The organism is Pseudoxanthomonas jiangsuensis (genome assembly GCF_010093185.1).
GTDB lineage: Bacteria > Pseudomonadota > Gammaproteobacteria > Xanthomonadales > Xanthomonadaceae > Pseudoxanthomonas > Pseudoxanthomonas jiangsuensis.
The window spans coordinates 1-57671 of the sequence record NZ_PDWL01000022.1 but is presented as its reverse complement, the minus strand read 5'-3'; the positions used below and the strand labels follow the sequence as shown (position 1 = coordinate 57671).

The 57671-nt window shown below is 68.5% G+C and carries 49 protein-coding genes, 5 tRNA genes and 1 pseudogene (1 of these 55 running past the window's edge); 23 read left to right on the top strand and 32 right to left on the bottom strand.

The features are described 5' to 3' along the window. Positions 1-394: the 3' portion of a lipoprotein-releasing ABC transporter permease subunit gene (locus CSC62_RS13350; RefSeq protein WP_162407187.1), read on the top strand. It extends 848 nt beyond the left edge of the window; 394 of the gene's 1242 nt are visible here — the last part of the coding sequence; its start codon lies off the left edge, out of view; the stop codon is at positions 392-394. Beyond that, positions 387-1115, top strand: a complete 729-nt coding sequence (lolD, locus tag CSC62_RS13345; RefSeq protein ID WP_211369009.1) for a lipoprotein-releasing ABC transporter ATP-binding protein LolD — start codon at positions 387-389, stop codon at positions 1113-1115. Before CSC62_RS13350 ends, lolD begins: the two co-directional genes overlap by 8 nt. A 12-nt stretch (positions 1116-1127) precedes the next feature. Here the strand turns inward: lolD and CSC62_RS13340 are convergent, their stop codons facing one another. Then, positions 1128-1556, bottom strand: a complete 429-nt coding sequence (locus CSC62_RS13340) for a hypothetical protein (RefSeq protein ID WP_162407185.1) — start codon at positions 1554-1556, stop codon at positions 1128-1130. Positions 1557-1634: 78 nt separating this feature from the next. Continuing rightward, entirely contained in the window at positions 1635-1925 is a 291-nt protein-coding gene (locus CSC62_RS13335; RefSeq protein ID WP_162407183.1) for an Rdx family protein, read from the bottom strand. Positions 1926-2103: 178 nt separating this feature from the next. Between CSC62_RS13335 and CSC62_RS13330 the strand changes: the two genes are divergently transcribed. The 14 genes from CSC62_RS13330 to CSC62_RS13265 all read left to right on the top strand — a co-directional run bounded on the left by CSC62_RS13330 (position 2104) and on the right by CSC62_RS13265 (position 14820). Beyond that, a complete protein-coding gene (locus CSC62_RS13330; protein WP_162407181.1) occupies positions 2104-2634 on the top strand; it encodes a hypothetical protein in 531 nt (176 codons plus the stop codon). 83 nt (positions 2635-2717) lie between these two features. Then, positions 2718-5036: a DNA internalization-related competence protein ComEC/Rec2 gene (locus tag CSC62_RS13325; RefSeq protein ID WP_162407179.1), complete on the top strand. Its 2319-nt coding sequence runs from the start codon at positions 2718-2720 to the stop codon at positions 5034-5036. Positions 5037-5219: 183 nt separating this feature from the next. Next, positions 5220-5888 carry a MotA/TolQ/ExbB proton channel family protein gene (locus CSC62_RS13320; protein ID WP_211369010.1) on the top strand — a complete coding sequence of 223 codons (669 nt, stop codon included), beginning with the start codon at positions 5220-5222 and terminating at the stop codon, positions 5886-5888. A gap of 9 nt (positions 5889-5897) precedes the next feature. Further along, positions 5898-6341, top strand: a complete 444-nt coding sequence (locus CSC62_RS13315) for an ExbD/TolR family protein (protein ID WP_162407175.1) — start codon at positions 5898-5900, stop codon at positions 6339-6341. Beyond that, positions 6338-8086, top strand: a complete 1749-nt coding sequence (gene msbA, locus CSC62_RS13310; RefSeq protein ID WP_162407173.1) for a lipid A export permease/ATP-binding protein MsbA — start codon at positions 6338-6340, stop codon at positions 8084-8086. Before CSC62_RS13315 ends, msbA begins: the two co-directional genes overlap by 4 nt. A 52-nt stretch (positions 8087-8138) precedes the next feature. Further along, positions 8139-9170, top strand: a complete 1032-nt coding sequence (lpxK, locus tag CSC62_RS13305; protein ID WP_162407171.1) for a tetraacyldisaccharide 4'-kinase — start codon at positions 8139-8141, stop codon at positions 9168-9170. Positions 9171-9199: 29 nt separating this feature from the next. Continuing rightward, positions 9200-9979, top strand: coding sequence for a 3-deoxy-manno-octulosonate cytidylyltransferase (gene kdsB, locus CSC62_RS13300; protein ID WP_162407169.1), 780 nt, complete (start codon positions 9200-9202; stop codon positions 9977-9979). Beyond that, positions 9976-10473, top strand: coding sequence for a low molecular weight protein-tyrosine-phosphatase (locus tag CSC62_RS13295; RefSeq protein ID WP_162407167.1), 498 nt, complete (start codon positions 9976-9978; stop codon positions 10471-10473). Before kdsB ends, CSC62_RS13295 begins: the two co-directional genes overlap by 4 nt. Positions 10474-10480: 7 nt before the next feature. Next, complete coding sequence (locus CSC62_RS13290; RefSeq protein WP_162407165.1) at positions 10481-11896, top strand: redoxin domain-containing protein; 1416 nt, start codon at positions 10481-10483, stop codon at positions 11894-11896. Continuing rightward, on the top strand, positions 11896-13788 hold the full coding sequence (gene uvrC / locus CSC62_RS13285; protein WP_162407164.1) for an excinuclease ABC subunit UvrC: 1893 nt from the start codon (positions 11896-11898) through the stop codon (positions 13786-13788). The genes CSC62_RS13290 and uvrC overlap by 1 nt, the downstream gene beginning before the upstream one ends. Then, the gene (pgsA, locus tag CSC62_RS13280) at positions 13785-14420 is read left to right on the top strand and encodes a CDP-diacylglycerol--glycerol-3-phosphate 3-phosphatidyltransferase (protein WP_162407162.1); all 636 of its coding nucleotides are present in this window, start codon (positions 13785-13787) and stop codon (positions 14418-14420) included. Before uvrC ends, pgsA begins: the two co-directional genes overlap by 4 nt. 37 nt (positions 14421-14457) lie before the next feature. Then, positions 14458-14533, top strand: a tRNA-Gly gene (locus CSC62_RS13275). 117 nt (positions 14534-14650) lie between these two features. Beyond that, positions 14651-14724: transfer RNA gene (locus CSC62_RS13270), tRNA-Cys, on the top strand. 20 nt (positions 14725-14744) lie between these two features. After that, positions 14745-14820 (top strand) — tRNA-Gly (locus CSC62_RS13265). 50 nt (positions 14821-14870) lie between these two features. Here CSC62_RS13265 and CSC62_RS13260 read toward each other — a convergent pair. Beyond that, entirely contained in the window at positions 14871-15881 is a 1011-nt protein-coding gene (locus CSC62_RS13260) for a LacI family DNA-binding transcriptional regulator (RefSeq protein ID WP_162407160.1), read from the bottom strand. 115 nt (positions 15882-15996) lie between these two features. Between CSC62_RS13260 and CSC62_RS13255 the strand changes: the two genes are divergently transcribed. The 7 genes from CSC62_RS13255 (at position 15997) to CSC62_RS13225 (ending at position 23649) form a co-directional block, all read left to right on the top strand. Continuing rightward, positions 15997-16083, top strand: a tRNA-Leu gene (locus tag CSC62_RS13255). Positions 16084-16177: 94 nt separating this feature from the next. Continuing rightward, entirely contained in the window at positions 16178-17491 is a 1314-nt protein-coding gene (locus CSC62_RS13250; protein WP_162407158.1) for a nucleotide sugar dehydrogenase, read from the top strand. A 44-nt stretch (positions 17492-17535) separates the two neighbouring features. Next, positions 17536-19173, top strand: coding sequence for an FMN-binding glutamate synthase family protein (locus tag CSC62_RS13245; protein ID WP_162407156.1), 1638 nt, complete (start codon positions 17536-17538; stop codon positions 19171-19173). 130 nt (positions 19174-19303) lie between these two features. Next, a tRNA-Val gene (locus CSC62_RS13240) sits at positions 19304-19378 on the top strand. Positions 19379-19501: 123 nt separating this feature from the next. After that, complete coding sequence (locus tag CSC62_RS13235; protein ID WP_211369008.1) at positions 19502-20689, top strand: site-specific integrase; 1188 nt, start codon at positions 19502-19504, stop codon at positions 20687-20689. A 717-nt stretch (positions 20690-21406) separates the two neighbouring features. Then, the gene (locus tag CSC62_RS13230; protein WP_246194426.1) at positions 21407-22084 is read left to right on the top strand and encodes a type I restriction-modification system subunit M N-terminal domain-containing protein; all 678 of its coding nucleotides are present in this window, start codon (positions 21407-21409) and stop codon (positions 22082-22084) included. Between the two features lie 377 nt (positions 22085-22461). Then, the gene (locus CSC62_RS13225) at positions 22462-23649 is read left to right on the top strand and encodes a hypothetical protein (protein ID WP_246194424.1); all 1188 of its coding nucleotides are present in this window, start codon (positions 22462-22464) and stop codon (positions 23647-23649) included. Positions 23650-23684: 35 nt separating this feature from the next. On the opposite strand, the gene CSC62_RS13220 is transcribed toward CSC62_RS13225, so the two are convergent. From CSC62_RS13220 to CSC62_RS13080, 29 genes and pseudogenes are all read right to left on the bottom strand, one after another. Further along, positions 23685-24788, bottom strand: a complete 1104-nt coding sequence (locus CSC62_RS13220; protein WP_162407152.1) for a hypothetical protein — start codon at positions 24786-24788, stop codon at positions 23685-23687. Between the two features lie 19 nt (positions 24789-24807). Beyond that, positions 24808-26883 carry a heavy metal translocating P-type ATPase gene (locus tag CSC62_RS13215; RefSeq protein WP_225763777.1) on the bottom strand — a complete coding sequence of 692 codons (2076 nt, stop codon included), beginning with the start codon at positions 26881-26883 and terminating at the stop codon, positions 24808-24810. Positions 26884-26996: 113 nt separating this feature from the next. Next, positions 26997-28589 (bottom strand): ABC1 kinase family protein, encoded by a 1593-nt coding sequence (locus CSC62_RS13210; RefSeq protein WP_162407150.1) that lies wholly within the window; start codon positions 28587-28589, stop codon positions 26997-26999. A 25-nt stretch (positions 28590-28614) separates the two neighbouring features. Next, the gene (locus tag CSC62_RS13205; RefSeq protein WP_246194423.1) at positions 28615-31080 is read right to left on the bottom strand and encodes a phosphoketolase family protein; all 2466 of its coding nucleotides are present in this window, start codon (positions 31078-31080) and stop codon (positions 28615-28617) included. After that, positions 31077-31991, bottom strand: a complete 915-nt coding sequence (locus CSC62_RS13200; protein WP_024867878.1) for a ribose-phosphate diphosphokinase — start codon at positions 31989-31991, stop codon at positions 31077-31079. Before CSC62_RS13200 ends, CSC62_RS13205 begins: the two co-directional genes overlap by 4 nt. Further along, positions 31988-33505 (bottom strand): thymidine phosphorylase family protein, encoded by a 1518-nt coding sequence (locus CSC62_RS13195; protein WP_162407148.1) that lies wholly within the window; start codon positions 33503-33505, stop codon positions 31988-31990. The genes CSC62_RS13200 and CSC62_RS13195 overlap by 4 nt, the downstream gene beginning before the upstream one ends. After that, positions 33502-34887 (bottom strand): MBL fold metallo-hydrolase RNA specificity domain-containing protein, encoded by a 1386-nt coding sequence (locus CSC62_RS13190; RefSeq protein ID WP_162407146.1) that lies wholly within the window; start codon positions 34885-34887, stop codon positions 33502-33504. The genes CSC62_RS13195 and CSC62_RS13190 overlap by 4 nt, the downstream gene beginning before the upstream one ends. Before the next feature lie 81 nt (positions 34888-34968). Next, complete coding sequence (locus tag CSC62_RS13185; protein WP_162407144.1) at positions 34969-35388, bottom strand: hypothetical protein; 420 nt, start codon at positions 35386-35388, stop codon at positions 34969-34971. Positions 35389-35468: 80 nt separating this feature from the next. Then, entirely contained in the window at positions 35469-36134 is a 666-nt protein-coding gene (locus tag CSC62_RS13180; RefSeq protein WP_162407142.1) for a methyltransferase family protein, read from the bottom strand. Further along, complete coding sequence (locus tag CSC62_RS18195; RefSeq protein WP_162407140.1) at positions 36121-36450, bottom strand: DUF2933 domain-containing protein; 330 nt, start codon at positions 36448-36450, stop codon at positions 36121-36123. The genes CSC62_RS13180 and CSC62_RS18195 overlap by 14 nt, the downstream gene beginning before the upstream one ends. Continuing rightward, positions 36447-36959 (bottom strand): MerR family transcriptional regulator, encoded by a 513-nt coding sequence (locus CSC62_RS13170; protein ID WP_211369007.1) that lies wholly within the window; start codon positions 36957-36959, stop codon positions 36447-36449. Before CSC62_RS13170 ends, CSC62_RS18195 begins: the two co-directional genes overlap by 4 nt. A gap of 172 nt (positions 36960-37131) precedes the next feature. Then, positions 37132-40281 carry an efflux RND transporter permease subunit gene (locus CSC62_RS13165; protein ID WP_162407138.1) on the bottom strand — a complete coding sequence of 1050 codons (3150 nt, stop codon included), beginning with the start codon at positions 40279-40281 and terminating at the stop codon, positions 37132-37134. A gap of 1 nt (position 40282) precedes the next feature. Beyond that, the gene (locus CSC62_RS13160; protein WP_162407136.1) at positions 40283-41776 is read right to left on the bottom strand and encodes an efflux RND transporter periplasmic adaptor subunit; all 1494 of its coding nucleotides are present in this window, start codon (positions 41774-41776) and stop codon (positions 40283-40285) included. Further along, complete coding sequence (locus CSC62_RS13155; RefSeq protein WP_246194421.1) at positions 41773-43095, bottom strand: TolC family protein; 1323 nt, start codon at positions 43093-43095, stop codon at positions 41773-41775. Before CSC62_RS13155 ends, CSC62_RS13160 begins: the two co-directional genes overlap by 4 nt. A 129-nt stretch (positions 43096-43224) precedes the next feature. Further along, positions 43225-43647 carry a hypothetical protein gene (locus CSC62_RS13150; RefSeq protein ID WP_162407134.1) on the bottom strand — a complete coding sequence of 141 codons (423 nt, stop codon included), beginning with the start codon at positions 43645-43647 and terminating at the stop codon, positions 43225-43227. Between the two features lie 242 nt (positions 43648-43889). After that, positions 43890-44090, bottom strand: coding sequence for a heavy-metal-associated domain-containing protein (locus CSC62_RS13145; RefSeq protein ID WP_162407132.1), 201 nt, complete (start codon positions 44088-44090; stop codon positions 43890-43892). A gap of 154 nt (positions 44091-44244) precedes the next feature. Next, positions 44245-44724: a Cu(I)-responsive transcriptional regulator gene (cueR, locus tag CSC62_RS13140; RefSeq protein WP_133321319.1), complete on the bottom strand. Its 480-nt coding sequence runs from the start codon at positions 44722-44724 to the stop codon at positions 44245-44247. 108 nt (positions 44725-44832) lie between these two features. Beyond that, positions 44833-47406, bottom strand: coding sequence for a heavy metal translocating P-type ATPase (locus CSC62_RS13135; protein WP_162407130.1), 2574 nt, complete (start codon positions 47404-47406; stop codon positions 44833-44835). 210 nt (positions 47407-47616) lie between these two features. Beyond that, a protein-coding gene (locus tag CSC62_RS13130; RefSeq protein ID WP_162407128.1) for an IS3 family transposase occupies positions 47617-48770 on the bottom strand; the annotation gives its coding sequence in 2 pieces (ribosomal slippage) (positions 47617-48530 and positions 48530-48770; 1155 coding nt in all). A 234-nt stretch (positions 48771-49004) separates the two neighbouring features. Then, the gene (locus tag CSC62_RS13125) at positions 49005-49496 is read right to left on the bottom strand and encodes a DUF305 domain-containing protein (protein WP_141480889.1); all 492 of its coding nucleotides are present in this window, start codon (positions 49494-49496) and stop codon (positions 49005-49007) included. A 176-nt stretch (positions 49497-49672) separates the two neighbouring features. Beyond that, complete coding sequence (gene copD / locus CSC62_RS13120) at positions 49673-50602, bottom strand: copper homeostasis membrane protein CopD (protein WP_162407126.1); 930 nt, start codon at positions 50600-50602, stop codon at positions 49673-49675. A 10-nt stretch (positions 50603-50612) separates the two neighbouring features. Continuing rightward, positions 50613-50996, bottom strand: coding sequence for a copper homeostasis periplasmic binding protein CopC (gene copC / locus CSC62_RS13115; RefSeq protein ID WP_162407124.1), 384 nt, complete (start codon positions 50994-50996; stop codon positions 50613-50615). 102 nt (positions 50997-51098) lie between these two features. Further along, positions 51099-51467: a four-helix bundle copper-binding protein gene (locus tag CSC62_RS13110; protein ID WP_238394192.1), complete on the bottom strand. Its 369-nt coding sequence runs from the start codon at positions 51465-51467 to the stop codon at positions 51099-51101. A gap of 52 nt (positions 51468-51519) precedes the next feature. After that, the gene (locus CSC62_RS13105; protein ID WP_246194420.1) at positions 51520-52044 is read right to left on the bottom strand and encodes a DUF411 domain-containing protein; all 525 of its coding nucleotides are present in this window, start codon (positions 52042-52044) and stop codon (positions 51520-51522) included. A gap of 13 nt (positions 52045-52057) precedes the next feature. After that, entirely contained in the window at positions 52058-52567 is a 510-nt protein-coding gene (locus CSC62_RS13100; protein WP_162407122.1) for a YybH family protein, read from the bottom strand. A gap of 84 nt (positions 52568-52651) precedes the next feature. After that, entirely contained in the window at positions 52652-53785 is a 1134-nt protein-coding gene (locus CSC62_RS13095) for a copper resistance protein B (protein ID WP_162407120.1), read from the bottom strand. 5 nt (positions 53786-53790) lie between these two features. After that, the gene (locus tag CSC62_RS13090) at positions 53791-55644 is read right to left on the bottom strand and encodes a copper resistance system multicopper oxidase (RefSeq protein WP_162407118.1); all 1854 of its coding nucleotides are present in this window, start codon (positions 55642-55644) and stop codon (positions 53791-53793) included. Positions 55645-55747: 103 nt separating this feature from the next. Continuing rightward, positions 55748-56164, bottom strand: coding sequence for a CopL family metal-binding regulatory protein (locus tag CSC62_RS13085; protein ID WP_162375422.1), 417 nt, complete (start codon positions 56162-56164; stop codon positions 55748-55750). Between the two features lie 115 nt (positions 56165-56279). Next, positions 56280-57199 (bottom strand): annotated as a pseudogene (locus CSC62_RS13080) (cation diffusion facilitator family transporter). Positions 57200-57671 lie beyond the last annotated feature (472 nt).

The following is a 57671-nucleotide window of genomic DNA, read 5'->3' as shown; positions in this document are numbered from 1 at the left end:
CTTCACCCTGGTGAACTCGCAGGTGATGCTGGTCACCGACAAGCAGGCCGACATCGCCATCCTGCGCACCCTGGGCCTGACCCCGGGCGGAGTGATGCAGGTGTTCATGGTCCAGGGCACCCTGATCGGCATCATCGGCACCGTGCTCGGTTTCGCCGGCGGAGTGACCTTGACCTGGAACCTGGAACGGATCCTGGACGGGATCGAATCGCTGTTCGGCATCACCCTGTTGCCGCCGGACGTGTACTACATCACCGGCCTGCCCACCGACATGCAGACCGGCGACGTCGTCGCCACCGTGGTGATCGCGCTGGTGATGAGCTTCCTGGCCACCCTGTACCCGGCCTGGCGGGCCGCGCGCACCCAGCCGGCCGAGGCACTGCGCTATGAATGAGACCATCGCGATGCATGCCGAAGGCGAAGCGCTGCGCGCCGAGAAGCTGGGCAAGACCTACGCCGAGGGCAAGCTGCGCACGCCGGTGTTCGACGGCCTGGACCTGCAGGTGGCCGCCGGCGAGACCGTGGCGATCGTCGGCGCCTCCGGCGCCGGCAAGAGCACCCTGCTGCACCTGCTCGGCGGCTTGGACACGCCCAGCGCCGGCGAGGTCTACGTGGCCGGGCAGAAGATGTCGGCGCTGTCGGACGGCCAGCGCGGGCGCCTGCGCAACCGCGCGCTCGGCTTCGTCTACCAGTTCCACCACCTGCTGCCGGAGTTCACCGCGCTGGAGAACGTGATGATGCCGGTGCTGCTGGCCGGCGGCGAACCGGCCGAAGCCGGCCAGCGCGCGACCGCCCTGCTGGAGGCGGTCGGCCTGGGACATCGCCTGGGCCACAAGCCCGGCGAGCTATCCGGCGGCGAACGCCAGCGCGCTGCGGTGGCCCGCGCCCTGGTCAACCGTCCCGCCTGCGTGCTCGGCGACGAACCCACCGGCAATCTCGACGAGAAAACCGCGGCGAATGTGTTCGCGCTGATGCTCGAACTCAATCGCGCCCAGCGTACCAGCCTGGTCCTGGTCACCCACGATCGCCGCCTGGCCCGGCGCCTGGACCGGGTGCTGGAACTGCACGAGGGGCGTTTGCGCGAACTCGCGCCGAAGGAGTTGCCGGCGGGTTGAGGCGCTGTGCGCTCAGGGCGAAGCGGTCAGCCGGCGCCAGACCTCGCGCTCCACGCGCTTGCCGTCCTCGTGGCGCTCCAGCGTCCAGGTGTCGCCTTCCAGGGTGTAGCTGAAACGGTAGCGGCCGCCCTCGGCCAGCGGGTATGAGGCCATCCGCGGGGTTTCGGTGTAGCTGCCGGCATCGGCGACGAAGCCGCCCGAACCGCCGGCCCAGAAGCGCCCGCCCTGGCTGGTGGTGAAGGCGAAGTGCCCGTCGCCGAGCACCTTGATCCCCTGCAGGCCCAGGCTCGCGTAGTCCACCGTCCGTCCCTGCTCGTCGACGAATTCGCCCGATTGCAGCTGCCAGGCACCATCGAGCGTCGCCGCGGCGGGTGCCTCCGCATGAACCGGTGCGGTGGCCAACAGCAACGACAGGCACAGGGCGAAGCGGGGCAGGGACATCGGCGGGTCCTCGAGACGTCGGGTCGGTAAAGGGTATCGGTCGTCGGCTGCAGCAGCGGCGACGCAACAAGGATGAACTCAGGCGCTCGCAGCGCCGCCGCGGTCGGCATGTCCCAGTGACCGCTCCGGCGCGATCCGGTCGCGCACGCGCTGCTTCAGCGTGGTGATCTCGGGAAAGCCGCCATCGTCGGCGCGCGACCAGACCCGCTCGCCATCGGCATGGACTTCGAAGATCCCGCCCTGGCCGGGCACCAGGGTCAGCCGCGCCAGTTCGCCGTCGAAGGTGGTCAGCAGTTCCTGCGCCATCCAGGCCGCGCGCAGCAGCCATCGGCACTGGGTGCAGTAGTGGATCTCGACGTGGTGTTCCAAGGATGCGGCTCCGGCATGGCACTCGGCGAGTATCGCCGATGCAGGCCCGGCGCGCCGCGTCATCCCGGCCATGGTGCGGGTCTGGCTGCCCGCCTGGTCCGGTCATCGGTGCGCGGCCTGGCCAGACTGCCAGGCTGCGGCGGATGCATGCACGATCACAAAGGCCGGACAACGACGCATGGGTCGTGCCGACCCGTTTCGACAGTTCCTAGCGGACCGCCGCGGCCGCGCCTGCAATGGCCTTGCCGGCGGCATCGTTGATCTGCTTCTTCACCGCCGCATCGGCCAGGCCATCGGCCAGTTCGCGGATGGCCACCGCGATCAGGGCCTGGTTCTCCGGCCGGCGGCCCCATTCGGGGTCCTCCCAGTGGCCCTTGAAGTAGTCGGTGATCTACAGAACGAATTCAAGCCTGGATTTGACCTTGCGGATGGCCATGACACTTCTCCTTGTGGTGGATGCCGGCAGGTGTTCGGCATTCCAGCCAACGCAGCCGGCGCTGGCATGCGGCCATCCGCCTGCCGGTGGCGGCCGGTCGCGGACAATTCCTACCGGCACGGGGCTGCTTGCCTGATCGCGAAGGCGCAGCGACGGCACGAACATCGCGGCGACGGCTTCATGGACGAAGCGATGGCCTTTCCCTGCGATGACGAAGTCTCCTGCGGCCGCATCCGCGCATGCGCGCGCGAATGCAAGGTGCGGCGGACATGAGGACCCGGACCGACGCCGTTGCCGGCATCGATGCGTCCGCAATTGCGGCTTCGCGACGCGCCTGGCTGCTTGCCGGAAGACCGATGCCGGCCGCGGGCCTGGCCTGCGCCGCGGCCGTCCTGGGCGGTGCGCTGGCCTGTCTGTTCCTGCCCACGCTGGCATGGGCGCCGTTGCGCTGGGCCTGCTGCCTGCTCGGCGCACTGGCGTGGCTGTGGCCGGGGCGCCTGCGCCTGGTAGGCGCGCTGCTGTTCGGCTTCGGCTGGGCCGGACTGCATGCGGGTTGGGCGTTGGCCGCGCAACTACCCCAGGCCCGGGAGGCGCGCGAGGCGCAGGTGAGCGGCCAGGTGGTGGGATTGCCGGACCACGAGGCACGGCGCACCCGGTTCCAGTTCCGGGTCGACGCGCGGGCGCCGCCGCCGCTGCGCGGACGCCTGCTGCAGCTGTCCTGGTACGACGACTACGATGCCGACCGGCCCGGGCCACGGATGGCACTGAAACCGGGCGCGCACTGGTCGTTTCAGCTCAGGCTGAGGGCGCCGCGCGGCTTGTCCAATCCCGGCGGTGGCGACTTCGGCCGATATGCGCTGGCGCAAAGGATCGCCGCCCCCGGTTACGTGCGTGCGCCGCAGCTGGCCCGTGAGCTGGTGCCCGCCGCCGGCATCGATGCCTGGCGGGGGCGGGCGGCGGCGCGGATCGAGGCTGCGGGTCCGTCGGCGTCGTCGCGGTTCGTGCGTGCGCTGGCGCTGGGCGACACCCGCGGCCTGGACGACGCCGACTGGAACGTGCTGCGGGCGGTGGGGCTCACCCACCTGATCGCGATTTCGGGTTTCCACGTCGGCCTGGTCGCCGGTTTCGCCGCCTGGCTGGCGGTCGCGCTGTGGTGGCTGGCGCCGGCGCTGGGGCGGTGCTGGCCACGGCCGCAGGCGGCCGCGGTGGCGGCGGTGCTGGGCGCGGCCGGGTATGCGGCGGTGGCCGGCTTCGCCCTGCCGACCGTGCGCACGCTGCTGATGATCACGGTGGTGGCCGTGGCCCGCCTGGCGCGGCGGGCCACGGGCCTGTGGCAGGCGCTGGCGCTGGCCCTGCTGGCGGTCCTGCTGGCCGACCCTCTGGCGGTGCTGCAGGCGGGGTTCTGGCTCAGCTTCGCCGGCGTGGCCTGGCTGCTGTGGTGCCTGCCCGAGCAGGGCGGGGCCGGCCAGTGGCTGCGCGGCTTCCTCTCCGCCCAGGGCGTGGCCACCGTCGGCCTGCTGCCGCTGGCGGCCGTGCTGTTCAACCAGGCCTCGCTGGCCGGGCCGCTGGCCAACCTGCTGGCGATCCCGTGGTGGAGCCTGGTGGTGGTGCCGCTGTCGCTGCTCGGCACCGGCCTGGAGGTGCTGCATGCCGGCGCCGGCGGTTGGGCCTGGCGCGCGGCGGCGGCCTGTTTCGAGCCGAGCTGGCGGTTGTTCGCGGGCATGGCCGAAAGCCCGTTCGCCTTGTGGTGGTTGCCCGAACCGCGCAGCCACGCGCTGCCGCTGGCCCTGCTCGGGGCGTTCTGGCTGCTGCTGCCGCGCGGCCTGCCGGGCCGTCCGCTGGCGCTGCTGCTGTGGCTGCCCCTGCTGTGGCCGCCGCGCGAGCTGCCGGGGCCGGGCGGGGTGGAACTGCAGGTGCTGGACGTGGGCCAGGGCCTGGCGGTGGTGGTCCGCACCGCGCGCCATGCCCTGCTGTACGACGCCGGGCCGGCGGTGCGCGATGGCTACGACGCCGGCGAGCGCGCGGTGTTGCCGGCCCTGCGCGCGCTGGGCGTCGCCCGCCTGGACCGGGTGGGGGTCAGCCATGCCGACCAGGATCACGCCGGCGGCTGGCCGGCGGTGCAGGCCGTGGTGCCGGTGGCGCTGTCGCTGGCGCCGGCCGGAGCGCCGCTGGCGGTGGATGCGCCGTGCCTGGCCGGCGAGGGCTGGAGCTGGGACGGAGTGGACTTCCGCTTCCTGCATCCGCCGCCGCACTTCCCCTATCTGCGCAACGAGGCCAGCTGCGTGTTGCGGATCGCTTCGCGGCATGGGGCGGTGCTGCTGCCGGGGGATGCGGGCGAGGTGATCGAGCAGCGCCTGCTGCGCGAAGCCCGGCAGCTGCGTGCGGACGTGGTGGTGGTGCCGCACCACGGCAGCGGCGGTTCCTCGTCGGCCGGCTTCGTGGCCGCGACCGGGGCGCGGCTGGCGCTGGTGGCGGCCGGCTACGGCAACCGCTTCGGCCATCCGCGTGCGGAGGTGGTCGAGCGCTGGCGGCGGCACGGCGCCGAGGTCCTGGAGACGCCGCGATCCGGCGCGATCCGGGTGTGGCTGGACGAGGACGGCATCGCGGTACGCGAGCGGCGCGCGTGGAAGGCGCGGCTCTGGGATCCCGTTGAACAGGAGGATTCCTCCTTGTAGGCATCGGATTGCGCGACTTCGGAGGCAGACCGCCGTTGCATGGGGAATGGCCATTCGCCGAACGCGGAAATCCCCTGGAGCGTGCGCCACGCCGCGCTCCCGCCGGTCCGGGCTGGCGCCGGGCGGGCGTTTGCCGTCATCCTTAGGGTTCGTGGAATGGCCCCGGGGCCGGAGGTGGTTCAGGTGTGGGAGCTGGTCAAGGCCGGTGGATGGCCGATGCTGCCGTTGATCCTGCTGGGGCTGGTGGCCCTGGGCATCATCTTGGAACGGTTGTGGAGCCTGCGCCGGGTCGAGGTCATGCCGCCGCGCCTGGGCGAGGAGGTCCGCAACTGGGCCGCGCGCGGCGAACTGGACCCGGCCCATATCGAGTCCTTGCGCCGCAACTCGCCGCTGGGGGCCTTGCTGGCCGCCGCGCTGGACGTGCGCCACCGCTCGCGCGAGCTGATCCGCGAGCGGCTGGAGGATACCGGCCGCCACCTGGTGTTCCGGATGGAGAAGTTCCTCAGCGCGCTGGGCACGATCGCCTCGGCCGGGCCCCTGCTGGGCCTGCTGGGCACGGTGGTGGGCATGATCCAGATGTTCCTGGGCATCCTCGACCATGGCCTGGGCGACGTGAACCAGCTGGCCGGCGGCATCGGCAAGGCACTGGTGTGTACGGCCACGGGCATGATCGTGGCGGTGCCGGCGCTGATCTTCCACCGCTATTTCCGCAGCCGCATCGCCGGCTACGTGATCGAGATGGAGGAGCAGGCGACCGCTTTGCTCGACGCCCTCGATACCCGTGGCGCGGCCGCGCCCGCCAGCCCGGTCGCCGCGCGTGCGCCCGCACCGGCACGTCCGGCGCGCGGCTGAGGCCTTGGCATGCGCATCCAGGACCATCGCGCCTACGACGAGCCGTCCATCGACCTGGTGCCGCTGATCGACGTGGTGCTGGTGCTGATCGTGTTCTTCGTGATCACCACCACCTTCGACGTGCGCTCGACCCTGCAGCTGCAGCTGCCGGTGGCCAGCCCGCAGCAGCCGGCGCCGCCGAAGACGCTCAACATCCTGGTCAATGCCGACGGCCGCTATTTTGTCGGCGAGCGCGAGGTGCTGCGCAGCGACGTGGAGGCGATCAAGCAGGCGATCGCCGAGGCGGCCGGCGCCGACCGCGAGCAGCCGGTCATGCTGCGCGCCGACGCGCGCACCCCGTACCAGGCGGTGGTCACCGCCCAGGACGCGCTGGCCCAGCTGGGCTTCCGCCGGATCGCGATCGCCACCGCGCCCGAGCCGCAGGCCGCGGCGCAGCCGGAGCCGCAGCCTTGAGCGGCAAGCAGCCGCCTGCCTGGCCGATCTACCGCCGCCTGCTGGGCTACACCCGGCCGTACTGGCCGTTCTTGGCCGCGGCCCTGGTCGGGATGGCGGTGGAGGCGATCGCCGGCGCCAGTTTCGTGCGGCTGATGAAGCCGCTGACCAACAATTTCGTCCGGCCCAGCGCCGAGGATGCGGTGTTCCTGCCGCTGGCGATCGTCGGCCTGTTCGTGCTGCGCAGCCTGGCCACCTTCGTCACCGACTACGGCATGGCCCGCAGCGGCCGCAGCGTGGTCCGCGACCTGCGCGAGCGGGTGCTGAGCAAGTACCTGCGGCTGCCCTCGACCCATTTCGATGCCGAATCCACCCCGGTGATGGTCAGCCGGCTCAACTTCGACACCGAGCAGGTCACCCAGGCCAGCGCCGAGGCGCTCAAGACCCTCGTCACCGACAGCCTGACCATCGTCGGCCTGCTCGGGTTGATGCTGTGGGCCAGCGTCAAGGTGACCTTCGCGATGCTGCTGATCACGCCGTTGATCGGGGTGATCGTGTGGTACGTGGGCCGGCGCTACCGCCGGATCAGCGGCGGCATCCAGGACGGCATGGGGCGGATGGCGCAGGCCGCCGAGCAGTCGCTGGCGGCGCAGCAGGACGTCAAGGTGCACGGCACCCAGGCGCTGGAGATCGCCCGCTATGGCAGCCTGGCCAACCGCATCCTCGGCCTGAACATGAAGGTCGAGAGCACCCGCGCCGGCGCATCGGCCATGGTCCAGCTGCTGGCGGCGCTGGCGTTGGCGGCGATCGTCTGGGTGGCCGCGCGCGAGGCGTTGCAGGGCCGGCTGGACGCGGGCGACTTCGTGATGCTGATGACCGCGATGATGGCGATCATTCCTTCGCTGCGGCGGGTGACCAGCGTGCAGACCGCGGTCTCGCGCGGGGTGGCCGCGGCCGAGCGGCTGTTCGCGATCCTGGACAGCGAGGAGGAGGCCGACCGCGGCACCCGGCCGTTGCAGCGCGCCCGCGGCGAACTGGTGTTCGAGCACGTCAGCCTGCGCTACCGCGACCAGCCGGGCTTCGCCCTGGACGACATCAGCTTCAGCGCGCGGCCGGGCACGGTCACCGCCATCGTCGGCCGCTCGGGCAGCGGCAAGACCAGCCTGGTGCGGCTGGTGCCGCGCTTCTACGAGCCCAGCAGCGGCCGGGTCACCCTGGACGGGGTGGACCTGGACGCCTACCGGATCGCCGACCTGCGCCGGCAGATCGCCCTGGTCGGGCAGAAGGTGATGCTGTTCGACGATACCGTGGCGGCCAACATCGCCTACGGCGCGCCGGCCGACCGCGAAGCGATCCGCGCCGCGGCCGAGGCGGCCAACGCCTGGGAGTTCATCGAGCGCCTGCCGCAGGGTCTGGACACCCATATCGGCGAGAACGGCGCGCTGCTGTCCGGCGGCCAGCGCCAGCGCCTGGCGATCGCCCGGGCGATCCTGCGCGATGCGCCGATCCTGATCCTGGACGAGGCCACCGCCGCGCTGGACAACGAGTCCGAGCGCCTGGTCCAGGACGCCTTGCAGCGGCTGATGCCCGAGCGTACTACCCTGGTGATCGCCCACCGCCTGTCGACCATCGAGCATGCCGACCAGGTGCTGGTGCTCGACCAGGGGCGGATGGTGGAGCAGGGCAGCCATGCCGAACTGCTCGCCACCGGGGGCGTGTACGCGCACCTGCACAGCCTGCAGTTCCGTGAGCGCCGGGCCGGATGAAAGGACCGACGGGCAGGGTGCGGCAAGGCCGGGACGCGACAGGTCGAACGAGATGAGCAAGTCAGCCCCGAAGACGCCGGCCTGGTGGTTCGGCGATGCGCCGGTGCCGGTCTGGGCGCGCCTGCTGGCGCCGGTGTATGCCGGCCTCGGCCGGTTGCGGCGCAGGCTCTACCGTACCGGCTGGCTGCGCACGCGACGGGTGCCGGTGCCGGTGATCGTGGTCGGCAACCTGGCCGCCGGCGGTGCCGGCAAGACCCCGCTGACCCTGGCCCTGGTCGAGAAGCTGCGCCAGGCCGGCTGGCGACCGGGCGTGGCCAGCCGCGGCTATGGCCGCCAGGATCCGCGCACGCCGCGCTGGGTCACCGCCGAGACCGCGCCGGCCGAGGGTGGCGACGAGCCGGTGCTGATCGCGCACCGGCTGGCGGTGCCGGTGCGGGTGGACGCCGACCGCGCCGCCGCCGCGCGCGCACTGGCCGAGGCCGGTTGCGACATCGTGGTCTGCGACGACGGCTTGCAGCACTACCGCCTCGGCCGCGACCTGGAAATCGAAGTGATCGACGGCGCGCGCCGCTACGGCAACGGCCGGATGATGCCAGCCGGGCCCCTGCGCGAGCCGCCGGCCCGCGGGCGTTGTTGCGATTTCCGGGTGGTGAACCTGGGTCATGGCGGCCCGGCGCAGGGGCCTCAGGCAGAGGGCACGGTGCCCGGGACCGGCTTCGGCGAATGGCCGATGCGGCTGCTCTCGCAACATGCGCTGCCGCTGGCGGGCGGCCGGCCACGGCCGCTGGCCTCCTTCGCCGGGCAGCGGGGGCACGCGGGGGCCGGGATCGGCAATCCGCAGCGCTTTTTCGATGCGCTGCGCGCGGCCGGGATCGGGGTGGTGCCGCACGCCTTCGCCGATCACCATGCCTATGCCGCGGCTGACCTGGACTTCGGCAACGACCTGCCGGTGCTGATGACCGAGAAGGACGCGGTCAAGTGCGCGGCCTTCGCCGACGCGCGCTGCTTCGCGGTGCCGGTGGACGCGGAGTTGCCGGCGGCATTCTGGGTGGCCCTGCTGGACCGGATCGGCCGCCCGGGCTGACGCCTGCCTTCCAACGTTCGGAGATCTCCATGCCCTCGTCCCCGGAATTCGTCGTCGCCGTGCCGGCGCGCTACGCCGCCAGCCGCCTGCCGGGCAAGCCCCTGCGCGACCTGGGCGGGCAGCCGCTGGTGCTGCACGTGGCCCGGCGCGCGCTGGGCGCCGGGGCGCGCGAGGTCTGGCTGGCCACCGACGACGCGCGGGTGGCCGCGGCCGTGGCCGGGATCGAGGGCATGCGGGTGGCGATGACCTCGCCCGAGCACGCCTCGGGCACCGACCGCCTGGCCGAATGCGCGGCCATCGCCGGCTGGGACGACGACACCCTGGTGGTCAACCTGCAGGGCGACGAGCCGTTCGCGCCGGCCAGCGGGATCCGCGAGGTCGCCCGGGCGCTGGCCGACAGCGGCGCGCCGATGGCGACCCTGGCCGAGCCGGTGGCCGACGCGGCGACCCTGTTCGACCCGAACACGGTCAAGCTGGTGCGCGCGGCCTCCGGCGACGCCCTGTACTTCAGCCGCGCGCCCGTGCCGTGGCCGCGCGACGCCTTCGCCCGCGACCGCGAGGTGCTGCCCGCCGGCGGCCACTGGCTGCGCCACATCGGCATCTACGCCTATCGCGCCGGCTTCCTGCAGACCTTCGCGCGGATGTCGCCGGGCGTCCTGGAGCGGATCGAATCGCTGGAGCAGCTGCGGGTGCTCGAGGCCGGCCACCGGATCGCGGTGGCGCTGGCGCCCGAGCCGTTCCCGCCCGGGGTGGACACTCCCGACGACCTGGAGCGGGCGCAAGCGCGCCTGCGCGGGGAGGGCGCATGACCCGGCTGCTGGTGGTGTGCCTGGGCAACATCTGCCGGTCGCCGCTGGCCGAGGGCGCCCTGCGGGCGCGGATCGAGGCCTCGCCGCTGGCCGGGCGGGTGGAGGTGGATTCGGCCGGCACCGGCGGCTGGCACGCCGGCGAGCCGCCGGACCGGCGCGCGATCGCCTGCGCCCGTGGCCACGGCGTGGACATCGGCGGCCTGCGCGCGCGCCAGCTGCGCGCAGGTGACTTCCACGACTTCGACTGGCTGCTGTGCGCCGACGCCGACAACCTGCGCGACGTGCGCCGGCTGGCGCCGCCGGGCCTGGAGGGCAGGGCGGCGCTGCTGCTGGACTGGGCCGGCCGGGAGGTGGCGGCGCTGGCGCCCGGCGGCGAGGTGCCCGACCCGTACTACGGCGGCGAGGCGCATTTCCAGGACGTCTGGCGACTGGTCGATGCGGCCGCACGGGCGGTGGTGGCGCGGCTGCTGCGGCCGGCGCCGGCTCCGGCATAATCGCGGCATGAGCGCGGCGACCTTGCAGGAACTGCCCGGCGGGCTGGAGTGGCTGAACGCCCCCGCCGCCTCCCTCCATGAACTCCATGGCCGCCCGGTCGTGCTGGCCTTCGTCAACGCGGCCTCGGCCTGGTGCGCCCAGCGCCTGGCCGAGCTGGCGCTGTGGCAGGCCCGCAACCCCGGCCGGATCCAGGTGCTGGTGGTGCAGGTGCCACGCTTCGACAGCGAGCGCCAGGGCCAGCGCTCGCTCAAGCTGCTGCGCCGGCAGGGGCTTTCGTTCCCGGTGCTGCTGGACGCGGACTGGGCGGCCTGGCAGCGCTACGGCATCCAGGCCTGGCCGACCCTTTTGCTGGTCGACGCCGACGGCCGCGAGCGCGAGCGCATCACCGGCCTGGGCGGCGACCTGGAGCGGGCCCTGTTCGCCCTGTGCGAGGGCCTGCCGCCGCCGCTGGAGGAGGACCTGCGGGTGGCCGAGACCATGCCCGAGCCGCGCCTGGCCCTGCGCTTTCCGGCCGCGGTGCTGGCCACGGCCGAGCGCCTGTTCGTGGCCGACAGCGGCCACCACCGGATCCTGGAATGCAGCCACGGCGGCCGGATCCTGCGCCAGTTCGGCCTGGGCACCGCCGACCTCATCGATGGCCCGCCGGACCAGGCCGCGTTCAGCCGGCCGCAGGCCCTGGCCCTGGAGCGCGAGGCGCTGTACGTGGCCGACACCGGCAACCACGCCCTGCGCCGGATCAACCTGCTCACCGGCATGGTCGACACCCTGTGCGGCAACGGTCGCGCCGGCGATCCGGTCGAAGGCCCGGTGGCCGCGCACGCGCGTACCCCGCTCAACCGGCCGCTGGGGCTGGCGGCGCTCGGCAACCAGGTCCACATCGCCGGCGCCGGCGACAACCGGATCTGGAGCTACGACCTGGGTCGCGGCGAACTGCTGCTGCGCGCCGGCACCGGGCAGCTGGAGCTGCGCGACGGCAACGCCCGCAGCATGGCCGCCTTCGCCCAGCCGGTGGCGCTGGCGGCGGTGCAGCAGCAGCTGTACGTGTGCGATGCGCTCGGCTCGGCCGTGCGTTCCCTGCAGCTGCGCACCGAACTGGTCCAGACCCTGGTCGGTCAGGGGCTGTGGGAGTCGGGCGACGCCGACGGCCCGCGCGCCAGCGCCCGCCTGCAGCACCCGCAGGGCATCGCCCTGAGCGCCGATGCGCCCCTGCTGTGGATCGCCGACAGCGGCAACGGCAGCCTGCGCACCCTGCGCCTGGGCGGCGGCGAGCTGGCCACGGTGACCCTGCCGCGGCGCCTGCACGGGCCGACCGGGCTGTCGGTGGCGGCCGGCGCGGTGTGGATCGCCGAGACCGACGCCCACGGCATCCTGCGCTACGACATCGCCACCGGAGAGCTGGGCGACGTGCCCATCGGCGAGTGATGGCTTCGGCAGTACCCGCACCGTTCGACGGCAAGGCCTTCGTCGCCCAGCTGAGCACCGCGCCCGGCGTCTACCGCATGTACGCGGCCGACGGCAGCCTGCTGTACGTGGGCAAGGCCGGCGCGCTCAAGCGCCGGGTGGCCAGCTACTTCAACAACGCGCCCAGGACCGCGCGCATCCACTCGATGGTGGCGCAGATCGCGCGGATGGAGGTCACGGTCACCCGCACCGAGGCCGAGGCGCTTCTGCTGGAAAACCAGCTGATCAAGTCGCTGGCGCCGCGCTACAACGTCTCCCTGCGCGACGACAAGAGCTATCCGTACGTGCTGCTGACCCAGGAGGCGTGGCCGCGGTTGGCCTTCCACCGCGGCCCGCGCGCGCTGCCGGGCCGCTACTTCGGGCCCTATGCCAGCGCCGGCGCGGTGCGCGAGACCATGGACCTGATGTTCAAGCTGTTCCGCCTGCGCAGCTGCGAGGACAGCGTGTTCCGCAACCGCAGCCGGCCCTGCCTGCAGTACCAGATCGGCCGCTGCAGCGCGCCGTGCGTGGACCTGGTGGCGGCCGACGAATACGCCGAGTCGGTGCGCCGCGCCTCGCTGTTCCTGGAAGGGCGCAGCGACGAGCTGGGCGAGGAGCTGGCGGCGGCGATGGAGGCGGCCAGCGCCCGGCTGGAGTTCGAGCAGGCCGCGCGCCTGCGCGACCTGCTGGCGACCCTGCGCGGGTTGCAGGCGCGCCAGTACGTGGACGGCCACGCCGCCAACCTCGACGTGCTGGCCTGCGCCATGCAGGGCAGCCAGGCCTGCGTGCTGTTGCTGGCGTTCCGCGACGGCCGCAACCTGGGCACGCGCGCGTTCTTCCCGCGCACCAACGGCGAGGAGAACGCCGAGGAGGTGCTGGCCGCGTTCGTCTCCCAGTACTACGCCGAACAGCCGCCGCCGGCCGAGATCGTGCTCGACCGCGCGATCCCCGACGCCGGGCTGATCGAACTGGCCCTGGCCGAGGCCGCCGGGCGCAGGGTGGCGCTCAAGTCCAGCGTGCGTGGCGAGCGCGCCGGCTACCTCGACCTGGCGCGGCGCAACGCCCAGCTGGCGCTGGCCACCGAACTGGCCAGCCGCGGCGCCCAGCAGGCGCGCGCCGAGGGCCTGCGCGACCTGCTCGGTTTGGCCGAGCCGCCGGCGCGGATCGAGTGCTTCGACATCAGCCACACCCTGGGCGAGGCCACGGTGGCCTCGTGCGTGGTGTTCGACCCGGCCGGGCCGGTGCGCAACCAGTACCGGCGCTACAACATCGCCGGGATCGAGCCGGGCGACGACTACGCGGCCATGCGCCAGGCGGTGGAGCGGCGCTTCCGCCGCGCGCTGGAGGCCGGCGCCGCCGAGGCGCAGACGCCGGCCACCGCCCGCAATGCGGTGCTGCCGGACGTGCTGCTGATCGACGGCGGCGCCGGGCAGCTGGCGCAGGCGCGCGAGGCCCTGGCCGACCTGGGGGTGGAGGGCGTGCTGCTGGTCGGCGTGTCCAAGGGCGAACAGCGCCGCGCCGGCGACGAGACCCTGGTCCTGGCCGACGGCCGCGAAATCCGTCCCGGCGCGGCCTCGCCGGCCCTGCAGTTCATCCAGCAGGTGCGCGACGAGGCCCACCGCTTCGCCATCACCGGCCACCGCGGCCGCCGGCAGAAGGCGCGCACCACCAGCCGGCTGGAGGACATCGAGGGCATCGGCCCGCGCCGGCGCGCGGCCCTGCTGCGGCATTTCGGCGGCCTGGCCGGGCTCAAGGCCGCCGGCGAGGAGGAGATCGCGCGGGTGGAAGGCATCAACGCCGCGCTGGCCGCGCGCATCTACGCTAACCTGCACGGACTCGTTCCCCCCGAGCCGGCGTCCGCGCAAGACCGATGAAGTTGACCATCCCCACCTGGCTGACCCTGCTGCGGATCCTGATGATCCCGGTGCTGGTGCTGGTGTTCTACCTGCCGTACCGCTGGACCAATTTCGCCTCCGCCGGCGTGTTCATCCTGGCCGCGGCGACCGACTGGCTGGACGGCTGGTGGGCGCGGCGCTACCAGCAGCACTCGGCGTTCGGCGCCTTCCTCGACCCGGTGGCCGACAAGCTGATGGTGGCCGTGGCCCTGTTCCTGATCGTGCAGGGCCATCCGACCCCGTGGATGGCGTTCTGGGCGGCGGTGATCGTCGGCCGCGAGATCGCGGTCTCGGCCCTGCGCGAGTGGATGGCCGAGCTCGGCCAGCGGGCGACGGTGAAGGTGGCGATGATCGGCAAGGTCAAGACCACCGCGCAGATGATCGCGTTGTCCTGCCTGCTGTATTCGGTGATCCCCGGGAAGTCGCCGTCCAGCATCTGGATGGGCGAGCCGGTGTTCCACCTCGGCGACTGGCTGCTGGCGATCGCCGCCCTGCTGACCCTGTGGTCGGGCATCCAGTACCTGCACGCGGCCTGGCCGGCGCTGCGCGAGGACGAACGCAGCGCCGCCCTGGCCCGCGCCGAGGCGAAAAAAAACCGCGCCCCCGGTTGACAGCCTGCGCCGAAACCCTAAAATGCGCGTCTCCCAAGCGGGAATAGCTCAGTTGGTAGAGCGCAACCTTGCCAAGGTTGAGGTCGCGAGTTCGAGTCTCGTTTCCCGCTCCAGACAATGATCCGCAGGCGCCCGTGCGCCGGCAGGTCGACACGGAACCCCGGCGACGGGGTTTTGTTTTGTAGGGCTCCCCGGCGCGGCGTAAGCTGCACCGGTGGTACCGGTCGAATGGCCTGGTGGCAGAGTGGTTATGCAGCGGACTGCAAATCCGCGTACGCCGGTTCAATTCCGACCCAGGCCTCCATCCGGTACGTCAAAACTCAAGCGGGAATAGCTCAGTTGGTAGAGCGCAACCTTGCCAAGGTTGAGGTCGCGAGTTCGAGTCTCGTTTCCCGCTCCAGCATGCACACACCCTCAGGGCCCCGTCACCGGGGCCTTGTCGTTTCCGCTTCAGCACTTCGGTGCCGGCCCGGTCGAGTGGCGGATCTGCAGCTGGTAGGGCGCCTTGACCATGCGCCCGGGCTCGTGCCCGGCGATGGCGGTGAGCAGCTGCTGGGCGGCGATCCGGCCCATGTCGCGGCTGGGCTGGCGCACCGTGCTCAGGCTGGGCCAGACCTGGCGCGACATCGGGGTGTCGTCGAAGCCGAACACCGACAGCTGCTCGGGCACCTTCAGCCCGCGCGCGGTGGCCTCGTACAGCACGCCGCAGGCGGTGTCGTCGTTGGCGCCGAAGATCGCGGTCGGCGGATCGTCCATGTCCAGCAGCTGGCGCGCGGCGGCGATGCCCGATTCGAACGAGAACTCGCCTTCCACCACCAGGTCCGGGTCGGCCTCGATCCCGGCATTGCGCAGGCCGTCGAGGTAGCCGGCCAGGCGCCAGACCCGCGCGCCGTGGCTGCGGTGGCCGGTGACGTGGGCGATGCGGCGGTGCCCGAGCGAGATCACGTGGGCCATCATGTCGGCCACCGCGGCGCGCTCGTCCAGGGTCACGCCGACGCCGTGGGTGTCGCGCTTGGCCGAGATGGTGGAGTAGCGCACGCCCAGCTCGCGCAGGCGCTTGAGCAGGGGCGCGTCGTCGGTCAGCGGCGGGGTCAGGACCAGGCCGTCGGGCCGGTACTGGGTGATCAGGGCCTCGACCGCCTCGACATGGCCGCGGCGGCCGAAGTCGATCGGGCGCAGGGTCAGGCCGTAGTGCGCCTGCTCGCAGGCGGCCAGCACGCCCTCGATGATCTCCATCACGTAGTTCGAGGAGGGGTTGTCGTACAACAGGGAGATCAGGTACGAACGCCGGCCGGCGAGGCTGCGGGCCGAGGAGTTGGGCCGGTACTTGAGCTGGCGCGCGGCCTCCTCGACCTTCAGCCGGGTTTCCTCGCGGACGTTGGGCTCGCGGTTGAACACGCGCGAGACGGTCTTGATCGACACGCCCGCTGCCGCGGCGACATCCTCGATTCTGGCGCGCATGCCTGGCTCCCCCTCCACCGCCCGGCGGCGGTCGCCAGGGATGGCGCCGATTCTAGCAACGCGCCGGCGCGGCGCGCGGCGGTGGCACAATGGCGCGGCCGTTCGCGCGACCCCGGCCCGGGTGGTGAAATCGGTAGACACTGGAGACTTAAAATCTTCCGGCCGCAAGGCCATGCGGGTTCGAGTCCCGCCCCGGGCACCACTGCCATCGCGGGTGCTCCGCCGGCCGGGCGGGACCGGCTTGCGGGATCGATGGCGGTTCCGGCGTCCCTCCATTCCAGCGGCCCGGGAGGCCCATGCAGGTCGATAGCAAGGTCGAACGCCATGACACGCCGCTGCCCGCCGCCGAGGCCCGGATCGCGGTGGTCGGCCTGGGCTACGTGGGCCTGCCGCTGGCGGTGGCGTTCGCCGCCGCCGGCCGCGAGGTGACCGGCCTGGACCTGGACGCGGCCCGCGTGGCCGAGCTGCGCGCAGGCCACGACCGCACCCGCGAGCTGCAGCCGGAGGAGCTGGCCTGGCTGCCGCGGCTGCGACTGACCTCCGATCCGGCCGACCTGGCCGGCTGCGCGATCCACATCGTCGCCGTGCCGACCCCGATCGACGCCCGCCACCAGCCCGACCTGGAGCCGCTGCGCCAGGCCACCGCGCAGGTCGCCGCGGTGCTGCGGCCCGGCGACCTGGTCGTCTACGAATCCACGGTCTACCCCGGCACCACCGAGGAGATCTGCGTGCCGATCCTGGAGGCCGGCTCGGGCCTGCGCTGCAACCGCGACTTCAGCTGCGGCTACAGCCCGGAGCGGGTCAGTCCCGGCGACCGCCAGCGGCGCCTGGCCGACATCCGCAAGATCACCTCCGGGTCCAACCCCGGCGCGGCCGCCGCGGTGGACGCGCTGTACCGCACCGTGATCGCCGCCGGCACCTGGCCGGCGCCGTCGATCCGGGTGGCCGAGGCGGCCAAGGTGGTGGAGAACATCCAGCGCGACGTCAACATCGCCCTGGTCAACGAGCTGGCGCTGATGTTCGACCGCCTCGGCATCGACACCGGCGAGGTGCTGGAGGCGGCCGGGACCAAGTGGAATTTCCTGCCGTTCCGGCCCGGCCTGGTCGGCGGCCACTGCATCGGCGTGGATCCGTACTACCTGCTGCACAAGTCCGAGAGCGTGGGCTACCACCCCGAGCTGATCCACGCCGCGCGCGAGGTCAACGAGCGGGTGGCCGGCCACGTCGCCGCGCGGGTGCTGGCGATGCTCGCCGCGCGCGGGCGGGAGCCGGCGCGGTCGCGGGTGCTGGTGCTGGGCGTGACCTTCAAGGAGAACTGCCCGGACCTGCGCAACAGCCGGGCGATGGACCTGGTGCGCGCGCTGGCGGCCGCCGGCGCGCGGGTGGACGCGGTCGATCCCTGGGCCGATCCGGCCGAGGCCGCGGGGCAGGGCGTGGCGCTGCTGGACGCACCGCAGGCCGGCGAATACGACGCGGTGGTGCTGGCGGTGGCGCACGAACAGTTCCGCGGTTGGGACGTTGCCCGCATCCGCGCCCTCGGCCGCGCCGGCGCGGCGGTGTACGACGTCAAGTCGGTATGGCCGCGCGAGGCGGTGGACGGGCGTCTGTAGCGGCCGGCTAGACTGGTCCGTATCCGCGTCGCCCGGGAGGACCCATGAGTCGATACCTCGCCTACGCCGCCAGCTGGCTGTTGCTGCTGGCGTCCCTGCCGCTGGCCCTGCGCTGGCCTTCTTGGGGATGGGGCGTGGCGGCCGGCGGGGTCCTGGTCCTGCTCGGCAGCTGGGACCTTTTGCAGACCCGCAGCACCCTGCGCCGCAACTATCCGATCCTGGCGCACTTCCGCTACGGCCTGGAGTCGGTGGGGCCGGAGATCCGCCAGTACTTCATCGAGAGCGACACTGCCGAGGCGCCGTTCTCGCGCCAGCAGCGTGCGCTGGTCTATCGCCGCGCCAAGGGGGTGATGGACGTGGTCCCGTTCGGCACCCTGCAGGACGCCTATGCGGTGGACTACGAATGGATCAACCATTCGCTGGCGCCGGCGCAGATCGAGACCCACGACTTCCGGGTGACGGTCGGCGCGGACAGCGCCAAGGCGTACTCGGCCAGCGTGTTCAACATCTCGGCGATGAGCTTCGGCTCGCTCTCGGCCAACGCGGTACGCGCGTTGAACGAGGGCGCCCGCCGCGGCGGCTTCTACCACGACACCGGCGAAGGCTCGATCTCGCCCTACCATCTGGAGAACGGCGGCGACCTGGTCTGGGAACTGGGCTCGGGCTACTTCGGCTGCCGCGACGAGGCCGGGCGCTTCGACCCGCGAAGGTTCGCCGCGCAGGCGGCGCGGCCGCAGGTGCGGATGATCGAGATCAAGCTCTCGCAGGGCGCCAAGCCCGGCCACGGCGGGGTGCTGCCGGCGGCCAAGGTCAGCGCCGAGATCGCCGCCACCCGCGGCGTGCCGATGGGCGTGGACTGCATCTCGCCGGCCAGGCATTCGGCCTTCGACACCCCGCTGGGGCTGTTGCGTTTCGTCGCCCGCCTGCGCGAGCTGTCCGGCGGCAAGCCGGTCGGCTTCAAGCTGGCCATCGGCCATCCCTGGGAGTGGTTCGGGATCGCCAAGGCGATGGCCGAGAGCGCCGCGCAGGACCCTCAGCTGCTGCCGGACTTCATCGTGGTCGACGGCGCCGAGGGTGGCACCGGCGCGGCGCCGGCCGAGTTCATCGACCACATCGGCGTGCCGATGCACGAGGCCCTGCTGCTGGTCCACAACACCCTGGTCGGGCTGGACCTGCGCGACCGGGTGCGGGTGGCGGCGGCCGGCAAGATCACCAGCGCCTTCGACATCGCCCGCACCCTGGCCATGGGCGCGGACTGGTGCAACGCCGCGCGCGGCTACATGTTCGCGCTGGGCTGCATCCAGTCGCTGAGCTGCCACACCGACCGCTGCCCGACCGGGATCGCGACCCAGAACCCGCGCCGCTGGAAGCACCTGGATCCGGCCGACAAGGCCACCCGGGTCCACCAGTACCACGACAACACCCTGCGCGCCCTGCGCGACCTGCTGTGCGCGGCCGGCCTGACCGATCCTTCCGAACTGGGACCGGAGCACATCCTGCGCCGGGTCTCGCCGGTGGAGATCCGCTCGCTGGCCGCGCTGTACCGTTACCTGCGCCCGGGCGAACTGCTGCAGGGCCTGCCCGACCACGCCGTGTTCCGCGACTTCTGGGCCGAAGCCCGCGCCGACGCCTTCCAGCCGCCGGGCCGGGTGGACGCGCTGCGCCGGAGCAAGGCCTGCTGAAGAGGGTGTCGGGGATGCTGGCCGGCGGCGGCCGACTCCGCTGTTTTCGGTACACCGCGCGCCGTGAACCGTTGACCGGATCGCGATGCGCCATTAACATGCGCAGCCCGCACCGATCCGTGCGGGCATCGGGCGGTTAGCTCAGCGGTAGAGCATTGCCTTCACACGGCAAGGGTCACAGGTTCGATCCCTGTACCGCCCACCATCTTCCTCAGGTCGGAAGTGCTTGTAGATCAGCAGGTTAGTTGCTGGCTCCACAAGGTACCCCCTGACACCCAGCGACCAACACACCAAATTCGCCACACTGATGGCGATTGGGGTGTGTGTTTTGGCAACGCTGCGCAAGAAGCCCTGGGGCTGGGAAGCCCAGATCCGCCTTCGCGGCCGCCCTTCGGTTTCAGCCACCTTCGGCAGCAAAGCCGATGCGCGGGCCTGGGCGGCCGACACTGAGTCGCAAATTGCACGCGGGGTCTACCGGGAGCGGGGGAACGATGCCCGCCTCACCCTGGGACTGCTGATCGAGCGCTACCTGGTCGAAGTGACGCCCCACAAGAAGGGTGCGGCCGTCGAAGCGGTCCGCCTGGCGCTGATCCAGCGTGACCCGATCTGCCAGATCCGCCTGTCGGACTACCTTCAAGGGGATATGGCCGCCTACCGTGACCGGCGGCTGGCTGTGGTCAGCGGTTCCACGGTCAACCGCGAACTCAACCTGATCAGCCACGTCTTCAACATCGGGCGCAAAGAGTGGGGTGTGAAGATGGACAACCCCGTCCAGCGCCTGCGGCGCCCCAAGGAGAACCGGGCCCGGAGCCGGCGACTGGCTCCGGCAGAGGAGGCAGCATTGCTCCACGAGCTGCGTCCCAGCGAGCGTGACGACCGCGGGGTCTACCGGCCGGGCGGTTGCCGGAATACCTGGATCCTCCCCCTGGTCCGGCTGGCCTTGGCAACCGCCATGCGCCAAGGGGAGCTGCTGTCCTTGCGCTGGCAGGATGTGGACCTGGCCGGCAAATGCGCCCGTCTGCACGACACCAAGAATGGGGAAAGCCGCGATGTGCCGCTCAGCACCCAGGCACGCAGCATCCTGGCAGGCCTGCCGCGGGACGGCTCCGGTCGGGTGTTCCCCACGACCAGCGAGGCCGTCAAGCAGTCATTCTCTCGCGCCACTGAGCGCGCCGGACTGGTTGACTTCCACTTCCACGACCTGCGCCACGAGGCGGTGAGCCGTATGGCGCCGCTGATCCGTGATTCGCTGACCCTGTCCAAGGTCACCGGGCACAAGAGCACCCGGATGCTGGGGCGCTACTTCCACCCTGATGCCAGCTACATGGCGGGGCTGCTCGATGGTGGGCCAGAAGAAGCTGGCGGAACGCCGAACGCCCCGACTGCTGCCAGCCAAACGCCCGATCTGGGCTCGATCCTGGCGATGGGGCAGCAAGGGGAGGGCAGCGTCGACGTGGTGAATGTTCTGGAGCACCTGCTGCGCCAGCTCAAGCCGGCAGCGCAGTCGGCGCCTTGAGCGCGGTAGCGCACGGGACGTCCGAGGCAGGGGCACCAAGCGCATGGCTGTCCCGGCCTTGGCCCTTGCTCGGCACCACAACACGCAGCACATCAAGCTTTTTGCCCCGTGCCGGCTGCCAAGCGAGGGCTTTGGCGCCGGAATGATGACGTCACGTCACGTCACGTCACGTCACGTGACATGGTTGCGAACCAGACGCCCGGGGGGCTTGTCACCAAAAAACTGCAGGTTGATTCGTCCGCCATACGGCTGAGAAGGCTAACGAAGCACCCCCGGTTTAGGCGGCCAAATGGGCATGTCACGTCACGTGACGTCAAAACGAGCACGCCGCAGGTCTCGCAACCAAAGCAGGGCTTGCGCTCCCTTGTCGCCCAGATTGATGGAACTGCCGCCGCAACATCCGGGCTTGCCGCTTTACCAGGCTCTCTGACCAACATCCAACACAGCAGCTTCTGCCGTCGTCGGCCAGCCGGACTTGATTGCCGTCATCGATGGCCAAATGGACGCACTCCCAGCCGTTGCCATCAGAATTTACCTGCGGACTGCCAGACTCCCCGTGCGTGGCCCGCCTGGATCGGGCGGCTGGCATGCGGTGGGGAGGCTGGGGAGCGGCAACCCCCTATGGGATTCTGATACCCGGTGCGTCGGGAATCTCCGCCCCTGCGACGGCATTGACTATCATCCCCCCTGGAAACGGGATCGGGGATCGGTTGTCGCATGAATCAGGCGTCACTTTCGGCTTTCATCTGGTCGGTCGCCGACCTGTTGCGCGGGGACTACAAGCAATCCGAGTACGGCCGGGTGATCCTGCCGTTCACCGTGCTGCGCCGTCTGGACTGCGTCCTGGCGCTCACCAAACCGGCGGTGCTCAAGGAGTTCGAGGCCAAGACCGCCGCCGGGCTGAACCCGGATCCGTTCCTGCTGCGCAAGGCCGGCACCAGCTTCTACAACACCTCCCCGCTGGACATGGCCCGGCTACTGGGCGACCAGGACCACATCCGCCAGAACCTGTACGCCTATATCCAGGCGTTCTCGCCGGCCGCCCGCGACATCTTCGAGCGCTTCGATTTCCACGCCCAGGTCGAGCGCCTGGCCAAGGCCAACCTGCTGTATCTGGTCACCGAGAAGTTCGCCAACATCGACCTGCATCCCCAGACCGTCAGCAACGCGCAGATGGGCGTGGTGTTCGAAGAGTTGATCCGCAAGTTCGCCGAAATCTCCAACGAGACCGCCGGCGAGCACTTCACCCCGCGCGAAGTCATCCGCCTGATGGTGAACCCGGTAGAACCCGAGGCCGAGAGGTACAGGCGCTTGCCGCCCGAGTGGGGAAGCTGCCACTACGAGGAAACCCTCGGGATGATGCGGGCGCAAAGTCCAATGTTTGCCCGACCCTAGCTGGCCTTACGGCGCTGGCGACGTCTACGAGGGACTGGCCGGTCCACTGGCCGCTTTTGGCCGGAAGTCGCCAGTGACAGGGGCCAGGGATTAGGGCACGTTATCGAGGGTGGGCGGGCTGGATTGCCAACCCGAGCGGATGTTCAGTTAGGGCATCACGCCCTACCTCTGTCTTCTTCGAGAAGCGGCGCTTGTCCTGAGAGCAGATAACATGACTGCTGGGCGGGATCGATGCAGCAGCGCAGCAACCAGGCTGCGTCGAGGCGTAAACCTAGGGAGCCCCAAGAATGGCTGGCCAGTCAGGCTGCAATATCAACTGTGCCACTTCAGTGGGTGCCTCGCTCAACCAGCGGTGTGCATGCGAAGTAGTCGACGTCTTGCGGCTGCACGAGTCGATCCGGGCCGCCTTCTCGGAGTCCATGTCTGACCCGGCCGTTCACGCACATCTGTTCTCTCGGTACGCCCTGTTCGTCGACCGTGCGGCGTTGGACGCCATGGGGCGAGTCGCGGCGGCGCTCTTCGAAGTTGCAGAGAATCCACGATACCGCGAGCGCGTCCTGCAATGGGCCCCCGACATCGCAACCCATTACCCGGGTTCGGCGGGTGGCGTCCTGGGGCTGGACTTTCACCTGACCGTCGACGGCCCGCGGTTGATCGAGGTCAACACCAATCCAGGCGGGCTGCTCCTCAATGCCGTGCTGCTCGATGCCGTGAGATCTTGCGCGCCGGCTGCGTGGACCACCTGGACCACGGCGACGGAGGCCCATAGCGCGGCTGTAGCCGCCTGGCTTGACGATGCCCGGCAGCAGTCGGGCCGCGCGCCGTCCCGTGTGGCCATCGTGGACAGCGCCCCGCGGGAGCAGTTCCTCTACCCCGAGTTCGAGCTGTACGCGGACGCATTCCGGGAGCACGGCGTGGACTGCGTGATACGCGCGCCCGAGGATCTGAGGTTCGGCCCGGAGGGGCTTGCAGATGCCGACGGCCCGATCGACATGGTCTACAACCGGTTGACCGATTTCGCGCTTGAGGAAGCTTCGCATGCGGACCTTCGTCAGGCTTATCTCGCAGGGGACGTCGCACTCACCCCGCATCCGCGTGCGCACGCGCTGTTCGCCGACAAGCGCAACCTGGCGGTGCTTGGAGACGCGGCTTTGCTCGGCGGGTTTGGGGTCGATGCGGGTTTGACAGCCCTGCTGGCCGAGGTGATCCCGACAACGGTTGAAGTCGTCCCCGGAAACCGGGATGCGCTGTGGGCAGCGCGCAACGGCTACTTCTTCAAGCCTGCAGCAGGGTTCGGCAGCCGTGGCAGCTATCGGGGCGACAAGCTCACCCGGCGAACGTGGGAGTCGATGGCGTCGGCGACCTACATCGCACAGGCCTTCGCGCCACCGAGCATGCGGATCGTGCATGGGGGCCAGTCCCTCAAGGCGGACGTGCGCTGCTTCGCGTCCGAGGCGGGTGTGCTGTTGTTCGCGGCCCGGCTTTATCAGGGCCAGACTACGAACATGCGCACCCCAGGTGGTGGATTCGCAGCGGTGCTCACGACGCCACTGATCGGCGAGTAATCCTGGCTGGGGCCGCCCTGGCGGTATGCCGTGGACTACAGCCAGGCCAATGCTGATTCGGCCAGCTCGCGTTCCTCATTGATCGCGACGTTCCAGATGGCCGGCCCGCTCGCGGCATCGATCCGCGTGGCCCCAGCATCGTTGTCGTCAGGTGCCAGCGCCAGGCCAAGCCAGCCCAAGCGCGCGATGATCCGCGCCCGCAGACCCGGCGCGCGGTGGCCGATGCCGCCGGAAAAGACGACATGGTCGAGTCCGCCGATTCCCGTGGCCATGGCCGCGATGGACTGCGCGATCCGGACTGCGAAGAGGTCCACGGCAAGCTGGGCCTGCGGGCCAGGATCGGCAAGCAGCACGCGCATATCGCCGTGCCCGGCGATGCCGGCAAGACCTGCAGTGCGGGACAAACCATCTTCAATCGCTTGCGCGTCCAGCCGTTCGTGCCTGAGCAGGTACAGCAACGCACCGGGATCGAGATCCCCGGAGCGGGTAGGGCTCGGAATTCCCCCCAGCGGAGTGACCGCCATGGTGGTGTCGCGGCTCCGACCGTCCTCGACGGCGCAGACGCTGCAACCCCCCCCCAGATGCGCGAAGACGGCGCGGCTCCGCAGGATTCCGGCGTCCTGGCTGGCCACGACTCGCAGTGCAGAGGCGAAGGCGAGTCCGTGGAAACCGTAGCGGCGGACGCCCAGCGCATCCCATGCTTCGGGGATGGGCAGGCGCTGGCTCCAGGGTGCGAGTGTCACGTGGAAGTCCGTGTCGAAGGCCACGCCCTGGCGGGCTTGCGGCCAGCGCAGGCGCGCGGCACGCGCGAACGCGAGGGCGACCGGCTGGTGCAAGGGTGCGAATGGCACCAAGGCATCCAGTTTCGCAAGTACATCTTCGTCGAGCTCGCTGGCGTTGCGCAGGTCGCCGCCATGTACGATTCGGTGGACCACCACGTCGGGGCCGGGCGCCGGTATCGACAATATTTCGAGCAGGGTGGCAAGTCGCTCTTGCGCATCCGCGCCGACGGCAATCTCGGCCCGGGAGCGCTCCACGACGCGTGGCTGCGCGCCTGGCCCCTCAGCGTGCAACAGATAGCACGCGCCCTTGAGGGTGGACGAGCCAACGTTGAGTGCCAGAAGCCGGCGCGTGGTCATAGGTGTCGCCAGTTCATGTTCATGGGGACCGTACCGCCCGGCGCAACAGCTGCGCATTGATCGCCACCACGATGGTGCTCAGCGACATGAGCACTGCACCAAGCGCGGGTTGCAGCATGATCCCCCATGCAGCGAGAACGCCGGCAGCGAGCGGGATGGCGACGATGTTGTACCCGGCGGCCCACCACAGGTTCTGGATCATCTTGCGATAGGTCGCCTTGCTCAATGCAATGATCGCCGGCACGTCGCGCGGGTCGCTGCGCACGAGTACGACGTCGCCGGCCTCGACCGCGACGTCCGTCCCTGTGCCGATGGCGATGCCGACGTCGGACGTGAGCAGCGCCGGAGCGTCATTGACACCGTCACCCACCATCGCGACGCGCTTGCCCTGGGCCTGCAGCTCCTCGATCTTTGCCACCTTGTCCTCGGGCAATACCTCGGCGAAGACGGTGTCGATGTTGAGTTCCTTCGCGACCGCGTTTGCGACCGCCGTGGAATCACCCGTCAGCAGGACAACCTCCAGTCCTTCGTCGTGCAGCCGCTTGACCGCGTCGAACGATTCGGGACGGATGGCATCCGCGATCGCAAATACGGCGAGCACCCGGTCGCCTTCCACCAGGTAGGTTGCAGATTGACCATCGGCTGCCGCTGATTCGGCAGCCCGCCGAAGCGTCTCCGGCGGTTCGACCGCGAGCATTCTCAACAGACCCGGCCCGCCAACGTGAAGCGAGCGCTCCTCGACGACTGCGCGCACGCCGCGTCCCGGCATGGACTCGAAGTCCTGCGACATCGGAACGTCGATGCCATGTTCCTTGGCGCTGGTCATCAGCGCCTGCGCGATCGGATGTTCAGCGTCGCGCTGGACCGACGCGGCCACGCGAAGCACCTCGTCGTCGGTGAGTCCATCGGCGGCAGTGGTCTTCACGACGCGGTGCGAACCGAGCGTGAGCGTGCCTGTCTTGTCGAACACGACCGTGTTCAGCAAACGGGCCTCTTCCAGGCCGCGTCGATCGCGCACGAGCAGGCCGTTCCGTGCGCCAATCGTGGTCGAGATGGCGGTCACCAGCGGGATGGCCAAACCCAGCGCATGGGGACAGGCGATCACGAGCACGGTCACTACGCGCTCGATCGTGAAGCTCCACGGTCGACCGAGGAGTGGCCAGACAATGGCGGTAACCGCGGCGGAGACGATGGCGATGATCGTGAGGTAGAACGCCGCCCGGTCCGCCAGGGCCTGGGCGCGCGAGCGCGACGTCTGGGCCTGCTCGACGAGCCGCATGATACCCGCGAGCGCGGTCTCGTCGCCGGTTCCCGTCACCTCGACACGCAACGAGCCCTGTCCGTTGACGGTGCCGGCGATCACCCGGTCGCCCGTCGACTTGTCCATCGGCTTGGACTCGCCGGTGATCATCGCTTCGTTGACGGCGCTGGTCCCTTCCTTCACGACGCCGTCGGCGGGAATGCTCGCGCCGGGCCTGATGAGCAGCAGGTCGCCGCGCTTCAGTTCCGCGACAGGGACTTCCTTCGCGGTACCGGCCTCATCCAACCGCACCGCCATATCAGGCAGCAGCTTCGCGAGTTCCTTGAGAGCGCCCTGTGCCTGGTTGATCGAACGCATCTCGATCCAGTGGCCGAGTAACATGATCGCCACCAGCGTCGCCAGCTCCCACCACAGGTCCAAGCCCTCGACAACGCCGAGCGTGACCAACGCGCTGTAAAGGAAGGCGACGGTGATCGCAAGCGAGATCAGCGTCATCATGCCCGGCAGGCGATTTCTCAGCTCGTGGTATCCGCCGCGGACGAACGGCGAGCCGCCGTAGAAGTACACGATCGTGCCGAACACCGCCGGGATGTACGCCGACCCCGGGAACTGTGGTGCGGTGTAGTCGAACCAGTGCTGGATCATCCCGCTCCAGATCAGAGTGGGGATGGTCAGCAGCAGCGTGAGCCAGAACTTGTCGCGGAAGCTCGCCACGCTGTGGCCGGCATGCTTGTCGTGCCCGGCATGGACGTCGCCGTCAGCACCCTTGCGGGAATGCGGCGGTTGCCCGCCATGCGCCTGATGATCGTGCTGATGATGGTCGTGTTGCGTCATGGGTCTGCCTTTCTGGATGCACTGATGCACTGGGCATCAGCGGGGAGATAGATCAGTGATTCTGCAAGGGACTGTCTGAAATCGCGATCCCCAATGGTCGGGGCTCCAGCTGCTTACAAGTGCCCCGATCTGGCGATGGCCGTCACCAGCCGCAGCGAGAGCAATGCCGCAGCAGCGAAAGCCACGACAGCCAGGAAAGGCATGTGACCGAACACTTGCGGGCCGTCGGAGTGCAGGCTCAACAGCGCACCACATACATACAGGCCCAAGGTGACCAGGGCCAATGCCAGCCGATTGCCCGTGCGGGCGATTGCCTCCTGCGTCGAACTCAGGCCATGGTGATGTACGGAGAGGGCGGGCCGTCCGTCGCTCAGTTGCGCCTGCCGCAACAGGTCGGTGGCGATCTGGGGCAGCTGGCGGGCGGTGCGGGCCAGCCGCATGGCGAGCGGCCTGTTGCCGCCGGGGCGGCTGGCATCGGCGATCTCGGCGATCTCGGCGGCCTGTGCCGACAGCGTCCCCAGCAGATCCAGATCCGGATCCAGTGCCCGCAACGTGTTCTCGACCAGGAAAAGCGTCCGGATCAGGGACAGCAGGTGGGCAGGAAGCCGGAAGCCCGCGCCTTGGCCAATGCGTGCCACGCGCCAGATCGCCTCGGCAATGGACCACGCCGCCAATGGGCGGCTGGCCATCTCGGCCAGGATCAGGTGGATCTCGCGCACATGCGAGCGTCGCTCGACCTGCGGAGGGAAGAAGCCCAGGGCGATTGCCGCATCCAGGACACCCTCGGCGTCGTCGGCTGCAATGGCCTCGACCATGCCGCCAAGCGCGAGCCGCGATGCCGGGTCGAGCACACCGATCGAGCCGAAGTCATGCAGGCACAGGCGACCGTCGTCAAAGAAGAACAGGTTTCCCGGATGGGGATCTGCATGGAACACACCGGCGCCGAAGAGCTGATGCACGTAGGCATCGAGCAGCGCGCTCGCCAGCGCGGGAGCGGCCCCGGTTCCGTAAGCGGTCTCCAGGCGGGTGCCGTGGCTTCGGTCCTGGACCAGCACGTCGCGGGTAGCGTAGGGCTCGACGACGTGTGGCTGGGTAATGCCGGGCAGTGAGTCAAGCACCTTGGCCATGCGCCGCATGTTCTGTGCTTCGTGACGCATGTCGATTTCATCGCGCATGAAGGCGCCCAGTTCGTCCACGAGTTCGAGCGGCCGGTGTCGCTTGAGGGGCGGCCAGATCCACTGGGCCACGCGCATCGTGCGCCGGAGCAGCCGCAGGTCGGCCTGCACCTGGGCATGGATGCCGGGGCGGGTGATCTTGACGACCACGTTGCGACCGTCGTGCATGCGCGCAGGGTGGATCTGGGCGACTGAGCCCGCGGCCATCGGCTTGTCATCGAAACTGGCGAAGAGCGCGTCGACCGGTGCGCCGAACGCCTGTTCGACCACGTGCCTGGCCTGGTCCGCAGGAAACGCCGGCACGTCGCTGTGCAGCTGCGACAACGCATCGCGATACGGCGCAGGCAGCAGGTCCCAGCGCAGGCTCAAGCCCTGGCCCAGCTTGACGAAGGTGGTGCCGAGCCCCACCAGGGTGGTGCTGATGTAGGCGGGAAGCCGATCGGGTGCACGCCGGCGCAGGCGCAGCACGGCGACTCCGAGCTTCAGTCCGGCCCAGGCGATCTGACCTCCGCGGCGCACCGTGCCGGCCATCAGCGCGAGGTCCTGGCCGGCACGCTCACGACGCCTGTCCCGTTTCCGGGCGCAGGACGGTGGCCGGATCACCCCGACCATCCACTGCCGCCAACTCGGCTTCGGACAACAGGCTGCCACGGGGCTGGCCGAGGACGCCCGCAGCCGCGTCGACCACGTGCGCCCAGGTGCTGCGATTGGCGAACAGCAGGCCCGGCACGTCCAGCGTGCCGCCGCGGTTGACGAAGCCAAGTGCCGCAGTGGTGGCCGGGCCGGTGTCGAGCCGGCGCAGCGCGCCGAGGAAGGGCTCGGGCCGGGTGTGGGTGACGAATACGCGCGGCCGCTCCGCCGGGAACAGCGTATGGACCTCGCTGTCGGCGTGCACGTAGCGCGCCTCCTCCGGATCGCGCGGCGCGCGGAACCGGCCGGGCTCGCCGAGATAGACGATCGCTGCCGATGCACCGCGTTCGACCAGACGCGCCTGCGCGCGACGCACTTCCTGCAGCTGGTAAGCGCCGGTGGCGACCAGCAGGATGGCCGCCGTCGCCGGATCGCCGGCCAGGCACGTTGCGCCGGTCTCTGCCAGCGCCTTGGCCTGCTGTGGCGTCAGCTCATGCGACACCGGGCGCTTGGGGACAATCAGGGTGGTGACCGTGCCGCGCTGCGCGTAGGCGTGGGCGAGGGCGGCTGCGGCGCCGTTGGCGTCAGGCGGAAAGACCACGCGCGAGATGTCGGCCATTTCGCCCAGCAGCGTCTCGGCCATGGTCGGATCCTGGTGGGACTGCTCGTTCTTCGCGTTTTCCCAGGTGTGCGAGGTCAGCACCAGAGGCACGCCCAGCCAGCCGGGTGGACGTCCGGCTTGCTTCTGATGGCGGGCGAGAATCAGCTCCTGGCGCACGGCACCGAGCATCTTCGGCGCGAAGGCCTCGTACGTCACCACCAGGTTCAGCCCGCCCTTGTTGCCAAGCGCCGCGCACACGACAGCCTCCTCGTTGAGCGCGGTGATGACCGCGCCGGTCGTCGATTCGGCGACGCCGGGCTCGGGCTCGTGCACCCGGTGCTTCATCGCATCGAGGGTGCGGTCGAGCTTGTTGCTGCGCAGCTCGTCGGGATTGCCCACGCGCACGCGCAGCCCCGGGTTCGCTTCGGCGATGGCGACGAACTGTTCGTCGAGCGCGGTCATCGGTGAGCTCTTGCCGCCGACGCCGCGATCGGCAATGGCTGGAACGCGGGGCGGGTCTATCTGGCGATCGGCGAGCGCATGGTCGCGCTCGCGCACACGCTGCTGCAGGTCGTGGCTGTTGAGTGCGGCAATGGCCTCATCCAGTTCGGACGCGGCCACGAACAGCGCCGCGGCGCCTTCATTGAACAGCGCGCGTGCCGCGGCATCCTTCGCCGGATTCCCGGGCAGGGGCAGGTTGTGCGAGGCGTTGGTCCCGGCGCCGGAGAAGCCGAAGCCCTTGACGGTTTCGGCGATGCCATAGGGCAGCCGCACGTGTGCATCGGGGACGGCGGCACCCGCCTGCAGGCGCGACTCCATCACGTGGATGCCCCAGGCGATGCTGGCCGGATCGCGCCCGTCCAGCGCGATCGGATCAAAGCCGTTCAATCGCAGGTGCCGGTCCAGCCACCGCTCGCCGCCCTGCTGGGTGATCTGACTGCGCTGTTCGATGCGCCGCCCGTTGAGGATGATGATCGGGCTGACCAGTCCGCTGTCCTCGGCACGCCACCAGCGCGGCGCCCAGTCGCTGCCGCGCTGTTCCTCGAACGCACCGTCGCTGAGGAACGCCACCAGGCGTTCGTCCTTGAGCGGCGCATGCACGTACTGCAGCTCGGCGAAGCCGAGATAGCCGCCTTCCATCACGCCGCCGGCGGTGTGCGCATTGACGTGGGAGCCTAGGGGCGACGCCGGCGTGCCGTCTGGATTGAGCGTGTAGGCGTAGAAGTCGCCGACGAGCCGGCTCAGGCCGTCGTCCGATCGGTCGTAACGCTCCGCGTGCCGGTCGGTCATGTTGCCCACCAGCACGTTCAGCGCGTCGATCGCGGCCACGCAGTGTCCCTGGCCCATCATCCATGCGCGGGTGACGCCATCCAGGGCGTCCATCAGCAGGTAGCCGGCATAGGCGGGCACCATGTTGAGGGACCCGCCGGTGTGGCCTTCGGGGGTGATCTTGAAGTCATCGGACTCGAGGGCCGCACCGTCGGTACGGACCCGCTGGCTGTAGGTCATGTGCGCCACCAGCCACATGCCGGCGCTGGTGACGCGGTCGGCCGCGGCGAGCCGCTGCCAGGCGGTGCCGGCATCGGGCGTGCGGCCCAGGGTCACCAGCTCGTCCACCATCTGGCGGACCCGGAGCTGGGTGAGCGGGTCATGCCGGATCACGCCGTAGCCGGCAGCCCAATGGGCGAACGCGGGATCGGTCTGCCGGTGGGCGTCGGCCAGTTCAAGGATCCGCTGGCGCTCGGCGGCCGACAGCTGGTCGGCGGTGCAGCAGTTGAGATGCAGGTTCATGGGTCCTCCGGGGAATCGGTCGAAGCGCGCATCAGGGTCGATGCCGCGGCGGCGAGGTCGGCGCCCAGCGCGATCGCGTTCGACGGGTGGGGAATGGTGTCGGTGCTGACGATGCGGGCCAGGCCCGCCTCCTGCAGGCGGGCGTAGGCATCGCCCGCGAACACCGGATGGAGGGCGACCAGCAGCGGCGGCGGCAGCGACAGCTGGCGCAGGTGCGCGAGGGTCTCCAGGATCGTATGGCCGGACGACACGATGTCGTCGACCAGGACCGGGGTCCGGCCGGCCACGGCCGCCGGGTCAGGCAGGCTCACGCGCACGTCGTAGTCGCCGTGGCGTTCCTTGGCCAGCACCTGCCAGTGCATGCCGGAGCGGGCGGCGATGTCGGCGACCCATTGCTCGCTCTCGCTGTCGGGTCCGATCAGCACCGCGTCGGGGACGGTCTCCGCGATCCAGCGCGCCACGGCCGGCGTCGCCGACACGTGGGCCGTCGGAATCCGGTAGAGCGACTGCAGGCGCTCGACGCGGTGCAGGTGCGGGTCCACGGTCACCAGCCAGTCGAACGTCTCCTCCAGGAACTGGGCAAACAGCGGCGTGCTGACCGCTTCACCACCATGGAAACGCTTGTCCTGGCGCATGTACCCCAGGTAGGGCGCGATCAGGCCGACCGAGCGCGCCCCGAACTCGCGCGCCGTTCGGGCGGCGAAACGCAACGGGAGGGCCAAAGCATCGGCGTGGCGCAGGCTGGCCAAGATGGCCACATCCGCGCCAGCCAGCGAGTCCTCCAGGGTCACCAGCGACTCGCCATCGGGAAAGTGCCGCCAAGCCACAGGTGCAATGCGCGCCTGCATAGCCTGGTTCATGGTGCTGGCCAATGCTGCATCGGCCGGGAAGGGCATCAGCACACGGGTCATGGAACCTCTCCAAGCACAAAGGGTTGCAGCGTCGCGGCGTGCTCCAGCGCGTAGGCCAGCTCGCCCGGAGACTCCGCATGCAGGGTCAGCAGAGGCTGTCCGCGCTCGACCGCATCGCCGACGCGCAGACTCGTTTCCAGGCCGGCGGTGGGGGATGTGGGTGCGCCGGCCAACTTGGCCAGCTTGGCCAGCCTGCGGTTGTCGATTTCCGTGATGCGGCCCGACGCGGATGCCGGAACGTCGGCGGTGAATGGCGCCCGCGCCGGTTCGCGGAAGCCTCCCTGGGCTTCGCAGATCGCCAGGAACTTGGCCAGCGCCCTCCCGGAATCCAGCACGCTGCGCGCGCGCTCCAGTCCGGTGCCGGCGCTGCTGCCCGGTGCCATGTCCAGCAGCGCCGCCGACAGCGCAAGCGCGCGTTCGCGCAGGTCGGCCGGTGCGTCGGTGGCGTTGCGCAGCACCTTGAGCACATCGTGCGCCTCGAGCGCCGGGCCGATGCCCCGACCCACCGGCTGGGTGCCGTCGGAGCGATGGATGGCCAGCTGCAATCCAAGCGCGCTGGCGGTGTGTGCAAGCCGCGAGCCGAGGCTGTCCGCCGCAGCCTCACTGCGCACCTTGGCGGTCGGACCCACCGGCATGTCGATCAGCACGTGGGTGGAGCCCGCCGCGATCTTCTTCGACAGCACGCTGGCTACCAGTTGTCCGTCGCTATCGAAGTCCAGCGGGCGCTGGACCCGGATCAGGATGTCGTCGGCCGGGCTCAGGCGCACGTTGCCGCCCCAGACGATGCAGCCGCCCTCGCGCTCCACCACCCGCCGCATCGCCGCCAGGTCGAGCGCCACCGGCGCCATCACTTCCATGGTGTCGGCGGTGCCCGCGGGCGATGTGATGGCGCGCGAGGACGTCTTCGGGATGCGGTAGCCCAGCGCGGCCACGATGGCCACCACGATCGGGGTGGTGCGATTGCCCGGCAGGCCGCCGACGCAGTGCTTGTCCAGCACCGGCCCATCGCCCCAGTCCAGGCGCTGGCCAACCGCGATCATGGCCCGCGTCAGCGCGGTCGTCTCGACGTTGTCGAGGCGGTCGGCCGCGCTGGCCGTGACGAAGGCGGCAAGCTCCAGGTCCGACAGCCTGCTTTCCATCACGTCCTGCACCAGGGCGAGGTACTGCGCGTCGTCCAGCCGTGCCCCGAACACCTTGGCGCGGAGCGCGCCTGCCGACGCCGCGGGTTCCGCGTGCCGGACCCGGGCAAGGACATCGGGCATGGGATCGAGCAGCGTCCACGCGGTCTCCGAGAGCGCCACCTCGTCCAGGCCGAGCCGATCGTCCACGACCACGTTCAGCGTCGCCACCAGCGTGCGCGCGCCGACGTCCAGCCTCACGCGAGTCATCGCGGCAAAGCCTTCCGAGCGGCAGACTTCACAGTCGCGGTGCATGTACACCACCGGCTGCTGGTAGGTGTCGATGCCGGCACGGGTGACGCGCAGCAGGGTGTGAGCAGCGGCCAGCTCGCTCATCGCGCATCCTCCAGCCCAACGCGCTCCAGGTGCTCCGGAACGCGCGCGCGCCAGCCCAGCTCGCGCTGCACGCGCCCGCGCAACGTGTCGGCTGCATCGGGCTCGCCGTGGGTGAGGTAGACGACGCGCGGCGCGGACGGCGCGGTGCGCATCCAGTCCAGCAGTTCCCCGGCGTCGGCGTGGCCAGAAAAGCCTTCCAGCTGCACTACCTCGGCGCGAATGGGGACCTCGCGGCCAAACATGCGCAAGGTTCGCTTTCCTGCCGCCAGCGCGGCACCGCGTGTTCCGCCGGCCTGGTAGCCCGCGAGCAGGATCGCGTTTCGGTCATCCGGACCGAACGCCTCGATGTGGTGCAACACGCGCCCCCCGGTCGCCATCCCGCTGGCGGAGATGATGATCATCGGTCCGCGCTGGCGGTTGAGCGCCTTCGACTCTTCCACCGTGTCGACGAAGGTGGCCACGTCGAACATCCGCTGGCAGTCCTCTTCGGACACGTGGTGCTCGGAATGGTGGGCGTGGTAGTGCCGGGTCGCGTTGATCGCCATCGGGCTGTTGAGGTACACCGGCACGCGAGGGATCTCCTTGCGCTCACGCAGCCGGGCGATATGCAGCATGAGCGCCTGGGCGCGTCCGACAGCAAAGGCGGGGATGACGATAACGCCCCCGCGCGCGGCAACACGGCGGATGATCGGGGCCAGTTCCGCTTCCTGGTCGATGGGAATGTGTTCGCGGTCGCCATACGTGGACTCGCAGACCAGCGCGTCACAGGCGGGTAGGGGCGTCGGCGGATTCATCAGCGATTCCTGCTGACGCCCCAGATCGCCACTGAAGTGCAGACGCTGGCCCTGGACGTCCAAGCTGAGGTGTGCGGCGCCCAGGATGTGGCCGGCGGGATGGAAGCGGACCTTGAAGCCCGACGCGACCTCGATGTCGCGCTCGTAGTCATGCCCCTTGAGCTGCTTCAGGCTGCTGCGGGCGTCCTCCTCGGTGTAAAGCGGTCGAGGTTCCTTGTGCTTGGAGTACCCCTTGCGGGCTGCGTATTTCGCCTCTTCTTCAAGCAGGTGCCCGCAGTCGGGAAGCAGCAGGCCACACAGGGACACGCTGGCGTGGGTGCAGTGGATCCAGCCGCGGAATCCCTGTTTGACCAGCGCGGGCAGGTAGCCCGAATGATCCAGATGGGCGTGGGTCAGGAGCACCGCGTCGATGGACGCCGGATCGACTGGGAACGGTGCCCGGTTGCGGTCGCGCAGCTGCTTGTAGCCCTGGAAGAGACCGCAGTCGACCAGCACGCGCTGGCCATTGGCCTCGACCAGGTAGCGCGATCCGGTGACGGTACCGGCGGCACCGAGGAACTGCAGCGTCGGGCGGGAAGTCGAGGTCATGATGAGCTCCGGGCCTGGCAGGAAGTGATGGGGGACAGCGGGCACACGTCCGACGCAGATCGCGCCGGACGCGTGGCTTGCTCACGGTCGAATCAGCTCGACGATGTCATTGACCTTGGGCTTTCCGGAGATCACTTCAGCCTCTGCGTAGTGGTCGTCGAACAGCCCGGTGATGCGCACCTGACCGACGGCTTCCCGGCGAAAGCGCGGCCCGGTATTCCGGGGACCGCGGTTACTGCGCTTGTGCCGGATCACATCCAGCACCTGGTCGACCTGGGCTCCGTCGGCCTTGCCGACGCAGACCACCAGTGTGTCGTCCTGCGTCTCCAGAACCTGGCCGCGCATAAACACGTTGTGGCGGAACCCGCCTTCGCTCGCGGAAGCAGCCCCCGGCAGTGCGAAGGAGAAGGCAAAGGCGCCCGCCAGCGCCAGCGCGGCGAACCAGCGATTGGGATTGGTGCGTGGGCCAGCAAAACAGGCGGCATGTGTGACGTTGTTCATTGTGTGGACTCCTTGAATGGATGTGAGGCGAAACAGCGAGACTGCGAGAGCACAAACGGATGGAACACGACGGTCGGCCTTCATCGGACTTCCCCCGCCGATCGGACAGGACCGCGCCGGCGTCGCGGTATGAAGGCCGGCACCTCCTGCATGTAGCTCACGTAGTCCTCGCCGAAGCGGCTCAGGCAATCTCTCTCCTCACGACGCGCGAGGCGGGCATAGGCCCACACCAGCACCGGATAGCTGGCGAGCGTGAGCAGCGTGGGCCACTGCAGGAGGAAACCAGTCAGTACGAGTACGAAGGCGACGTACTGCGGGTGACGCATGCGTGCATACGCGCCCTCCCGGGCAAGCCGACCCTCACGCTGTGCCCGATACAGCACGGGCCAGGCTGCCGACAGGAGCCAGAACCCGCCGCCGATCAGGATGAAACTCGCCAGGTGGAATGGACCGAGATGCGGATTGGCGCGCCAGCCGAACCACATCTCCAGCAGATGGCCGGCGTCATGGCTGAGCCAGTTGACCTGCGGATAGTTGGCGCTGAGCCACCCGCCCAAGACGTACAGCGTCAGCGGGAAGCCATACATTTCCGCGAACAGGGCCACGACGAAGGCGGAGAACATACCGAACCCACGCCAGTCCCAACGGGTCAGCGGTTTGTAGAAGCTCCAGGCGAAGAAGATGAAGAACGCGGCGTTGATGGCGGCGAGGAGCCAAAGACCGTAGCCGGAGTCAGGTGCGTGCATGTCGGTGTCCTTCGTTCGAGGTGTCGGACGTTTCGTCGTTCCATGCCCGGTTCCGACGGCTCTGATGGTGGCCATGGGGTGGGTCGTCGGCATTGCCGTCGCGCCCATGACTTCCGTCGCCTCCATGACCGCCATGCCCTTTGTGCATGAACACATGCATCAAGGGACACAGCAGCAAGATGGCCAGCGGCAGCCAGCGGAGCGTCCCCGCAAGGTGGGCGCGGTGCTCGACGCCGAGATAGAACAGGGCCAGCGCCAGGAAGATCCAGAAGACCCAAGGTCGGGACCCTGAGGTGGCAGGACCAGGAACAGTCATGGCAAGTTCTCCTGAGTGGGGCGACGTCCAAGGAGTCGCCCCGGGGTGGACCTGACGAATCCGCCGCCCTCAGCGGCGGCAACGGATTCGATCAATGCGCAGACATCGTCGCCAGTCGGGATGGAGTCCGGCAGCGAAGTCCAGGCGTGGACGGCATGCTCCATCCGCCCGTGCATTGCCAGCAGGTTGTCCAGTTGCTGGCGGGTGTCTTCGAGTCTGCGTCGGATGATGTCGCGCACCAGCGGGCAGGGACTCCTTCGCAGAACACTGTGGCGGACGATTTCCTCGATCTCCGCCAGCGTGAAGCCGAGCTGTTGGGCGGTGCGAATGAAGCGCAGGCGCTGGAGCTCCGAAGCCGAGAACAGCTGGTAGCCGCTCTCGGTGTGCCTCGCCGCCTGCAGCAGGCCGCGCCGCAGGTAGTTGCGCACCACATGCACCGTGACATCGCCCTGCCGTGCCAGCTGGCGGACCGTCATCAGCGGCAGCGTCACTTCTTCCTTGGTCGTCATCGGCTTGCTCCCGGCGAGGTGTTGATCAGGCTAGACCTGTGTCTCGCACACAGGTCAACCGGCCTTGCGGTGGGCGAAGCCAGTAACGCGCGAATTGGCCGTAGACGGACGGATGTTCGCGGCCACAGTTGCATGAACCGTCGGTCCCTGCCTGCGTTGAACGGCCCCATCACTACTTCTCCTTGGGTAGTGCGGAGGAGGGGTGCGGCTTCCTGGCCAGCTGCCGCTGCTTGATCAGCGAGTACAGCGCCGGGATCACGACCAGGGTGAGGATGGTCGAAGACACCATGCCACCTACCATCGGCGCAGCGATTCGGCGCATAACTTCCGAGCCAGTACCGCTGCTCCACATGATGGGCAGCAGGCCCGCCATGATCGCGACCACGGTCATCATCTTCGGGCGCACGCGGTCGACCGCGCCTTCGATGATGGCCTCGCGCAGGTCCCGTGAATCCAGTGCCCGGCCTTCGGCCTGCCTCTGCGCGGCACGCGCTTCAAGTGCGTGGTCGAGGTAGATCAGCATCACCACGCCGGTTTCCGCGGCGACGCCGGCCAGCGCGATGAAGCCCACGATCACCGCGACGCTGGTGTTGTAGTCGAGCATCCACATCAGCCAGATGCCACCGACCAGTGCGAAGGGCACCGACAGCATCACGATCAGCGACTCGGTGACACGGCGGAAGTTGAGGTACAGCAGTAGGAAAATCAGCGCCAGCGTCACCGGAACGACGACACGCATCTTCTCCGCGGCACGTTGCATGTATTCGTACTGTCCACTCCAGGTCACGTAGTAGCCAGGCGGGAACTGCACCTGCTCGGTGACCGCTTCCTGCGCAGCCTTCACGTAGCGGCCGAGATCGCTCTCTCGGGTGTCGACGTAGATGTACGCCGCCAGCATCGCGTTCTCGGTGCGGATGCTCGGCGCACCCTTCCTGACCTCAATCCGCGCCAGTTCGCCCAGCGGCACCTGGGCGCCGCCGGGCACCGGCACAAGGACTTGGCTGCCTATCCGGTGCGGATCGTCGCGGAGTTCGCGGGGATAGCGCACGATCGCGCTGAAGCGTTCGCGGCCCTGGAGGATGGTGGTGACGATCTCGCCGCCCAGCGCGGCGGCCACCACGTTCTGCACCTCGCCCAGGGTGACGCCGTACTGGGCCAGGCTGCCAAGGTCGGGGGTGATGTCGAGGTAGTAGGCGCCGGTCAGGCGTTCGGCGAACGCGCTGGTCGTGCCCGGCACTTCGCGCACCACGGCTTCGATCTCGGTGGCCAGCGCGTCGAGTTGCTCAAGGTCCGTGCCGAAGAGTTTGATGCCCACGGGCGTGCGGATGCCGGTGGCCAGCATGTCGGTGCGCGCCTTGATCGGCATCGTCCAGGAGTTGGCGACGCCCGGGAACTTCAGCGCCGCGTCCATCTCGGCGATGAGCTTGTCGGTGGTTATGCCGTCCCGCCATTCGTCCTCGGGCTTGAGGTTGATGACGGTCTCGAACATCTCCAGCGGCGCCGGGTCGGTGGCGGTCAGGGCGCGACCCGCCTTGCCGAACACCGACTCCACTTCCGGGAAGCCCTTGATGATCCGGTCCTGCTGCTGCAGCAGCTCCGATGCCTTGGTCACCGACATGCCGGGAAGCGACGCGGGCATGTACAGCAGCGTGCCTTCGTTGAGCGTGGGCATGAACTCGCTGCCCAGGCGCGATGCAGGCCACAGGCTGGCAAACAGGGCGACCAGCGCGAACATGACTGTGGCCATGCGGTGCCGCAGAACGACGTTGATCACCGGCCGATAGGCCGCAACCAGGAACCGGTTCACCGGATTCTTGTGCTCGGGCACGATCTTGCCGCGCACGAACAGCAGCATGAGCACCGGTACCAGCGTGATCGACAACAGCGCGCCACCGGCCATCGCGAAGGTCTTGGTGAATGCCAGCGGCTTGAACAGGCGACCTTCCTGAGCCTCCAGGGCGAACACGGGCAGGAACGAGACGGTGATGATCATCAGGCTGAAGAACAGCGCCGGCCCGACCTCGCGGCAGGCGTCGATGATCAGCTGGGTCCGGCTGCGGGAGCGATCGTCGCGCTCGATGTGCTTGTGCGCGTTCTCGATCATCACGATCGCCGCGTCGACCATCACGCCGATCGAGATCGCGATGCCGCCCAGGCTCATGATGTTCGAGTTCATGCCCAGCATGCGCATCGCGATCACCGCGATCAGCACGCCGACGGGCAGCATGACGATCGCGACCAGCGCGCTGCGCGCATGGAACAGGAATACCAGGCACACCAGTGCGACGATCAGGCTCTCCTCGAGCAGCGTCGTGCGTAGCGTCTTGATCGCGCGCACGATGAGATCGGAGCGGTCGTAGACCGCCTGGACGCTGACGCCCTCGGGGAGTCCACTCGCAAGCTGGGCGATCTTGTCCTTCACCCCCCCGATCACGGCCAGGGCGTTTTCGCCGAAGCGCGCAATGACAATCCCGCCCACAACGTCGCCTTCGCCGTCCAGGTCGACGATGCCACGGCGCTCATCGGGTACCAGTTCGACCCGGGCGACGTCGCCGATCAGCACCGGTGCGCCCCCTTCGGCGCGCAGAACCAGGCTCTCGATATCCTCGATACCGCGCAGGTAGCCGCGGCCCCGCACCATGTACTCGGTCTCGGCCATCTCGATCACGCGGCCGCCGACGTCGCCGTTGCTCTCGGCGATCACCTCGGACACGCGTGAAATCGGGATGTCGAACTCGCGCAGCCGGACCGGATCGACGGTGATCGAGTACTGGCGCACGAAGCCGCCGACGCTGGCGACCTCGGCCACGCCGGGCGCGGTGGTGAGCTGGTAACGCAGGTACCAGTCCTGCATCGCGCGCAGCTCGTCCAGCGAGTGGCGGTCGCTCTGCAGCACGTACTGGTAGACCCAGCCCACGCCGGACGCGTCGGGTCCCAGTGCCGGTGCCACGCCATCCGGCAGGTTCTTCGACGCGACGTTGAGGTTCTCGAGCACGCGCGAGCGCGCCCAGTACAGGTCCGTGCCTTCTTCGAAGATGACGTAGATGAAGGAGGCGCCGAAGAACGAGAAGCCGCGGACGTCCTTCGACTTCGGCGTCGCGAGCAGGGCGCTGGTCAGCGGATAGGTGACCTGGTCCTCGACCACCTGGGGCGCCTGCCCCGGGTACTCCGTGAACACGATCACCTGCACGTCCGACAGATCCGGTTGTGCGTCCAGCGGCGTGTTCATCAGTGCGTAGATGCCACCGGCGACAATCGCCAGCGCCATCAGCAGCACCAGGAAGACGTTGCGCACCGACCATTCAACGAGACGGCCAAGCATGTCAGTGCCCCTCGTGGCTGGTGGCGGGAGCAGGTGTGCCGTGGTCGTTCATCATTCCATGGTCGCCATGGCTGTCATGGCCGTCGGACGCGCCAGGATCGCTGGCGGCAGCCGGTGGATCTCCCGATGTCGCCGGTATGGCATGGCCTGCGTGGGGATCAGCGACCTCGTCAACATGACCTGCGTGCGGATCGACGGCGTCCTCACCGTGCCCGGCGTGTGGATCCTCAGTGGTGCCCGAAGGCGCGCCGTGTCCTGCATGACCCTCAAGCCCCTGGAGTGCCGACTGCAGGTTGCTTTCGGCGTCGATCAGGAAGTTGGCGGAGACCACGACCTGTTCGCCTTCGGCGATCCCGTCGAGCACTTCGATGCGATCGCCGCCACGGCGACCCAGGGTGACGTCGCGCGGTGCGAACCGGCCGGGGCCGGTCTCGACCAGCACCACCTGGCGCGTGCCGCTGTCGAGCACGGCCGAGCGCGGAACGGTCAGGACCGGTCCAGCACCCGGCTCCTCCAGCACCACCGTCCCGTAGAGCCCCGGCCGGAGGTCGCCGTCGGGGTTGGGCAGGGCGATGCGCACATCCACGGTGCGCGTCATCGCATCGATGACGGGCTGCACGAAGGTGACCGCGCCCTCGGCCACCTGGCCCGGCAGGGCCACGGTTTCAAAGCGTGCGGGCTGGCCGGGCTGGATGCCCGCGGCCTGCGCCGCCGGGACCTTCGCGATCACCCACACCGTCGACAGGTCCGCCAGGCGCAGGATGGTTTCGCCGGGCTCGAAGCGTGCGCCCTGGACCACCGGCTTCTCGATCACGACCCCGTCCGCGGGCGCGGTGAGCACCAGCCCCGTCTTGCCGAGTTGCGCGTCGCTGATTTCCCAGTTGCGCAGGCGGGTGCGTGCGGCATCGCGCAGGCGGGTCATCGATGCCGCGCTCGCGGGATCGGACCCGGCCAACCTGCGGGCGGTCTCGTCGGCCAGCCGGTATTCCTTCTGCGCCGCCGCCAACTGTGGGCTGTAGACGGAGAGCAGCGGCTGCCCGGCGCGGACGCGCATGCCGGTCTGGTTCGCGTACAGCCGCTCCACCCAGCCTTCAAAGCGGGGCGCGATCGCGTACTGCCGGGTCTCGTCGACCTCGACCGTGCCGCTGGTGCGCACGGTGGCGGACATGGCTCCTCGCTTGACCGCCTCGGTGCGCACGCCCAGCGCCTGCACCTTGTCCGGGGGCAGCACCACCGTACCCGGCGCCGCCGGCGGGGCGTCGTCGGCATAGACCGGGACGTAGTCCATGCCCATCGAATCCTTCTTCGGCACCGGCGACGTGTCCGCCAGGCCCATTGGATTGCGGTAATAGAGCACCCTGCGTTCCGCGGCCGCTGCCTCGGCGGACGTGGCTGCGGTGGGCGAACCGTTCGTGGCGCGGCCCGCCATCCAGCCGACGGCGAGTGCGGCGAGTGCGACGCCGATGGCGAGCGACAGGGTCTGGACACGGGTCATCGGATCTCTCCTTCGATGGCGCGCACGGCGGCTGCGCCCAACAGTTCGTCACGCAGTGCATCGACCCGTGCGAGGTCGGCGCCCTGCCATTCATTGAGTGCTTCCAGCAGCGTCCCGAAGTCGACTTCGCCGACCTGGTAGCTGGCCAGCGCGGACTGCCAGGTGGCGTCGGCCTGCGGCAGCAGCGTGTTCTCGATCAGCGCGCGGCGCTCGCGTGCGCTGGTCCACTGCGACCAGGCGGAGGCGCCGCTTTCCTCGACGGCCCGCAACGTGGCGTCCCGGCGGGCCAGCGCCGCGTCTTCGAGCAGGCGCGATTCGCGCTCGCGTTCGCGACGCGCGCGCTGCTGGAACGGGATCTCGACCTCGAGCATCAGCTCGGTGCTTTCGATGCCGTTGCCGTACTGCATCGCACCCACGCCCACGGTGATGTCGGGAAAGCGGTTGCGACGCTGCAGTATCACGTTCGTGCGCGCGGCCTCGGCGCGGGCCTGCTGCGAGCGCACCGCGGGATGCGCATCGGCGTCATCCAGTGCCTCAGCAAGCGAGGCGCTGTGGACGGCGAGGCGCGGCGCCTCGCCGGGAGTCGCCAGCGGTGCATCGGACCGGCGCCCCAGCACCGCGTTCAAGGTGGCGGCCGCCTCCTGCTTGGTCGCGAGGCGTTCGATCCGCTCGCGCTGTAGGCTGGTCTGCTCGACCTGGGCGCGGATGGCATCCTGCTGCGCGGCGCGGCCCAGCGCGTAGCGCACGCCGGCCATTTCTTCGACCTGGCGGAGCAGGGCGATGCGGCGATCGAGCACGGCCACGGCCTGGTCGGCGTGCCAGTAGCGTGCGTAGGCCGCCTCGGCATCGGACAGCAGGTCGCGCGCCGTGGCGATGCGGTCGAGTCCGGCCGCGATCGCATCCTGGCTGGCCGAGGTCCGCGCCAGGCCGCGCTTGCCCCAGAGCGGGAAGCGCTGGCGCAGCGCGTAGTTCACCTCGCGCTCGGCACCGGCGGTGCGCCAGGGCTTGTCCGGATCGAGGCCGCGGAATCCAACCGAGGCCATCGGATCGGGCAGGGCACCTGCGGGAAGGATCCTCGCTTCGGCGGCCTGGGTTTCGAAGTCCATGGCCCGCAGCTCGGGGTTGTGTTCCAGAACCCAGGTGCGGATCGACTCGAGGCTGTGCCCCGGGATGGGTTCGGTGGCGGTCGCGGGCAGCGCCAGCGTCCACAAGCCGCCGGCGAACACGCAGGCAAGCAGGTGCCGGAGCAGTGGCCGACGGCGGAACAGCGGGTAAGGGTGCAGGCGCCTGGCCTGCATCGGGTCGAACAGGGATGCCATATCAGTGTCCTTGGGCCGACGCGACGCAGGTCGCTCGGACGAGGGCAGGAACACATGCCGTGACGCAGCCACGGCGCGAACGCACAGGACCGCGCCGCACAGTTGTGCGGGCGGGTCAGCGTTCGGGCATCAGATCAGCAGGAGAGCCGCGGGATGGGCGGTGGGCCGGTGCCAGGCGGCCCTGGGGGGCGATTCCACCCAGCTGGGCGTGACCCCTGGGCCGGCATCGGCGACCTCGGCCACGACGAACCAGGAGACCCACGCTCCGACAAACAGCGGCGGGACCGGTGGGATGCGCACACTGTCGGCCGAAATACCCCCCAAGCTGCAGTGCGCGGCACACACCGCCCTGTCCGCCGAGGGAAGCTCCGCGTCGCAGCCGTGGCCGTGGTCGTGGGGGGTATCCGCGCCGGCCGCGACTGCGGCGGCGGGTGTGCCCGGAAGATCCAGGCAGCCGCCATGGCTGGCCAGCGCGAGCTGAGACCAGAGCAATGCCGCCATCGCGAGGAGGGCGGTGCGCTGGAACCAGCTACGGTGACGACGGCGGATCATGGCTTGAGGTTACCTCTTGCTCGGTCAGATGCAACTGATCCAGATCAATCCCCCGGGCAGATCGGGTGACTGGACCGGCATGGCCGCTTTCGGTGTCGCCGAAACCGGAGCCGACCCGGCCAGGCGAAGCGCGCGGGCCACAACCGACACCTAGCTCAGTCTCATGGCGAGCGCCGCAACCATCGGGCTCAGCGGGATCCCCGAGCGCGAGTAGAGCGCGCCGGCGGCGGCCGGAACCAGCTTCAGGCTGATCGCTCGTCCGGGTACCCAGTCTCACTGAGCGCTGAGAGGAACGCGCCCCCGTCCATGTCGCTATCGACCCTCACCTGACGCGTCGGTGGGTCGGTTTCGATGCGGGCTTGGGGGTCCACACTGAGCAGTGCCTTCTTGACGGACTTGGCGCAGCCGCCGCATGTCATGTTTGGAATGTGGAAACGAAGCATCTTGATCTCCTGATCGACTGTGGTGTCGGATCAATATGGGGTTTGACAGCGTGGCAAAGTCAATCGGCTATCAGCAGAATGTTTGCAAGCTGCTCACGGCTGGCCGACAACGGCGCCGAGAACTCTTGCGAATGCACGTCCGACCACGAATGAGTCATCTGACGCCCCGGTTACGCGAGGAGGCGGGCGTGTCGGCCCCAAACCGAGGCGTCCTATGTGGACCCTGCGAACGCGACTCCGCCGCTGTTGGCTCGGCCAGATCCGCAAGGATCGGGCATTCCGGTCGGTCATCCCCGTGGCAGTGGTCGGCCAGATGCTCGAGCGTTTGCACCATCGCCTGCAGCTCGGCGATTCTCGTCTTCAGTCCGGCGGCATGGGAAAGCGCCATCGCCTTGACGTCGGCGCTTGCGCGGTCACGGTCGCGCCACAAGACCAGCAGTTCTGCGATCTGTTCGACAGAGAAGCCAAGGTCTCGTGCGCGACGGATAAAGCGAAGGCTATAAGCGTCAGGCGTGCTGTAGTGTCGGTAGCCGGCCTCAGAGCGCGCAGCTTTGGGGATCAAGCCGATCTGTTCGTAGTAGCGGATCATCTTCGCCGACACGCCTGAAAACTTGGCTGCTTCACCGATATTCATCATTCTCTTTTCCTGGTCACCCAAGGATGCTTGGTTCGACACGCTAGGCCGGCGTCCGCCACATCGATCCTGTCTTGGTGTTCAGTCAGGCGGCACCGTGTCTTGGGATCAATGTTCGATTGCCTGGCGCGGATTGGGCAATGCCGCCCCGCTCTGGGGCATCCCCGGACGGGTTTCGATCGTTATGGGAGCCTGGAAGCGCTTGAGCCGGAGCGCGTTGCCGAGCACGAAGACACTGGAGAGGGCCATCGCGGCCGCAGCGAAGATCGGCGAAAGCAACATGCCGTTCACCGGGTAAAGCGCACCCGCCGCGACCGGGATCAGCAGGGCGTTATAGGCAAAAGCCCAGAACAGGTTCTGCTTGATGTTGCGGATCGTCGCTCGGCTGAGCGCGATGGCATTCGTCACGCCGCGCAGGTCGCCCGACATCAGCACCACGTCGGCGGCCTCGATCGCCACATCGGTTCCCGTGCCGATGGCGAGCCCGACGTCCGCTTCGGCCAGCGCCGGCGCGTCGTTGATGCCGTCGCCCACGAAGGCGACCCGCGCGCCATTGGTCCGGAACTTCTTCAGCGCCGCGACCTTGCCGTCGGGCAAAACCTCGGCCGCGACTTCATCGATGCCGAGCTGCCTGGCGATCGCCGCGGCCGTCGCGGCATTGTCGCCGGTGATCATCGCGACCTTGAGTCCCAGCGCATGCAACGCCTTGATCGCCTCGGGCGTGGTCTCCCTGATCGGGTCGGTCACCGCGATCACCGCCGCCAGCCGGCCGTCGATCGCGGCATAGAGCGGACTCTTGCCTTGGTCGCCGAGACGCTGGGCGACAGGCAGGAATTCCGACACATCGATACCGATCTGCGTCATGAATCGGTCCGCGCCGACGGCGACGGTGCGACCGGCGACCTTGGCCGACACGCCGAAACCCGGCGTGGCCTCGAAGCCCCCGACGGGTGCGAGCGTGATGTCCCGCTGCTTGGAGGCGTCGACGATCGCTTCTGCGATCGGGTGCTCGGAGCGGGTCTCGACCGCGGCGACAAACGCCAGGACTTCGTTGTATTCGAAGCCTTCGGCAGGCACCAGGTCGGTCAGCTCCGGGCGCCCCTTGGTCAGCGTGCCGGTCTTGTCGAGCGCGATGACACTCACATCGCGCAGCGCCTGCAAGGCCTCGCCCTTGCGGAAGAGAACGCCGAGCTCGGCCGCGCGGCCCGTCCCGACCATGATCGAGGTCGGCGTGGCCAGCCCCATGGCACAGGGACAGGCGATGATGAGCACCGCGACCGCATTGACGAGCGCGAAGGACAGCGCGGGCTCCGGTCCGAAGGCCAGCCAAACAAGGAAGGTCAGCGCGGCCCCGGCCATCACTGCCGGGACGAACCACATGGTGACCTTGTCGACCAGCGCCTGGATCGGCAGCTTGGAACCCTGCGCTTCCTCGACCAGGCGGATGATCTGCGCGAGCACCGTGTTCGCGCCGATCCTCGTCACGCGGAAACTGAAAGCGCCGGTCTTGTTGATCGTGCCTCCGACGACATCGGCGCCCACCCCCTTCGATACGGGGACCGGCTCGCCGGTGATCATGCTCTCGTCGACATAGGAGGCGCCCTCGACGACCTCGCCGTCCACCGGAATCTTCTCGCCCGGACGAACCAGCACGACGTCACCGGTCGCCACCTGATCGAGCGGAATTTCGACCGTATCGCCGTTGCGCTCGACGCGCGCGGTCTTGGCCTGGAGTCCGACCAAGCGCTTGATCGCCTGTGAGGTTCGCCCCTTGGCGCGCGCCTCCAGCGAGCGCCCGAGCAGGATCAGGGTCACGATGACCACGGCGGCCTCGAAATAGACGTTGGCGGTGCCCGGGGGCAGCACGTCGGGGACGAAGGTCGCGACGACTGAATAGCCGTACGCGGCCGCCGTGCCAACCGCGACCAGTGAATTCATGTCGGGGGCAGCGCGCAGCAACGCTGGTACGCCCTTGCGGAAGAAGCGTAGCCCCGGACCAAACAGCACGAGGGTGGCGAGCGCGAACTGGATATACCAGTTCGTCTGCTGACCCAGGACCCCCATCACCCAATGATGCATGGCGGGAATCAGGTGGGACCCCATCTCGAGGATGAAGACTGGCAAGGTGAGGACGGCAGCAATGGTCAAAGCCCGCCGCAGCCCCCGTGCCTCGCTCTCACGACGCTCGGCGTCATGATCGCCTGCACTTGCCGTATCGACGGACAAGCGGCGGGACTTGTAACCCGCCTGTTCGACCGCCGCTTCAAGGTCCGCCGTGGAAACGACCCCGGCAAGGTGGCGCACCCGCGCGCGCTCGGTCGCCAGGTTGACGTTGGCTTCGAGCACGCCCGGGATCTGTGCGAGCGCCTTTTCGACCCGGCCCACGCACGACGCGCAGGTCATGTCCTCGATCGCGAGCTCGGTGGTCTCTTCGCGCACCGTGTAGCCGGCACTCTCGATGGCGCGAACCGCAGCCCGCGGATCGGCCAGGCCAAAGAAGGTGAGGTCGGCACGTTCGGTGGCGAGATTGACCGCGGCTGTCTGCACTCCGGGGACCGCGTTCAGCGCCCGCTCGACGCGGCCAACGCAGGAGGCACAGGTCATGCCCTCGACTGGCAGGCTCAGGCGGGAGACGGCGGAGCTGGGTGGATTGGCGACCGGTCGGGTGGCGACGAAAGTCATGGAACTATCCCTGGAATATGCGCGGGAAGCCCAGCTTAAAGATTCCCACGATGGCAAGGTCAAGGCCCGGCAGCTCGGCAGGTCGCTACCGCGCAGCCAGCTCATGCACTGCCATCGTGCGGATGGCGACTGCGGCTGTTGAATCAGCTCGCTGGCCTCTGGACCGCTGTCTGTAAGACGATCGGTCGACCGAAACCGGCTCCGGGGGTTCTACCCCGCTTCCACGGACGGTTGGATTAAGAGTCTAAAGGCCTGGTCCTTGGCATCCAGCCTTCGCTGGATGAGCGGATTGTGGAACCGCTCGATGTAGTCGAACACGTCGCTCCTGGCCTCGGCCAGCGTCAGGTAACGACGACGATGCACCCGTTCGCGCTTGAGCTTGCCGAAGAAGCCTTCGGCCGCTGCGTTATCCCCACAGTGACCGACGTCGCTCATGCTGCTGACGATGTGGTGGTCCTTCAGGAACTGTTGGTACTCGGCGCAGGTGAACTGCGCGCCCCGATCGGAGTGCAGGATCACCGGGCTGCGATCCGACCGCTGCCATCTCGCCATCATCACCGCCTTCAGTACAAGATGTCGATCCTGCAGCGGTGCCATCGACCAGCCGACGACTTTGCCCGAGTACAGGTCCAACACCGCGCACAGGTACAGCCAGCCTTCGCCGGTGCGGATGTAAGTGATATCCACTACCCATTTGGTGTTGGGTTCCAATGCGGCAAAGTCGCGCGCCAGGTGATTGCGGACATGGGCCGGGCGTACGCCTGAACGCTTAGGTCGCCAGCGCCGCTTCTGCGGCACGCCCGACAGGTCGGCGCCCGCCATCAACCGGGCGACCCGGTTGAGACTGGCGGTCTCGCCTTCATAGCCCAGCACTTCGTGCATGCGCGGGGCGCCCATCACGCCGTCGCTGGCGGCATGGTGCTCGCGGATCTTCCAGAGCAACCTCGCGTTGTCCTGCGCGCGTGCGCCGGGTGAGCGCGTCGCCCAACCATGGAAGCCGCTGGGCGAGACCTTCAGGCAACGGCACATGAGCCGAACCGGGTACTGGTCGCGGTGGCGTCGGATCGCCTCGTACCTCAAGGCGATTCCTTGGCGAAGAACGCCGCCGCATCGCGCAAAAAATCCCGCTCCTTCTTCACCCGCGCCAGTTCCAGCTTGAGTGCCAGCAACTCCTGGTCGCGGGCGACGCCGTTGCCAGGGAAGGCCTTCTTGCCGACCACCTCCAGCTCGCGTCGCCATCGATGGAGCTGGTCGGCCCGAATGCCCAGGTCACGGGCAATCTGCGACACGCTTGCGCCCGGCAACCGGGTCAGACCGGCCGCCTCGCGCTTGAACTCCTCGCTATAACGCTTTCTCTGCTGCATGACACTCCTCCTGCCCCATCATGAGGCTTAACTGAAGTGTCCGTGTTAGCGGGGTAGAACCCCGGTGATCAACGTCATGGACCGCGCGTTTCGAAGTTGGACAGCGCCGGAGGCACATTGTCGAGTGCCATCATGCGGCTGCCGGTCTCGGCGCCGGAGTTTGGCGAGTTCTGGAGCGAGGCCGGGCGGCATTCTTCTCGGACACCGGGCAGCAGATGGAGGCAGATCCTCGGCCTAGTCGAGACGGGATCTGATGCTCTCCATCTGGTCGATCTCGGAGCGCTGCGCTTTGGTGATGTCGTCACACAGCGCGAGCAGTTCGGCGTCACGCAGTCTGGCTTCCCGGCACATGAGGATCGCACCTGAGTGATGGGGGATCATCGAGTCGATGAACTGACGGTCATCTACAAGCACCTGCGCGCGCGTGGCGCCGAACGAGCCGAGCGTCACTGCGGCGAAGATTGCGTAAAGCGCCATGTTCAGGCCCTTCTTGGGGAACATGCCAGGCATTGTGGCGAGCATGAAGATCCCCATCGGAGCCCACATGGTCAGTGCCATGTAGAACATGTTCAGGTTGTTCCGGAAGTCGCGGACACCATCGATCATCGAAAACATGACGATGTACATCACCGCGAGACCGAGCACCATGTTGATCCAGAACAGCAGATAGGGACGCCCGCTGCCCTCGGCGTGCTTGTGATCTGTCCCTTGAACAGCGTGTGCCATGTTGCTTCTCCTCGTGTTTCCGGAACAGTGTCCCACCCGACGTCAACCATCCTGGAAAGCGTTGCACCGCGACAGTTACGGCAACGTGTGCGGTCGCACCTGGTTCTCGGGTGCGTCGGAGACGTACAGGCGGCACCAGTTAGGCCTGCCAGCGTGTGTGTCGTTGAAAGGTATGGTCAAGCGGGGCTGAGCGTCCCGAGCACTGAAACGACAATGAGGATCAGGATCGCCAGCGCAGCCTCGGCCGCAACGCTCTGCCGCAAGGCTCGCACCTCCTGCGAGGGATCTCCGCCGGCCAGCGCCCGTTCAAGGCGCGGCACCAGCGTCCATCGGTGCATTGCTCCCAGGCCCAGCATTCCGCCGAACAGGGCAAGTTTGAACAGCAACAGGTTTCCGTAGGTGCTCTGGACCAGCGTCGACAATGACCACGCGGTGAGATCACCGTAATGCGCGATGCCGGACACAATGAGCGCAGCAACGAAAATCGTTCCAAGCGTCGAGAATCCACGCAGGAAGTCATGCGTTGATCGCAGACGCCCGTTGCCCGCAGCGCCCTTGCCGCGCAGGAGCATTCCCAGGAACATCAGGACCGCTGCGATCCAGCCGCCTGCAGCGAGAAGATGGACGAGGCCCGCACAGAGCCGGACCGCGCCTGCCACGCCCTCGCCAGCGGCGGCGTGGCCGTTCCATGCCAGCGAGGCGAGGGCGCCGCCCGCCAGCGTCGCCGCGAACGGGAAGGCGGCCTCCACCTTCCCGCGACGACGATGCCATCCGAGTACAAACACCATGGCGATCAGCAGCGCGCCTCTCGCCATGGCTGCGCGGCCTGCGGACGTATCAAACAGATACCAGCCGAGCGATTCGCGATCAACGTCGGCAATCGGCATTCCCATGATGCCCGCGGTCTTGAAGACGACATCGGCCCCGGTGAGCACGAGACCGACGGCGGCACTCACCAACAGAACGCCCATGAATGGCCACCCGGCCAGGGCGTGGGCGAGTGCCGGTCGACGCAAACCGTACCAACCGAACTGTGGGACGCCGAAAAGAAGCATGAGAACCAGGTACTCCAGGAATCTCAGTGCGTAAGCCGACAGGTCGAACATTCGCGACTCCTCAGCGCACCGTGAAGCTGAAGCTGCCCGGCATGGGGTGATTGTCACCACCGACGGCGCGGTATTCCACCGTATAGACGCCTGGAGCCAGCGGCTGGGGCAACTTGGCACGCAGGGTCTTGCCGTTGTTGACGATCTCGGTCGTGAAATTCTCGATCGGCATGGTGGAGCTGCCGTGCTTCATGACCAGCTTGAGCCGCGACGCTCGCGGAATCAGCGTCTCGTTGAACACCAGATCGATCTGGCTTGGGGAGGCCACGACCGCATTTGCTGCCGGTGTGGACTGCTGTAACGCCGCGTGGGCGCGCGCGACCTGCAGCGAAAACTGCCCTGCCGCGATTGCGAGTACGAGCGCGAAAGAGCGAAGAACGCTTGAAGACTTCATATGGACCTCTTTGTGAACTGATGCAAAGCCCCGTTGGTGGGCGCCGTGCCTTGTGAGATCGGAGGTGAGGATCCCGTCATCGCAGGCGGGACCCTCGATGCATCAAGCTGCCATGGCGCTGCAGCTTTCCGCGCATCGACGACACGCTTCAGCGCAACGCGCCATCTCAGGGTCGTTCATGGCATCGCATGCATCCGCGCACTGGCGGCAGATCTCCGCGCAGGCACCGCAAATGACGTTATGAACGCTCGTACCGCGCAGCATCGCGTCGGCGCTGGTGGCACAGATATCGGCACACGTCGCCAGCAGGGCGATGTGCTCCGGTGCTGCGTGTGCACCTCCCTTGGTCAGGCAATAGTTGATGGTCTCCAGGCAAATCGCATGGCATTGCGTGCAGTTGTCGATGCACGTGTTCATGGCCTGGGACCGGTGGTCTTCGGAATGGTGAGTCATGTGGATCTCCTGCTTCATCGCGGACGAGATTCGGCGCGCCCGCTACACCGCCCCCTGATTCGCCGATGGCTCAGTGCTGCGCGAATGGTTCGGTGGTTCCGTCGTGATGGACCAGTTCGACCGTGTAGGGCTGCTGGCGCCCATCCGGGACTTCCATGCCCGGCGACCCGAGCGGCATTCCGGGCAGAACCAGGCCCCGTGCGTCCGGCCTTTCCTCAAGGAGGCGCTTGATGTCGGCGGCTGGAACATGGCCTTCGATCAAGTATCCGGCGATCTCGGCGGTGTGGCAGGACCCCTTTGCGTAGGGCACACCCAGTCGCTCCTTCACTGGGCCCAGGTCATCCATGTCGTGCACGTCCAGCGCGAAGCCCGCTTTCTTCATGTGCTCGATCCAGGCACCGCAACATCCGCAGGTCGGGGTTTTATGGACGGTCATGCGTGGCAGGGCTGCTGGAGTCACGGCGGGTTTTCCCGGGACGATCTGTGCTGTCTGCGCGGTGGTGGATTGCGCAGGCGTACTGGCCTGCGTGCAAGCACCCAGGCCGGCGACCGCGAGAACCACCCACGTCAGTCGGTTCAATCCGTAAGCATTCATGTCGGTTCTGCGCTCAGCGCTTGGTCCGCGAGGACCAGTGGATGTGGACGATCCGCCAGCCGTCGGCGGTCTGCTTCAGCACCATTGTCTCGGTGCTCAGAACGGTCAGGGGCTTGCCGTCCTTCTGGGCGTGCAGCTCGCTTTCGGTTCCCACCCATGCGAACTCACCAGCGGTTCGTGCGCGCTGGCGCAGGAGTTGGCGATGGGCGTCCTTGAGGAACGCCGCGTCGCTGATGGCGTGGTGGCCCAGATATTCCTCGCGGCTGTGCTCGGCACCACCGGACTCGAGGATGAGGGCGTCAGGAGCGAGCAGGGATCCGACCGTTGCCAGGTCTTCGCTGGACAGTGCGGTGTTGAACCGCTCTACCACGGCGACGGCGGCCGTGGCGGCGGCAGGAACATCCACGTTCGCCGCTGCCGCAGTGGCGGGGTGATGTGCATGCGCCTGGGTTGTCTGCGCCATAGCGGGCGACACAACGGCAAATGCCAGTGCGAGGGCGAGGGTGACGGGTGTTACGTTCATGCGTGAACTCCGAAATCAGTGGTGTGTGTGTCGCTGAAGAAACTTCAGCCAGCCTTGCGTACGCTGGCTCAATGCCAGTTCCTGTCAGAACCAGATGCGGACGCCCGCCACAATCCGGGTGTCGTCAACATCGCCTGATGCTGCGCGACGGAGGTCTGCGGTTCCGCCGTAAGCACGCTCCCAGACCACGCCGACATAGGGCGCGAACTGTCGATGGAACTCGTAGCGCAAGCGGAAACCGGCTTCGACCTTGCTCAGCCCACTGCCGATTCCCACCGCCGGATCGTCCTTGCTCCAGGCCTCGCCTTCGACCAGCCACTGGCCGATCAGCCGGTTGGTGAACAGCATTTCGTATTCGGCTTCCGCACCTACCCCGAGCTGACCGGACTCGCCTAGGTAGGCCGTCGCGGAGACTTCGAATTTGTACGGCGCAAGACCGATCACACCGAGCGCGGCATAGGTGCGCGACGGCCCGCCGCCGAAGGCGAAGTCATGGCGGACACCGGCGACTGCGTCCCACCATCGGGCGATCGCTCGGCCGTACAGCACTTCCACATCCGCCGACTCGGTGGATCCACCTGCACGCTCGCCCTCGCTGCGCAGCCAGAGCCGGTTCAAGTCGGAACCCACCCAGCCTTGTGCTTCCCAGGCCATGCCGGTGCCGTCCTCGTCCGCGTCCCACGCCTCTAGCCGGTCAAGCGCCCAGTAGGAATTGATCGATTCACCATGCATCAGGTGCTCGTCGAGGTCCGGGAACGCCGCAGCCCGATCTGTCGGCGTGACAACCGGGATTGGCTCGCGCGGCTCGGCCGTCGGCGGCAGGTCCTCGCTGACACCAGGTTGATGGCCCATGGAAGCGTGATCCATGCCCGAGTGATCCATTGCGGAGTGATCCATCCCGGAGTGATCCATCGTGGAGTGATCCATCGTGGAGTGGTCCATCCCGGTGTGTTCGCTGTCGGCAGGATTCGCAGCTCCGTGCCGCATGTTCCCGTGGTTCATCGTCCCGTGATCGTCGGAACTCTTGTCCGGTGAAGTCGGTAGATGGCCGGCGTGCGGATCCGCGGGCCTTGGCGACGATGGTGACGCAGCCGGCTTGGCTGCCGGATGGTGTGCGGCGTGGTCCGTCTCCTGCGCCCACGCCGGGGCGCAACCAGTTGCAAGAACGAGTACGGACGTCAGGCCGATGGCTAGGGAGTGACGATTGGAACGGCTCATGGCGTTCATTCCTCCACCCGCACTTCGCGGAACATGCCGGCTTCCATGTGGTAAAGCAGGTGGCAATGGAACGCCCAGCGACCCAGCGCGTCGGCGCGCACGCGAAAGGCCCGCTTCGTACCAGGCGGCATGTCGATGGTGTGCTTGCGCACCATGAAGTTGCCGGACTCGTCCTCGAGGTCGCTCCACATGCCGTGCAGATGGATCGGGTGCGACATCATCGTGTCGTTGACCAAGACGACTCGCATGCGCTCGCCGTACTTCAGACGCAGGGGTTCGGCGTCAGCGAACTTCACTCCGTTGAACGACCAGGCGAAACGCTCCATGTGCCCGGTCAGGTGCAGCTCGACCGTGCGACCGGGCTCACGCCCGTCGGGGTCGGGGAACGTGCTGCGCAGATCGCCGTAGGTCAGTACGCGTCGGCCGTTGTCGCGTAAGCCAATGCCCGGATCATCGAGTCTCGGCACAGGGGCCATCGTCTGCATGTCGACCAGCGGGTTGCCGGTTTCGGTGGCTGGATGCTCCTGCATCCCGCCGGCACCGTGGTCCATCCCGGCCATGCTCCCTCCGGCGGCCGTGCCTGCTGCCATCGACGACAGGTCGTGACCGCTGTGGTCCATTCCGGCCATGGCACCGCCGGCCATCGCACCGTGCGACATCGAAGACATGTCGTGACCGCCGCCACCCATCCCGCCGTGGCCCATGTCGTCCATGGTGAGGAGTGGCTTGGGGTCGACGTCCGGCACCGGCGCCCGCAAGCCTTCCCTGACGGCGAGTGTTCCGCTGATGTATCCCGTGCGGCCGCTGTCCTGGGCAAAAATGGTGAACGCATCCTGCCCGGTCGGTTCGACAATGACGTCGAAGGTCTCGGCGGTGGCGATGCGGAATTCGTCGACCGTGACCGGATGCACGTACTGGCCATCGGCTGCGACCACGGTCATCTTCAGGCCCGGGATGCGCACGTCGAAGTAGGTCATCGCGGACCCGTTGATGAAGCGCAGGCGTACCTTCTCGCCGGACCGGAACAGTCCGGTCCAGTTGCCGAGCGAGGTCGTGCCGTTCAACAGGTAGGTGTAGGTGTTGCCGTTGACGTCCGACAGGTCGGTCGGTGTCATCCGCATCTGGCCCCACATCTTGCGATCTTCGACCGTGGCGGCCAGGCCGTGCTGTTTCACGTCGGCGAAGAAGTCGCCCACGGTCTGCTTGGAGAAGTTGTCGAAATCCGACCGCTTCTTGAGCCGGGCGAACAGACGCTGCGGATCCAGGTCGGTCCAGTCGCTGAGCATGACCACGTAATCGCGGTCATAGGCGAAGGGCTCGGGCTCGAGTGGCTCGATCACCAGCGGCCCGTAGAGGCCGGCCTGCTCCTGGAAACCGGAGTGGCTGTGGTACCAGTAGGTGCCGCCCTGTACGACGTTGAAGCGGTACTGGTAAGTCTCGCCGCGGTCGATGCCGTCGAAGCTGAGTCCCGGCACGCCGTCCATGTTGGCTGGCAGCAGGATGCCGTGCCAGTGGATCGATGCCTGGTGGCCATGGATGGAGCCTGGCGGCAAGGCATTGCGGACCCGCAGGTTGACGGTAGTGCCCTCGCGCCAGCGCAGCAGCGGTGCAGGAATCGAGCCGTTGACCGTGATGGCAGGACGCGTGGCGCCGGTGAAGTTCATCGGCGTCTCGCCGATGGTCAGGTCGAACTCGGTGCCAGAAAGTACGTTGGGCACGCCTTCAGCCTTGACGGCCCAGCTGGTGCGCGGCCAGAGGCCAAGCGCCGCGGCGGCGCCTCCGGCGGCAAGTCCTTGAACAAAGAGGCGGCGCGACGGGGAAGACAGCCCTCCGGCACGGCCGAAAGAATCGGATGACATGGGAACTCCGGGAAAGGTCGAGGGCTCGCGAAGCGAGCGTGACCCTGTCGGTGCGGACAACGCGGACAGGGTCCATCGGCGCCTCAAAGGCGCTCAGCGACACTTAGCCGATCGGAGGTCGGAAGAGATTGGTCAGGGCCGCGGACGCGTGCACCGACAGAAACGGTTCAGCGATCTGCCGGTAAAGAACTTCCACGACGGGAGACGCCGACCCTGCGAAGGCCGCGAAGCAATGGTGCATGCACGCACAGCAACTGTCCGTCTCACAGCAGTCGTCCCACGGCGATACCGCTCCGGCCTCGTCAGTGGCCTGGGGGTGATGGTGTTCATTGGCCCCCGTAGCAGCCGCTGCTCCTCCATGGCAGGCCGCCATGGCCTCGGCTGCTGTCGGTGCCGAGGTGACGTCACCGGCGGAGTCGCGCACGTGCTCCATGTGCATGGACGCGCCAGCGATGCCCGGACCGTTGGCGAGCAAGGCAACGACCAGGAACAATCGCATCAGGAGCGCGCGGAAAGTCATGCGCCTTAGTATACGTGCGGATATAAACTCCGGATGAATACAGTGACAACGCACGGGGGATCGAGCCGCGGGTCTTCGTCGCCTGCCTGACCCAACGTCGCCTCCCGCTTTTCGGCTACAGGGCCATGTCTTCGTAGCTGCGGGGATCGGAGACCGGTTCCAGGTGCCCGGTCACGCGCATGGCGGGAAACTCCGCCACGATCTTCTCCACCAGGTCTTCCATGGCGTCATGCCCGCGCAGCACCGTCCAGTCGCCGGGCACCAGCATGTGCATCTCCATGAACTGGCGGGCCCCGGACTCGCGCGTGCGCACGGCGTGGAATTCGATCCGGCCCGGTTCGGCGTGCGCGTCCAGGATGGCCTGGATCCGGGCGTTGTCCTCGGGGGACAGGGTCGCGTCCATCAGGCCGGAGGCGGATTCGGACATCAGCCGGTAGCCGACAACCAGGATGTTCACGCCCACCAGGATCGCGATCACCGGATCCAGCCAGTTCCAGCCTGTCAGCCACGCCAACCCCAGGCCCACCACGACCCCGACCGAGGTGTACACGTCGGCCATCAGGTGCTTGCCGTCGGCGCGCAGGGTGATGGAGCGGTGGCGCGTGCCGACCTTGATCAGGATTCGCCCGACGATGCCGTTGAGGACGGCGGCCATGATCGAAACGGCGAGGCCGATGCCGAGCGATCCCAGCGGCCGGGGGTTGAGCAGGCGATCGATGCCCAGGTAGATGATCGAGGCCGCGGAGACGAAGATCATGATCCCTTCAGCGCGGCGGAGAAATACTCCGCCTTGCTGTGGCTGAAGTGGTGGTCGTCGTCGGCCGGCCGGGCGGCGATGGTCAGCGAGACCAGGGCGACGATGGCGGCCACCAGGTTGACCATCGATTCGGCGGCGTCCGACAGCAGGCCCACCGAGCCGGTGATCGCCCAGGCGCTGCCCTTGAGCAGCACCGTCAGCACCGCGGTCACGATGGCCAGCCAGGCGTATTTCCTCAGGTCCGGCGTGGCTTCGGCCGGTCTGTCGCGGGGTTTCATGGCGACCATTGTCTGCTGTGCGCGCGGGTCCGGCCAGCCGAAGCCTGTCGCCTCACGATCACCAGGGTCGCCCGGAATCTCCACGTGGCCCGTACGTACACGTTGTCATTGCGGCGCGCGCCGGGCGATTTCCTCGCGCGGCGGAGGATGCCCCCGTTGGTCATGGTCTACCACACCCACCGCATCCCGAGCAGTTCGTCGCTGACCTGAAATCGCTCAGCAACAGCTAGCCGTTGGGGCGCCGAGTAAACGATACCGGCGCCGTGATCGTAGGCCGCTTTGGCCGGAAGCGAACATCGATAGGGCAGGGGATTAGGTGGGTTTATCGGGGGTAGGGCGGTCGAAATGTGCTCCGGCCCGCCACCGGCGGCGGGCTAACCCCCAGCTTCCAATGGCGTCTCATGCCCTGAACCTGACGGGGCCTACCCTGCCGGCATGGAACTACGCTGGCACCCCATTACTGGTCCCGCCG

Excerpts from the sequence above, each read along its gene's own strand:
- lolD (WP_211369009.1), top strand. The coding sequence starts at position 387 with ATGAATGAGACCATCGCGATGCATGCCGAAGGCGAAGCGCTGCGCGCC.
- CSC62_RS13340 (WP_162407185.1), bottom strand. The coding sequence starts at position 1,556 with ATGTCCCTGCCCCGCTTCGCCCTGTGCCTGTCGTTGCTGTTGGCCACC.
- CSC62_RS13330 (WP_162407181.1), top strand. The coding sequence starts at position 2,104 with ATGGGTCGTGCCGACCCGTTTCGACAGTTCCTAGCGGACCGCCGCGGC.
- CSC62_RS13325 (WP_162407179.1), top strand. The coding sequence starts at position 2,718 with ATGCCGGCCGCGGGCCTGGCCTGCGCCGCGGCCGTCCTGGGCGGTGCG.
- CSC62_RS13315 (WP_162407175.1), top strand. The coding sequence starts at position 5,898 with ATGCGCATCCAGGACCATCGCGCCTACGACGAGCCGTCCATCGACCTG.
- lpxK (WP_162407171.1), top strand. The coding sequence starts at position 8,139 with ATGAGCAAGTCAGCCCCGAAGACGCCGGCCTGGTGGTTCGGCGATGCG.
- kdsB (WP_162407169.1), top strand. The coding sequence starts at position 9,200 with ATGCCCTCGTCCCCGGAATTCGTCGTCGCCGTGCCGGCGCGCTACGCC.
- CSC62_RS13295 (WP_162407167.1), top strand. The coding sequence starts at position 9,976 with ATGACCCGGCTGCTGGTGGTGTGCCTGGGCAACATCTGCCGGTCGCCG.
- CSC62_RS13290 (WP_162407165.1), top strand. The coding sequence starts at position 10,481 with ATGAGCGCGGCGACCTTGCAGGAACTGCCCGGCGGGCTGGAGTGGCTG.
- uvrC (WP_162407164.1), top strand. The coding sequence starts at position 11,896 with ATGGCTTCGGCAGTACCCGCACCGTTCGACGGCAAGGCCTTCGTCGCC.
- pgsA (WP_162407162.1), top strand. The coding sequence starts at position 13,785 with ATGAAGTTGACCATCCCCACCTGGCTGACCCTGCTGCGGATCCTGATG.
- CSC62_RS13260 (WP_162407160.1), bottom strand. The coding sequence starts at position 15,881 with ATGCGCGCCAGAATCGAGGATGTCGCCGCGGCAGCGGGCGTGTCGATC.
- CSC62_RS13250 (WP_162407158.1), top strand. The coding sequence starts at position 16,178 with ATGCAGGTCGATAGCAAGGTCGAACGCCATGACACGCCGCTGCCCGCC.
- CSC62_RS13245 (WP_162407156.1), top strand. The coding sequence starts at position 17,536 with ATGAGTCGATACCTCGCCTACGCCGCCAGCTGGCTGTTGCTGCTGGCG.
- CSC62_RS13230 (WP_246194426.1), top strand. The coding sequence starts at position 21,407 with ATGAATCAGGCGTCACTTTCGGCTTTCATCTGGTCGGTCGCCGACCTG.
- CSC62_RS13220 (WP_162407152.1), bottom strand. The coding sequence starts at position 24,788 with ATGACCACGCGCCGGCTTCTGGCACTCAACGTTGGCTCGTCCACCCTC.
- CSC62_RS13215 (WP_225763777.1), bottom strand. The coding sequence starts at position 26,883 with ATGACGCAACACGACCATCATCAGCACGATCATCAGGCGCATGGCGGG.
- CSC62_RS13210 (WP_162407150.1), bottom strand. The coding sequence starts at position 28,589 with ATGGCCGGCACGGTGCGCCGCGGAGGTCAGATCGCCTGGGCCGGACTG.
- CSC62_RS13205 (WP_246194423.1), bottom strand. The coding sequence starts at position 31,080 with ATGAACCTGCATCTCAACTGCTGCACCGCCGACCAGCTGTCGGCCGCC.
- CSC62_RS13200 (WP_024867878.1), bottom strand. The coding sequence starts at position 31,991 with ATGACCCGTGTGCTGATGCCCTTCCCGGCCGATGCAGCATTGGCCAGC.
- CSC62_RS13195 (WP_162407148.1), bottom strand. The coding sequence starts at position 33,505 with ATGAGCGAGCTGGCCGCTGCTCACACCCTGCTGCGCGTCACCCGTGCC.
- CSC62_RS13190 (WP_162407146.1), bottom strand. The coding sequence starts at position 34,887 with ATGACCTCGACTTCCCGCCCGACGCTGCAGTTCCTCGGTGCCGCCGGT.
- CSC62_RS13185 (WP_162407144.1), bottom strand. The coding sequence starts at position 35,388 with ATGAACAACGTCACACATGCCGCCTGTTTTGCTGGCCCACGCACCAAT.
- CSC62_RS13180 (WP_162407142.1), bottom strand. The coding sequence starts at position 36,134 with ATGCACGCACCTGACTCCGGCTACGGTCTTTGGCTCCTCGCCGCCATC.
- CSC62_RS18195 (WP_162407140.1), bottom strand. The coding sequence starts at position 36,450 with ATGACTGTTCCTGGTCCTGCCACCTCAGGGTCCCGACCTTGGGTCTTC.
- CSC62_RS13170 (WP_211369007.1), bottom strand. The coding sequence starts at position 36,959 with ATGACGACCAAGGAAGAAGTGACGCTGCCGCTGATGACGGTCCGCCAG.
- CSC62_RS13165 (WP_162407138.1), bottom strand. The coding sequence starts at position 40,281 with ATGCTTGGCCGTCTCGTTGAATGGTCGGTGCGCAACGTCTTCCTGGTG.
- CSC62_RS13160 (WP_162407136.1), bottom strand. The coding sequence starts at position 41,776 with ATGACCCGTGTCCAGACCCTGTCGCTCGCCATCGGCGTCGCACTCGCC.
- CSC62_RS13155 (WP_246194421.1), bottom strand. The coding sequence starts at position 43,095 with ATGGCATCCCTGTTCGACCCGATGCAGGCCAGGCGCCTGCACCCTTAC.
- CSC62_RS13150 (WP_162407134.1), bottom strand. The coding sequence starts at position 43,647 with ATGATCCGCCGTCGTCACCGTAGCTGGTTCCAGCGCACCGCCCTCCTC.
- CSC62_RS13145 (WP_162407132.1), bottom strand. The coding sequence starts at position 44,090 with ATGCTTCGTTTCCACATTCCAAACATGACATGCGGCGGCTGCGCCAAG.
- cueR (WP_133321319.1), bottom strand. The coding sequence starts at position 44,724 with ATGAATATCGGTGAAGCAGCCAAGTTTTCAGGCGTGTCGGCGAAGATG.
- CSC62_RS13135 (WP_162407130.1), bottom strand. The coding sequence starts at position 47,406 with ATGACTTTCGTCGCCACCCGACCGGTCGCCAATCCACCCAGCTCCGCC.
- CSC62_RS13125 (WP_141480889.1), bottom strand. The coding sequence starts at position 49,496 with ATGGCACACGCTGTTCAAGGGACAGATCACAAGCACGCCGAGGGCAGC.
- copD (WP_162407126.1), bottom strand. The coding sequence starts at position 50,602 with ATGTTCGACCTGTCGGCTTACGCACTGAGATTCCTGGAGTACCTGGTT.
- copC (WP_162407124.1), bottom strand. The coding sequence starts at position 50,996 with ATGAAGTCTTCAAGCGTTCTTCGCTCTTTCGCGCTCGTACTCGCAATC.
- CSC62_RS13110 (WP_238394192.1), bottom strand. The coding sequence starts at position 51,467 with ATGAAGCAGGAGATCCACATGACTCACCATTCCGAAGACCACCGGTCC.
- CSC62_RS13105 (WP_246194420.1), bottom strand. The coding sequence starts at position 52,044 with ATGAATGCTTACGGATTGAACCGACTGACGTGGGTGGTTCTCGCGGTC.
- CSC62_RS13100 (WP_162407122.1), bottom strand. The coding sequence starts at position 52,567 with ATGAACGTAACACCCGTCACCCTCGCCCTCGCACTGGCATTTGCCGTT.
- CSC62_RS13095 (WP_162407120.1), bottom strand. The coding sequence starts at position 53,785 with ATGAGCCGTTCCAATCGTCACTCCCTAGCCATCGGCCTGACGTCCGTA.
- CSC62_RS13090 (WP_162407118.1), bottom strand. The coding sequence starts at position 55,644 with ATGTCATCCGATTCTTTCGGCCGTGCCGGAGGGCTGTCTTCCCCGTCG.
- CSC62_RS13085 (WP_162375422.1), bottom strand. The coding sequence starts at position 56,164 with ATGACTTTCCGCGCGCTCCTGATGCGATTGTTCCTGGTCGTTGCCTTG.